The sequence below is a fragment of the Geodermatophilus obscurus genome (genome assembly GCF_900115395.1).
Classification (GTDB): domain Bacteria; phylum Actinomycetota; class Actinomycetes; order Mycobacteriales; family Geodermatophilaceae; genus Geodermatophilus; species Geodermatophilus obscurus_B.
The window spans coordinates 399,302-456,259 of record NZ_FOWE01000003.1 but is presented as its reverse complement, the minus strand read 5'-3'; the positions used below and the strand labels follow the sequence as shown (position 1 = coordinate 456,259).

Below are 56,958 nucleotides of genomic sequence, written 5' to 3'. Positions count from 1 at the left end.
TGGTGGCGGTCACCGTGACCGGGGCGCCGAGGGCCGCCGACAGCGTCGCCTCCGCCTCCGCCCGGCGCGGACCCAGCTTCGGCGTCGGTGCGACCAGCTGGACCGCGGCGTTGCCCACCCGCCAGCCTGCGGCGGCCAACGTCTCCCGGACGTGCTCGAGGACGGCCACGCCGCGGGCACCGGCCCAGCGGGGGTCGTCGGTCCCGAGCAGCCCGCCGATGTCGCCGAGCCCGGCCGCGGAGAGCACGGCGTCGGTGAGCGCGTGCGCGACGACGTCACCGTCGGAGTGCCCGGCGCAGCCGTCGGCACCGGGCCACTCGAGGCCGGCCAGCCAGCACGCGCGACCGGCCTCGACCGGGTGCACGTCGACGCCCAGGCCGACGCGGGGCAGGTCTGTCACCGTCGCACCTGGAGCCCGGCGAGGTGGAGGTCGTGCGGGATCGTCACCTTCGCTGCGCGCTCGTCGCCGTCCACGCAGGTGACGGGGATGCCGGCGGCCCGGACGACGGCGGCGTCGTCGGTGAGCTCGACGCCGTCGGGCAGCGCGGCGTAGGCGGCCACGAGGGTGGCCCGGTCGAAGCCCTGTGGGGTCTGCACACGACGCAGGGGTGCGCGGGGGACGGCGTCGGTGACGGTCCCCGCCTCGTCGACGACGACCGTGGTGTCGACGACCGGGAGGACCGGGACGACGGCCGGGGCGCCTGCGGCCAGGGCGGCCAGCACGCGGGTGACGACGTCGGGCGGCGTCAGCGGGCGGGCGGCGTCGTGGACCAGGACGGTGTCGGCACCGGGTCCGGCGGCGGCGAGGCCGGCCCGGACGGATGCCGTCCGGGTGTCCCCGCCGTCGACGAGTGCGACGGCGCCGGGGAGCGCGGCGGCGAAGGCGGCCCGCTCGGCGGGCGGCACGACGACGACGACCTCGTCGACACCGCCGGTGAGCAGGGTCTCGACGGCCCAGGCGACCAGTGGCCGGCCGGCCAGCGGGACCAGGGCCTTGGGCCGGTCGGCCCCCAGACGCAGACCACTCCCGGCCGCTGCGACGATGCCGACAGCGGACACGGGAGTGGTCTGGTGGAGCGGGTGCGCGGAGGCGGAGCTCAGCTGGCGAGGACCTCGTCGAGGAGGATCTCGGCCTTGTCCTCGTTGGTGCCCTCGGCGAGGGCGAGCTCGCTGACGAGGATCTGGCGGGCCTTCGACAGCATCCGCTTCTCACCGGCGGACAGGCCGCGGTCCTTGTCGCGGCGCCACAGGTCGCGGACGACCTCGGCCACCTTGTTGACGTCACCGGACGCCAGCTTCTCGAGGTTGGCCTTGTACCGGCGCGACCAGTTGGTCGGCTCCTCGGTGTGCGGGGCCCGCAGGACCTCGAACACGCGGTTGAGCCCGTCCTGACCGACGACGTCGCGGACGCCGACGATCTCTGCGTTGTCGGCCGGCACGCGCACGGTCAGGTCGCCCTGGGCGACCTTCAGCACGAGGTAGGCCCTCTCTTCACCCTTGATCACCCGCGTCTCGATCGCCTCGATGAGCGCGGCACCGTGGTGCGGGTAGACGACGGTCTCGCCGACAGTGAAGCCCATGTGTGTGTGACCCCTTTCGCTGCACCCAGGTTAGCACGGCACACTGACGCCCGGAACGGATCGATGACGGATATCCGCAGGTCAGAGGCCTGACGAAGTCCCGGAGAGGGGTTGACACCGGCGTGGTGGGTGTGCGTGCGCGGCCCCCGCGGGCGGCCTCGCTACGGGCCCTGGTCCTCGCCACGCACGCCCCGCCGGCGGCTGCCGTCACCGCCGTCGCGACCCTCCTGGCGGTCGCCGCGCAGGTGACACCCGGACGGGTCGTGCTCACCGGGGCCGCCGTCCTCGCAGGTCAGGCGTCCATCGGCTGGAGCAACGACTGGCTCGACGCCGACCGCGACCGGGCCGTCGCGCGCGCGGACAAGCCGGTGGTGCAGGGCACCGTCGAGCCCTCCGTGCTGCGCGGGGCGGCGCTCGGCGCGGCCGCCGTCGCCGTCGTCCTGTCCCTGGCTCTCGGCACGGTGCCCGGGCTGCTGCTGCTGGTCCTGGTGGCCAGCGGCTGGGCCTACAACGCGGGTCTCAAGCGCAGCGTGGTCTCGGGGCTGCCCTACGTGACCGGCTTCGGGGCGCTGCCGGCGGGGGTGGTGGCCGCGGCACCGGGCACGCCGGTCGCTCCGTGGTGGCTGCCGGCGGCCGGGGCCGCCCTGGGGGCCGCGGCGCACCTGGCCAACGTCGCCCCCGACCTGGAGGAGGACCTCGCGACCGGGGTGCGCGGACTGCCCCACCGCCTCGGCGCGCGGGTGTCGGCGCTGCTGGGCGCACTGCTGCTGGGGACGGCGTCGCTGGTGCTGGTGCTGGGTCCGGACGGGCCGCCGCGGTGGTGGGGCTGGGCCGGCCTGGCGCTGGCGGTGCCCGCGGTCGCCGTCGCAGCGCTGGCCGGCACGCCGCGCTTCCGGCGGCTGGCCTTCCCCGCGGTCATGCTGCTGACCGTCCTCGACGTGGTGCTGCTGGTGCTCGGCGGGGCCGCGCTCACCTGAGCGCGGCCCCGCCGGCGGTCACCTCCGGCCGTTGCCGTTGCCGTTGCCCTGCCCGTTGCCGTTGCCCTGCCCGTCGCTGCGCCCCTCGGCGGCAGGCTCCGAGGCGGGGGCCGGCGCGGGGGCCGGCGCGGCCTCCGGCTCCTCGGTCGCCTCCTCCTCGGCGGGCTGCCCGGTGACGGGCCGGCGGGCCTCCTCGCGGGCGGCCTGCCGTTCCTCGTTGCGAACGTGCGCCTCCTCGCTGACCCGCTGGCCGGTCACCCAGCCGTTGCGGGCGCCCTCGCTCACCCAGTCGCCGTGCGACTGCCCGTCGTCCGGGCCGGTGGACCACTCCTGCGCGGGCGTCGGCTGGGGGTCGGTCGCCGGGACCTCGGGCTCGGGCCGGGGCTCCTCCCCGGCCGGGGCCCCCTCCCCGTCGACGGGTGCGGGGGCCTGCTCCTCGCCGCCCGCGTCGGAGTCCTCCTGCTCGTCGACGGGTGCGGGGGCCTCGTCCGCGTCGCCTGGCGCGGGGGCCGGCTCGTCGACCGGGGCCTGGGGAGCCGGGTCGGCCGGCGCGGGGGACTCGACGACGGGGGGCGTGTCCTCCGTGCCCGCGAGGGTGACGGTGGTGGCCGTGCCGGTCAGGGCGACGGCGACGACGCCGGTGGCGGCGGCCGCCTTGGCGGCGACGCCGGCGGCGGCGAGCTTGGCGGTGAGGGTGCTGAGCAGCATGCGGGGTCTCTTCCGTGAGGCCCGGGCGGGGTGCCCGGTCGTCCGCGTGGACGGATCCGACTGGTCGGTGAGCAGACCGGTCGCCAGCAGCTCGGCCAGGGCCGGGTTCGGCCGCCCGGGCGTCGCGGCGCAGGCCCGGACCGCGTCGGAGAACGCGGCGAGGGCCCGCTCGTCGGCGCGGGCGTCGGCTGGCGTGGTCATCTCGCTCCCGTCATCGCCGCGCGGGCCGTCAGGGGTGCGCCCGCTCTCCCGGACTCACCCCGGCGGGTGGTGCCGGCCGGGTCGAGCTCCTCCCGCAGCCGCCGCAGGCCGCGCCGCTGCAGGGCCTTCACCGCTCCCACGGACCGCCCCAGGACCTCGGCCACCTGCTCGACGGTGAGGTCGGCGAGCACCCGCAGCAGCAGCACCGAGCGCTGGTCGCCGGGCAGGCCGGCACACAGCCGGTGCACCGCCTCGGCGCCCAGCCGGGTCAGGACGTCGTCCTCCACGTCCCCGCCGGCCACCCCGGCCAGGAGGCCGCCGGCGTCGTCGGCGGCCTGCGGGCGGCGGCTGCGCCGGCGCCACTCGTCGACCAGCCGGCGGTGGGCGATGGTGAACACCCAGGAGCGCAGCGCGGCCTCGTCGCCGCGGAACCCGCCCAGGCCGCGGAAGACGGCCAGGAAGGTCTCGCTGGCCAGGTCGTCGGGGTCCGGCGCCCCGTGCAGTCGCAGGTAGCCGGTGACCGCCGGGGACAGGTCCCGGTAGAGCACCTCGAACGCCCACGCCGCGCCCGCCTGGGCCGCTGCGAGGACGTCGTCGAACGTCGCCCCGACCGCCATCCGCACCTCCGCGCCGTCCCCCGTGCACAGGGGGCATCGGCAGGTGCGCGGCCCGACCGGACCGTTCTCCCTCGTTCAGGGGGCGCTGGTGCCCCGGGCGGCCTCCTGCTCGACGACCAGGGGGAGGTCCCTGAGCCGGTCCAGCCCCTGCAGCGGACGGCGCATCCGCTGGTTGCCGGCGAGCCGCTCGCGGTTGCGCTCGAGGAAGGCCCAGTAGCCGGCGGTGTAGGGGCAGGCGGCGTCGCCGAGGCGCTGCCTCGGGTCGTAGGGGCAGCGGCCGCAGTAGTCGCTCATCCGGTCGATGTAGGCGCCACCGGCGGCGTAGGGCTTGGTGGCCAGCGCCCCGCCGTCGGCGTGCTGGCTCATCCCGACGATGTTGGCCACCATCACCCAGTCGTAGCCGTCGACGAACGTGCGGTGGAACCAGTCGGTGAGCTCCCGCGGGTCGATGCCGCGCTGCAGCGCGTAGTTGCCGAGCACCATCAGCCGCGGGATGTGGTGCACCCAGCCGTCGCGGCGCAGGTCGCCGAGGACGCCGGACAGGCACGCCGCGTCGACGGCGGAGTCGTCGAGCTCGGCCATCCAGTCCGGCACCGGCTCCAGGGCCCGCAGCGCGTTGGCGTGCCGGTAGGGGCGGCCGAAGTGCCAGTAGGTGTGCCAGATGTAGTCCCGCCAGCCCATGACCTGCCGGACGAACCCCTCGACGGAGTTCAGCGGCAGCGGGTCGCCGTCGGCGGCACGGGCGCGGGCGGTGGCCTCCGCGGCGCGCACCACCTCCAGCGGGTCGAGCAGGCCGAGGTTCATCGCCGGCGAGAGCAGCGAGTGGGCCAGCCACCGCTCGCCGGCGAGCATCGCGTCCTCGTGCGGGCCGAAGACGCCCAGCCGCGCGGTGAGGAAGTCGTGCAGCCGGGTGAGCGCCTCCTCGCGGGTGGCGGGGAACAGCCGCGGGCCGTCGTCGCCGACGAAGGAGACCTCGCCGTCGGCCTCCCAGCGGTCGAGGTCGGCGCGCACCTGCTCGTCGATCTCGTCCTCGGCCGGCCACCACGGCTCCGGTGCGGGCGAGCGGCCGTCCCGCGGTGGGGGCTCGCGGTTCTCCGCGTCGTAGTTCCACTGCCCGCCCAGGGGCTGCGCGCCGTCCATCAGCACGTCGCGGCGCCGGCGGGCGTCGCGGTAGAAGTCCTCCATCAGCAGCCGCCGCCGGCCGCGCCCCTCGGCCCAGCCGGCGAACTCGCCCTGGGTGCTGACGAACCCGCGGGCCGCCAGCACCTGCAGCCCGGGCCGGGCGAGGACGAAGTCGCGGCTGCTCCACGTCGTCGGCGCGCAGACGCTCAGCGGCTCGTCGTAGCGGTCGAGCGCCTCGGCGTAGGTGGTGACCTGGTGCAGGTGCGCCTGCTCGCCCAGCTCGGCGGCGCGGTGGCGCAGCGCGGAGAGCACCAGGTGCGCCTTCTGCCGGTGGAAGCGGCGGCGGGCGAACACCGCCTTGGCCTCGACGAGCAGCACCGGCTGGTCGGGCCGGTCGAGGAAGTGCGGGCCGAGCTGGTCGGCGAACAGCCACCGCCGGGTGGCCGGCGACCGCTCCGGGAAGTCGGCCAGTGCCGGGTCGCGCTCCTCGGCGCCGGTACCGGCGTCGGTATCGGCGCCGGCCCCGGCTCCCGGGTGCTGCATCGGCTCCACCTCCCGGCGGACATGGTGGGTGGACGGCTACGCTCGGCGCGAGTCGGGGCCATCGAGTGCACGGTGGCCGGCAGGTGTTCCACGCTGGAGGTCGACCGTCGTGAACCGCGCGCTGCGCGCCGCCCTGATGGGTGCTCTCGTGATCAGCCCGGTCACGCTCGGCGCGTGCAGCGCCGGCCAGGTCTCGCAGACCGCCACGCAGGACCGCGACAAGGTCGGACCCATGGCGCAGGTCGAGGACGTCCTGCTGCGCCAGGTGACGCTCGCCTACCCCGAGGACGGGCTCTACGAGGAGGGCGACGACGCCGTCCTCGTGATGACGATCGTCAACGCCTCGAACGAGGACGAGACGCTCACCGCCATCGAGGGCGAGGGCTTCTCGGGCCTGCGGATCGCCGGCACCGGCCCGACTCCCTCCCCGTCCTCCCCCGCGGGCAACGAGCCCACGACGCCGCCTGCACCGGGCACCACCGGCGCCACCCCGGGCACGGCCCCCGCGGCGCCGACCGGCGCGACCCCGACGGCCAGCACGGAGCTGTCGCTGGTGATCCCCGCCGACACGGCTCTGTACCTCGGCCGCGACGGCGACGCCACCATCACGCTGCAGGACCTCGCCGAGCCGCTCACGCCCGGTCAGACCCTGCCCCTGACCTTCACCTTCGAGCAGGCCGGGGAGATCGAGCTGCAGGCGCTCGTCGGCATCCCGGACGAGGAGGTCGAGCGCGGTGAGCCCTTCGACTTCCACGAGGGGGAGGGCGAGGGCGAGGGCGGCGGTCAGCAGGAGAACCCCGCGAGCGAGGAGGACACCCAGGCGGAGTGAGGACCCGCGCCGTCCGAGGACGCCGTCCTCCCGGGGACTGTCGGTGCCCCGACCTACCGTGGCGGGGTGCCTCCGTCCGGCGTGAAGTCCGCCCGTCCTGCCCACCGCTGCACCGAGTGCGGGTACTCCTCGGCCAAGTGGATGGGCAGGTGCCCCGAGTGCCAGGCCTGGGGCACGCTGCAGGAGGTCGGCCCGGCCGCACCCGCCCTGCGTGCCGTCGCCGCCGGCCCCGTCACCGCACCCGCCCGGCCGATCGCCCAGGTCGAGCTGGCCGGGGCCCGCGCGGTGCCCACCGGGATCCCCGAGTTCGACCGCGTCCTCGGCGGCGGGCTGGTGCCCGGCGCGGTGGTGCTCGTCGCCGGCGAGCCCGGGGTGGGCAAGTCCACGCTGCTGCTCGAGGTGGCCCACCGGGTCGCGGCGGCCAACGGGCCCACGCTCGTGGTCTCCGGCGAGGAGTCCGCGGCCCAGGTGCGACTGCGCGCCGAGCGGATCGGCGCGCTGCACGACCGGCTGTACCTCGCCGCCGAGACCGAGCTGTCCGCCGTCCTCGCGCACGTCGAGCAGGTGTCGCCCTCCCTGCTGGTGCTCGACAGCGTGCAGACGGTGCGCTCCCCCGCCGTCGACGGCACCGACGGCGGCGCCTCCCAGGTCCGCGCGGTCGCCACGGCGCTGACCGCCGTCGCCAAGTCCCGCGGGATGACCACGATCCTCGTCGGGCACGTGACCAAGGACGGCGCAATCGCCGGCCCGCGGGCGCTGGAGCACCTCGTCGACGTCGTCGTCTCCTTCGACGGCGAGCGGCACTCCACGCTGCGGCTGGTCCGGGCCACCAAGAACCGCTTCGGCCCGGCCGACGAGATCGGCTGCTTCGAGATCGGCGACGGCGGGGTCGTCGGCGTCCCCGACCCGTCGCACCTGTTCGTCTCCCGCCGCACCGCCTCGGTGCCGGGCAGTTGCGTCACCGTCACGATGGAGGGCAGCCGGCCGCTGCTGGCCGAGGTGCAGGCGCTGGTGGCCACCAGTGCCGGCGGCGGCTCGCCCCGTCGCGCCGTCAGCGGGCTGGACTCCCAGCGGGTCGCGATGGTCAACGCCGTCGTCGAGCGGCGCGGCGGGGTCCGGCTGGCCGACGCCGACGTGTTCGCCGCCTCCGTCGGCGGGGTCAAGATCGCCGAGCCCGCGGCCGACCTCGCGCTCGCACTGGCCATCGCCTCGGCGTCGAGGGACACCCCGTTGCCGGAGGGCATGATCGCGCTGGGCGAGGTCGGCCTGTCCGGGGAGATCCGCCGCGTCGGCGGCACGGGCCGTCGGCTGGCCGAGGCGGCCCGGCAGGGCTACCGGCTCGCCCTGGTGCCTCCGGACGCCGGGCAGGCGCCGAAGGGCATGCGGCTCATGGAGGTGCCCGACCTCGGCGCGGCCCTCGCGGGGCTCCTCCCCGGCTGAGCGGCGGCGGATCACCTGCTCGGGTGACCCTGCCCCGCTCGCGACCCGCCGCGGCACCCGGCAGGCGGGACGTAGACTCAGCCACCAGACCGCGTCGACGTCAGGAGCGCTCGTGCCCCCCGCTGTGGACTCCGAGGTCACCCTCCGGGAGCTCCTCGGCCGCATCGCACCGGGGACGGCCCTGCGCGACGGCCTCGAGCGGATCCTGGCCGGCCGCACCGGCGCGCTGATCGTGCTCGGCTACGACCGAGTCGTGGAGTCCATCTGCACCGGCGGCTTCGCCCTCGACGTCGCCCTGTCGGCCACCCGGCTGCGCGAGCTGGCCAAGATGGACGGCGCGGTGATCCTCTCCTCCGACGGGCTGCGCATCGTCCGCGCCGGCGTGCACCTCATGCCCGACTCGACGGTGCCCACCGAGGAGTCGGGCACCCGGCACCGCACCGCCGAGCGGGTCGCGGTCCAGTCCGGGTTCCCGGTGATCTCGGTCAGCCAGTCGATGCACATCATCAGCGTCTACGTCGCCGGCCGGCGCTACACCCTCGAGCACCCGACGACGATCCTCGCGCGGGCCAACCAGGCCCTCGCCGCGCTGGAGCGCTACAAGCTGCGCCTCGACGAGGTCGCCAGCACGCTGTCGGCGCTGGAGATCGAGGACCTGGTCACCGTCCGCGACGCGATGAGCGTCAGCCAGCGGCTGGAGATGGTGCGCCGGATCGCCGACGAGATTGAGGGATTCGTCGTCGAGCTGGGCACCGACGGCCGGCTGCTGGCCCTGCAGCTCGACGAGATGCTCGCCGGGGTCGAGGAGGACCGCGCGCTGCTGGTCCGCGACTACATGCCCGGGGGCGCCGCCCGTCGGCCACGGACGATCGAGGACGTGCTCGCCGAGCTGCGCACGCTGTCGGCCACCGAGCTGCTCGACCTCTCCGCCGTCGCCCGGTGCTACGGCCTGCCCACCGCGGCCGACGCACTCGACTCCCCCGTCAGCCCGCGCGGCTACCGGCTGCTGGCCCGGGTGCCGCGCCTGCCGGCCGCGATCATCGACCGGCTGGTCGAGCACTTCGGCGGCCTGCAGAAGCTGCTCGCCGCCACCATCGAGGACCTGCTGGCCGTCGACGGCGTCGGCGAGGCCCGGGCCCGCGGCATCCGCGAGGGGCTGTCCCGGCTGGCCGAGACCTCGATCCTCGACCGCTACAGCTGAGGAAGGACCCCCGTGCCCCCCACCCCTCGCTGACGCTCGGGGTGGGTCCCTGCACGGGGGCCACCGGCGGTCGCTAGGTGACCTGGAGGGGGGCGTCGGGGCTGGTCTTGGTGTCCAGCCGTGCCCGCACCAGGTAGCTGCCCGGTGCCACCGGCGCGCGGGCCGCGGTGCAGGTCGGCTCGCTGGTCAGGCCGCTCCAGGTCAGCGGGAAGACCACCTGCTCACCCGGGGCGAGGGTGCGGTTGTCGCTGCTGGCCTCGGGCTGGCAGTCGTTGCTGCCCCACAGCCGGGTGCCGGCGCCGTCGAGCAGCACCATCTCCTGCAGCTGCTGGTCCAGCACCCGGGTGCAGGGCACGGCGGCGGTGTTGGTGACGACCAGCTCGAACACCGGGCTCGAGCCGGAGGCGACGCTGCCCGGCGTGCGCACCTCCAGCGCGATCACGTCGTCGCCGCACGGCGCCCCGGCCTCCTGCCCCGGCGCGGCCGGTGACGCGGGTGCCGGCGGGGGCGTGCTCGGCGGCGGGGTCGGCGTCTGCACACCGGCCGGGGAGGGGACGACCCGGTCGAGCGCCGGCGTCCCCACCGGCTCCGACGACGTCGTCGAACCGGTCGCGGCGGCACTGTTGCCCGAGCCGGTCACCACGGCGACCACCAGCCAGCCGACACCGCCGAGGACGGCGAGCAGCACCACCAGGACCACCAGGCGCCGTCGCCAGTAGACGGCCGCCGGGAGGGGTCCGACCGGGTGCAGCACGAGGTGACGGTAGTGCGCACCCTCCGGCGGCCGCACCGGGGCACGCCGCGACCGGGCGCCGGGCACACTGGACCCCCGTGGAGAGCACGGCCGGGCTGGGGGACGCCCTCGTCGACTGGTACGACACCGCCGCCCGGGACCTGCCGTGGCGGCGCCCCGGTGTGGACCCGTGGGCGGTGCTGGTCAGCGAGGTGATGCTGCAGCAGACCCCGGTGGCGCGGGTCGCGCCGGTGTGGACCGAGTGGATGGCGCGCTGGCCGGCGCCGGCCGACCTGGCCGCGGCCTCACCGGCGGAGGTGATCCGCGCGTGGGGGAAGCTCGGCTACCCCCGGCGGGCGCTGCGGCTGCGCGAGACCGCCGTCGCCCTCACCGAGCGGCACGCAGGAGCCGTCCCAGCCGACGTGGCGGCCCTGGAGGCCCTCCCCGGCGTCGGGACGTACACCGCCCGCGCGGTGGCCTGCTTCGGGCACGGGCAGCCCCAGCCGGTCGTGGACACCAACGTCCGCCGGGTGGTCGCCCGGCTGGTGCACGGCCGCGCCGAGGCGGGCACCGCCCGGGCCTCCGACCTCACCGACGTCGCGGCGCTCGCGCCCACCGACCGGGACCGCGCCTGCCGGTTCTCGGTGGCGGCGATGGAACTCGGAGCGCTGGTGTGCGTCGCCCGGACGCCGCGGTGCGCCGTCTGCCCGGTGCGCGACCGCTGCGCCTGGCGGCTGGCCGGCTGCCCGTCCGCCGACGGGCCGCCGAGGCGGGTGCAGCGCTTCGCCGGGACCGACCGTCAGGTCCGCGGGCGGCTGCTCGACGTCCTGCGGGCCGCCGACGGCCCCGTCCCGGCCGGGGCCCTGGACGCCGTCTGGGACGACGCCGTCCAGCGCTCCCGGTGCCTGGACTCGCTGCTGGCCGACGGGCTGGTGGAGCAGACCGGCGACGGCCGGTTCACCCTGCCCGCCTGACGCGGCACCCGCCGTCCTCCCTCACCGCAGCGGGTCCTCCCTCACGGTGGGCCATGAGGGAGGACGCCCCATGATCAGGTGACCTGATCGTCGCGGGACCCGCCCGACGCGGCGAGGGCCGCCCCCACGGTGTGGGAGCGGCCCTCGTCGGTCGTGCGGGTCGGTCAGTTCTTCTCGAGGTTGATCGGCCCCTGGCCGTCCTCGTCGTCGCCGACGGTCAGCGCGACCGGGGGCGTGTCGGGGACGTCGATCGGCTTGGTCTCGCCGCGGAAGGTGAACTTCGCGGTGGGCCCCTCGCCCTCGACGTCGACCACGATGATCTGACCGGCGGTCAGCTCGCCGTAGAGGATCTTCTCCGAGAGCGAGTCCTCGATCTCGCGCTGGATGGTCCGGCGCAGCGGCCGGGCGCCCAGCACCGGGTCGAACCCGCGGGCCGCCAGCAGCTTCTTGGCGTCCTGCGTGATCTCCAGCGCCATGTCCTTGTTCGCCAGCTGACCCTCGACGCGGGCCACCATGAGGTCGACGATCTCGATGATCTCGTCCTCGGTGAGCTGGTGGAACACGACGATGTCGTCGATGCGGTTGAGGAACTCCGGCCGGAAGTGCTGCTTGAGCTCCTCGTTGACCTTGAGCTTCATCCGCTCGTAGTTCGACTGGGTGTCGTTGCCGACCTGGAAGCCCAGACCCACGGCCTTGGAGATGTCCCGCGTGCCGAGGTTGGTCGTGAGGATCAGGATCGTGTTCTTGAAGTCCACGATCCGGCCCTGACCGTCGGTGAGCCGGCCGTCCTCCAGCACCTGCAGGAGCGTGTTGAACACGTCCGCGTGCGCCTTCTCGATCTCGTCGAAGAGGACCACCGAGAACGGCTTGCGCCGCACCTTCTCGGTCAGCTGGCCACCCTCGTCGTAACCGACGTAGCCGGGAGGGGCACCGACGAGCCGCGACACGGTGAACCGGTCGTGGAACTCGCCCATGTCGATCTGGATGAGGGCGTCGTCCTCGCCGAAGAGGAACTGCGCGAGCGCCTTGGCCAGCTCGGTCTTACCGACACCCGAGGGGCCGGCGAAGATGAACGAGCCACCCGGACGGCGCGGGTCCTTGAGGCCCGCACGCGTGCGCCGGATCGCCTGGCTGACGCTCTTGATGGCCTCTTCCTGGCCGATGATCCGCTTGTGGAGCTCGTCCTCCATGCGGAGCAGACGGGTCGTCTCCTCCTCGGTGAGCTTGAAGACGGGGATGCCGGTCCAGTTGGCCAGCACCTCGGCGATCTGCTCGTCGTCGACCTCGGCGACGACGTCCATGTCGCCGGCCTTCCACGCCTTCTCGCGCTCGGCCTTCTCGCCCAGGAGCTGCTTCTCCTTGTCGCGCAGCGACGCGGCCTTCTCGAAGTCCTGCGCGTCGATCGCGGACTCCTTCTCCCGGCGGATGCCGGCGATGCGCTCGTCGAACTCGCGCAGGTCCGGCGGGGCGGTCATCCGCTTGATCCGCATCCGGGCCCCGGCCTCGTCGATCAGGTCGATCGCCTTGTCGGGGAGGAAGCGGTCGGAGATGTAGCGGTCGGCCAGCGTCGCGGCGGCGACCAGGGCGCCGTCGGTGATGCTGATCCGGTGGTGGGCCTCGTAGCGGTCCCGCAGGCCCTTGAGGATCTCGATCGTGTGCTGCAGCGTCGGCTCGCCGACCTGGATGGGCTGGAAGCGGCGCTCGAGCGCGGCGTCCTTCTCCAGGTGCTTGCGGTACTCGTCGAGCGTGGTGGCGCCGATGGTCTGCAGCTCACCGCGGGCCAGCATCGGCTTGAGGATGCTGGCGGCGTCGATCGCGCCCTCGGCGGCACCGGCACCGACGAGGGTGTGGATCTCGTCGATGAACAGGATGATGTCGCCGCGGGTGCGGATCTCCTTGAGCACCTTCTTCAGGCGCTCCTCGAAGTCACCGCGGTAGCGCGACCCGGCGACGAGGGCGCCGAGGTCGAGGGTGTAGAGCTGCTTGTCCTTCAGCGTCTCGGGGACCTCGCCCTTGACGATGGCCTGCGCCAGGCCCTCGACGACGGCGGTCTTGCCGACACCGGGCTCGCCGATGAGGACGGGGTTGTTCTTGGTGCGCCGCGAGAGGACCTGCATGACCCGCTCGATCTCCTTGGCGCGCCCGATGACCGGGTCGAGCTTGGAGTCGCGCGCGGCCTGCGTGAGGTTGCGGCCGAACTGGTCGAGGACCAGCGAGGTCGACGGGGTGCCCTCCGAGGGGCCGCCGGCCGCGGCCGGCTCCTTGCCCTGGTAGCCGGAGAGCAGCTGGATGACCTGCTGGCGGACGCGGTTGAGGTCGGCGCCCAGCTTCACCAGGACCTGGGCGGCGACGCCCTCGCCCTCGCGGATCAGGCCGAGCAGGATGTGCTCGGTGCCGATGTAGTTGTGGCCGAGCTGCAGGGCCTCGCGCAGCGACAGCTCGAGGACCTTCTTCGCGCGGGGCGTGAAGGGGATGTGGCCGGACGGGGCCTGCTGACCCTGGCCGATGATCTCCTCGACCTGCTGGCGGACGCCCTCGAGCGAGATGCCGAGGGACTCGAGGGCCTTGGCGGCGACGCCCTCACCCTCGTGGATCAGGCCCAGGAGGATGTGCTCGGTGCCGATGTAGTTGTGGTTGAGCATCCTGGCCTCTTCCTGCGCCAGGACGACCACCCGTCGGGCTCGGTCGGTGAACCGTTCGAACATCTGCTGCTTCTCCTCTGACCGGCTGGTCCGGCACTGTCCTCCCCGTGCGTGGGGAGGAGCACCCGACGTCCGTCGGCGCGCTGGGGGCACCGGTCTTTCCACTGTAGTCACGGACCACGCCGTCCCGTCGGCACGCGACCGGGGGTCGGTGGGTGGCTGCCTCGTCCAACCGATGGTGACCGGGCGGTGTTCCGGTGGCGTTACGCCGACAGCGGACGGCGCGTCGGGACGCGGGCACGCCGACGGCCCGGTCCCACTCGGGGACCGGGCCGTCGGTGACGTGCTGGAACGGCCCCCTCGCCCTGCGAGGGGGTCCTCCGACTAGTGCGCGGCCTCGTAGGCCTCGACGACGCTGGCCGGGATGCGGCCGCGGTCGCTGACGTTGTGGCCGTTCTTGCGGGCCCAGTCGCGGATGGCGCCGGCCTGCTCGCGGTCCATGCGGCCACCGCCACCGGTGGCGCGGGAACGCCCTCCGCCGGAGGCCCGACCGCCGCCGCCACGGCTCACCTTCCGAGCCGCCTGCACGTAACGGGAGAAGGCGTCGCGCAGTTCGCCGGCGTTCTTCTCCGACAGGTCGATCTCGTAGTTCGTGCCGTCGAGGGAGAAGCTCACCGTCTCGTCGGCCGGGACGTCCTCGTCGAGGTCGTCACTCAGGATGACCTGCACCTTGCGCGCCATTCGCGTATTCCTCGCTCTCTCGGCGGACGGAATCGGATCGTCTCCGTCCGCCTGGTCCGGATGTCGCGGCCATTCGACCACACGAACTGAAGGGAAAGCCAATCCCGGTGCGTGACTCGCCCATTTCGGTGAGGAAGTGGAGTGGAAAGACGGAACGGTCGACTCCCGGAATCAGGAGATCGGACGCACCAGCGGGAAGAGGATGGTCTCGCGGATACCGAGACCGGTGAGCGTCATCATCAGCCGGTCGATGCCCATCCCGACCCCCCCGGTGGGCGGCATCCCGTACTCGAGGGCCTCGAGGAAGTCCTCGTCGAGGACCATCGCCTCGGGGTCGCCGGCGGCGGCGAGCAGGGCCTGCTGGGTGAACCGTTCGCGCTGCACCACCGGGTCGACGAGCTCGGAGTAGCCGGTACCGCGCTCGACGCCGCCGATGTAGAGGTCCCACTTCTCCGCCAGACCCGGCGTCGTGCGGTGGGCGCGGGTCAGCGGCGAGGTGTCGACCGGGTAGTCGACGACGAACGTCGGGGCCTGCAGGGTGTCCTGCACCAGGGCCTCGAACAGCTCCTCGACGACCTTGCCGGGCAGCCAGGCCGGGTCGACGCCGACGTCGTGCCGCTCGGCGAGCGCACGCAGGTGCTCGGCCGGCGTCTCCGGGGTGACCTCCTCGCCGACGGCGTCGGAGACCAGGGAGTACAGCGGCACCTCCGGCCACTCCCCCGACAGGTCGACCTCGGTGCCGTCGTGGTGGCGGGCGGTGTGGTCGCCGAAGAGCGCCGCGCAGCACTCCTGCACCAGTTCCCGGGTGGTGCGGGCGACACCGCGGTAGTCGGCCCAGGCCTCGTAGAACTCGAGCATCGCGAACTCCGGCGAGTGCGAGCTGTCGACGCCCTCGTTGCGGAAGTTGCGGTTGATCTCGAAGACCCGCTCCAGCCCGCCGACGATGCAGCGCTTGAGGAACAGCTCCGGCGCGATGCGCAGGTACAGGTCGAGGTCGAAGGCGTTCATGTGGGTGCGGAACGGCCGCGCGGCGGCGCCGCCGTGCACCGTCTGCAGCATCGGCGTCTCGACCTCGAGGAAGCCCCGGCCGGTCAGGCCTGCCCGCAGCGCGGCCACGACGGCGGCCCGCTGCCGCACGGTGCGGCGGGCCTCGTCGCGGACGATCAGGTCGACGTAGCGGCGGCGGACCCGCAGCTCCTCGCTCATCGGCTTGTGCGCCACCGGCAGCGGCCGCAGCGCCTTGGCCGCCAGCTGCCAGGAGTCGGCGAACACCGACAGCTCACCGCGGCGCGACGTGCCGACCTCGCCCTCGACGAAGACGTGGTCACCGAGGTCGACGTCGGCCTTCCAGGCGTCGAGCGCCTGCTCGCCGACCCGGTCGCGGGAGAGCATGACCTGCAGCTCGGCGTCGCCCTCGCGCAGCGTCGCGAAGCACAGCTTGCCGGTGTTGCGGCTGAAGATGACCCGGCCGGTGACGCCGACCCGCTCGCCGGTCATCGTGTCCGGCTCGAGGTCGGGGTGCGCCGCGCGCACGTCGGCCAGCGAGGTCGTGCGCGGCAGCGTGACCGGGTACGGGTCGGCACCGGCCTCGCGGAGCCGGTCGAGCTTGGCGCGGCGGACCCGGAGCTGCTCGGGGAGCTCGTCGTCCGGGGGGCCGGGGGGTTCGTCGGTCACGCCGCCCGAGCCTACGGGCGTGGGCCGCGACACCCCGCCGCCCTACCGGCGGCCGGTGGCCTGGTGGCGCTCGAAGGCCAGCCGCAGCCCGTGCACCGTGAGGTCGGGCTCCCGGTCGGTGACCGACCGGCAGCTGCCGGCCACCAGGGGCGCCAGCCCGCCGGTGGCGACGACGACCGGCTCGCGCCCGAACTGGGCCACCAGCTCGCCGGCGATGCGCCCGACCAGCCCGTCGACGAGCCCGGCGAACCCGAGCACGACACCCGACTGCAGCGCCGCCACGGTGTTCTTGCCGATCGCCTGCGGTGGCACCGTCAGCTCCACCGAGCGGAGCTGCGCCGCCCGCGAGGCGAGCGCCTCCAGGCTCACCTCGAGCCCCGGCGCCAGCGCGCCGCCGAGGAACTGCCCGCCCGGGCCGACGGCGTCGACGTTGGTCGAGGTGCCGAAGTCGACGACGACGACCGGACGGGACGCCCCGTCGGGCGCGGTGCCGAACAGCTCGTGCGCGGCCAGCGCGGTGACGACGCGGTCGGCGCCGACCTCGCGCGGGTTGTCCACGTGCAGGGGGACGCCGGTGCGCACGCCCGGGCCGATGAGCACCACGGGGACGTCGAGGGAGTCGAGCAGCCGGCGCAGCGCGGGCAGCAGTGCGGGCACCGTGGAGCAGGCGGCGACCCCGGTGACCTCGGTGTCGCGGAGCAGTCCCCGCCAGAGCATGTGGATCTCGTCGGAGGTGGCCCGCGGGTGGGTGGTCACGCGCCAGCACCCGACGCGGCGCGCGCCGTCGAAGGTGGCCAGCACGGTCTGGCTGTTGCCGACGTCGACGGTGAGCAGCACGCGTCAGCCCCGCAGGTCGAGCGCGAGGTCGAGGATCGGCGAGGAGTGCGTGAGCGCGCCGACCGACAGGAAGTCCACGCCGGTGGCGGCGACCTCGCGGGCGACGGCGAGCGTCAGCCCGCCGGTGGCCTCGAGCTCCGCGCGGCCGCCGACCAGCGCCACGACCTCGCGCAGCTGTGCCGGCGCCATGTTGTCCAGCAGCAGGAAGTCCGCGCCGGCCTCGACGGCCTCCACCGCCTGCGCGGGGGTGTCGGCCTCGACCTGCACCGGCACCCGCGGCGCCCGCTCGCGCACGGCGGCGACGGCGGCGGCCACCGAGCCCGCGGCCGCCACGTGGTTGTCCTTGACCATGGCGACGTCGTAGAGGCCCATCCGCTTGTTCGACCCGCCGCCGCAGCGCACGGCGTACTTCTCCAGCGGCCGCAGCCCCGGCGTGGTCTTGCGGGTGTCGAGGACGACGGCCCCGGTGCCCTCGACGGCGTCGACCCAGGCGCGGGTGGCGGTGGCGATGCCGCTGGCCCGGCTGGCGATGTTGAGCGCGCTGCGCTCGGCGGCGAGCAGCGCCCGCACCGGCCCCCGGATCGTGAGCAGCACGTCGCCGCGGGTCACCCGGTCGCCGTCGGCCGCGCCGGCGGTGAGGGTCGCGCCGGGCGCGAGGCGGGTGAACACCCGCGCGGCCACCGGCAGGCCGGCGACGACGCCGTCGGCCCGGGCGACGAGGTCCGCGGTGCCCACCTGGGCGGGTGGCACGGTGGCGGCGCTGGTGACGTCGAGGGCGACGGCGAGGGCGGGCTCGCTGGGCAGCACCGCGCCGCCGGCGAGGTCCTCGGCCAGCGTGCGCTCGACGAGCTCGTCGACCCACGCCCCGGACAGCCCGGTGCCCTCCAGCGACCGCGGGTCGGCGGTCACCACGGCTGCACGACCGGCTCGCCGACCGGGCGGCGGGTCAGCGACAGCCGGCCCTCGCCGTCGAGGCGGACGTCGAGGTGCACCCGCCAGCCCTCCTCGCTGTCGGGGTGGTCCTCGCGCCAGTGGCAGCCGCGGGTCTCCTCGCGGGCGGCGGCCGCGGCGGTGAGGGCGCTCGCGACGGTGAGCAGCCCGGTGGCCTCCCAGCCGGCGACGCCCGGCGCCGCACCCGGGCCGCCGGTCAGCGAGGCGGCCAGGTCGGCCAGCGCGCCGGTGGCCCCGGCCAGCCCGGCGCCCGAGCGCAGCGCGCCCACCCGGCCCGACATCGTGTCGGTGACCGTGCGCCGCCCGGCGGGGTCGAGCAGCCCACCGGTCGCGGGCGCCGCCGCCACCGCGGGCTCCGACGGCGGGAGGGAGCGGGCCAGGTCCGCGCCGATGCGGGCGGCGAAGACCAGCCCCTCCAGCAGCGAGTTCGACGCCAGCCGGTTGGCGCCGTGCACCCCGGTGCAGGCCACCTCGCCGCAGGCGTAGAGGCCGGGGACGGTGGTCCGCCCGGCCAGGTCGGTGACCAGCCCGCCGGAGGCGTAGTGCGCGGCGGGCGTGACCGGCACCAGCGCGGTGACCGGGTCGATGCCCTCCTCGCGGCAGCGGGCGACGATCGTCGGGAACCGCTCGGCCAGGCCGTCGATCCCGCGGGCGTCGAGCCACACGTTCGGGACGCCGTCGCGCAGCTGCACGCGGGTGATCGCCTTGGCGACGACGTCGCGCGGGGCCAGCTCGGCCAGCGGGTGGGCGCCGACCATGAACCGCTCCCCCGCGCCGTCGCGCAGCACCGCGCCCTCGCCGCGCAGTGCCTCGCTGACCAGCGGCTGCTGCCCGCGGGCGCCGGGGCCGAGGTAGAGCGACGTCGGGTGGAACTGCACGAACTCCAGGTCGGTGGCGACCGCGCCGGTGCGCAGGCCGAGCGCCACGCCGTCGCCGGTGGACACCGACGGGTTCGTCGTCGCGGCGTAGACCTGCCCCATGCCGCCGGTGGCGAGCACGACCGCGCGGGCGCGGACGGCCCCGACGCCGTCCTCGGTGCCCTCGCCGAGGACGTGCAGGGTGACGCCGGCGGCCCGGCCGGAGGCGTCGGTGAGCAGGTCGAGCACCATCGCGTGCTCGACGAGGGTGATCCCCGGGTCGGTGCGGACGGCGGCGTGCAACGCCCGCTGCACCTCCGAGCCGGTGGCGTCGCCGCCGGCGTGCACGATCCGGTCGGCGGAGTGCCCGCCCTCGCGGGTGAGCAGCAGGCGGCCGGCGGGGTCGCGGTCGAAGGCCGCGCCCCAGTCGATGAGCTGGTGCAGCCGCCCGGGCCCCTCGGTCACCAGGGCGTGCACCGCGTCGGGCTCGCACAGTCCGACGCCGGCGACCTCGGTGTCGCGGGCGTGCGCCTCGGGGGTGTCGGCCGGGTCGAGCACGGCGGCGATGCCGCCCTGGGCCCAGCGGGTCGACCCGTCGTCGACCCGCACCTTGGTGACGACGGCGACCGACAGGCCGGCGGCCCGGGCGTGCAGCGCGACGCACAGGCCCGCGACGCCGGAGCCGACGACGCAGACGTCGGCCGCCAGCTCCCAGCCGGGCGCCGGGGCGGCCAGCCGGGTCGGCAGGCCGGTGACGGCCTGCGTCGTCAGGGTCAACGGACCGGCACGCCGAGGTCGCTGCGCTTCTGGTCGGTCGCGCCGGGCACCGGGGCCGAGGGGTCCCCGCCGAGCTCGACGACGCGGTTGGCGCCGTCGACGTGCACGACCTTGGGGATGCAGGACTTGGCCTCGGTCTCGTCCATCAGGCCGTAGCTGATGAGGATGACCATGTCGCCGGGGTGCACGAGGTGGGCGGCCGCGCCGTTGATGCCGATGACGCCGCTGCCGCGCTCGCCGGGGATGACGTAGGTCTCCAGCCGCGCGCCGTTGGTGATGTCGACGATGGCCACCTGCTCGCCGGGCAGCAGGTCGGCGGCGTCGAGCAGGTCCTCGTCGACGGTGACCGACCCGACGTAGTGCAGGTCGGCCTGGGTGACCGTCGCCCGGTGGATCTTGGACTTGAGCATCGTGCGCATCATCGGGGCTCTCCGAGGGTGACGGCGGTGTTGTCGAGGAGGCGGGTGCCGCCGGCCCGGACGGCGGCCAGCAGGCGGGCGGGGCCGGCCGCGGGCGCGGGGCCGAGGTCGGGGTCGGTGAGGGCCAGGTAGTCGGGGGCCAGCTCCGGCGCGGTGGCCAGCACCTCGCCGGCGGCGGTGAGGACGGCGTCGGCTCCCCGCGGACCGGCGGCCGCCCCGGCGCGCAGTGCCCGGTTCAACGTCGCGGCCCGGGCCCGCTCTTCCGGCGAGAGGTAGCGGTTGCGGCTCGACAGCGCCATGCCGTCGTCCTCCCGGACGGTGGGCACGCCGACGACCTCCACCGGCAGCGCCAGCTCGCGGACCATGGCCCGGACCAGCGTGAGCTGCTGGTAGTCCTTCTCGCCGAAGACCGCGAGGTCGGGCCGGGCCAGGCCGAACAGCTTGGCGACGACGGTCAGCACGCCGGCGAAGTGCCCGGGCCGGACCGCGCCCTCCAGGACGCCGCCGAGCGGGCCGGGGTCGACCGTGACGCCGAGCGCCCCGGGCGGGTAGACCTCGTCGACCGGCGGGTGCAGGACGACGTCGGCGCCCTCCTCGGTGAGCGCGGCGAGGTCGGCGTCCCAGGTGCGCGGGTAGCGGTCGAGGTCCTCGCCGGGGCCGAACTGGGTCGGGTTGACGAACACCGAGACGACGACGCTGCCCGCGCGCTCGCGGGCGGCGCGCACCAGCGCGCGGTGCCCCTCGTGCAGGGCGCCCATGGTCGGGACGAGGGCGACCGGACCGGGCAGCCCGGCGACCAGGGCCCGCAGCTGCGCGGCCGTCTCCGCGACCGCGGGGGCGGTGGGGCGGGTGGGCGACACGGCGTGGGTGGTCGTGGTCACCGGGAGCCGGCCGGGTCGGCGGCCTCGTAGAGGAGGTCGAGCAGCGGGGCGCCCTCGTGCCGCCTGAGCCGTCCGGCGGCCAGCGCCCGCTCGGTGGTCCGCTGCGCCATCGCGACGTAGGCGGCCACGGACTCCGGCGCCCGGTCGGTGAGCGTCTCGAGGTGGTCGGCGACGGTGCCGACGTCGCCGCGGCTGACCGGGCCGGTGAGGCCGCGGTCGCCGCGCCGCAGCCCGTTGTCCAGCGCCGCGGTGAGCAGCGGGGTGAGCACCCGCTCGGGAGCGCCGACACCGGCGGCGCGCAGCAGGTCGGCGGCCTCGGCGACCAGCGTGACCAGGTGGTTCGCACCGGTGACCAGGGCGGCGTGGTACAGCCGCCGGTCGGCCTCGGCGACGAAGAAGGGCTCGCCGCCCATCTCCAGCACCAGTGCCTCGGCGACCGGCCGGTGCTCCGGGCGGCTGGTGACGCCGAACGGGGCTCCGGTGAGCCGCTCGGCGTCCTCCGGGGCGCCGGTGAAGGTCATGGCCGGGTGCAGCGCGAGCGGCAGCACTCCGGCGCGCTCCGCGGGGACGAGGGCGGTGAGGCCGTGCGCACCGGAGGTGTGCACGGCGATCTGCCCGGCGCGCCACGAGCCGGTGCCGGCCAGGCCGGCGACCAGGCCGGGGAGCGTGTCGTCGGGCACGGCGAGCACGACGAGGTCGGCCGCGGCGACGACCTCGTCGGCGGGGAGCAGGGGGACCCCGGGCAGCAGCCGGGCGGCGCGCTCGGCGGAGGCGGCGGACAGGCCGGACGCGGCGACCACGTCGTGGCCGGCGGCGGCGAGGGCGGCGCCGAGGACGGCACCGACGCGGCCGGCCCCGATGACACCGACGCGGAGCCGGGCGGGTGCGTCGGCGGCGGGCGGCAGCCCGGCGGCGCGGGGGTCCCTGCGGGCAGCAGGCATCGCGGTCACCTCTCGTTCCAGTCCCTCGCGGGTACCGGACTCGGTGGCCGGGCGCGACGTCGTCGTCGTCCCGGGGGGTGCGGGTCGTGCGGATGGTGCCGGCAGGAGGTCCGCTGCGACCGGGTGTGTCACGCAGGCGACGTGCCGAAGGCGAGTGTGTGACCGTCCGGGGTCGCCTGCAACGCGCGGGGCCTGTGGAGTGGGTCACGTGCGGGGCCGGGGTGCCCGCCGGGCCGGGAGCGCGGCCGTCCTAGCGTGGGCGTCCGCACCGGCGCCGCTGCGGTCGCCGGCGGACACGAGGGAGTGACGTGGGCACGTTCGAGGGACGCACCGCACTGGTCACCGGCGGCAGCCGCGGCATCGGGCTGGCGATCGCGCGCAGCCTGGTCGACCGGGGGGCCCGGGTGGTGCTCACGGCCCGCAAGCCGGAGGCGCTGGAGGAGGCGGTCGCCGCGCTCGGCGGCCCGGAGGTGGCGGTCGGCGTTCCGGGCAACGCCGGCGACCCCGGGCACCGGGCCGAGGCGGTGCGGACCGCGGTCGAGCGCTTCGGCAGCCTCGACCACCTGGTCGGCAACGTGGGGATCAACCCGGTCTACGGGCCGATGGTCGACCTCGACCTCGACGCCTTCCGCAAGATCCTCGACACCAACGTCGTCGGCACGCTGGGCCTGGTGCAGGAGGCCTGGCGGGCGTGGATGGCCGAGCACGGCGGGTCGGTGCTCGTGGTCGCGTCCGTGGCCGGGCTCAAGGCGTCACCGGGGATCGCCGGCTACGGGGTGAGCAAGGCAGCCCTGATCAACCTGGTCACCCAGCTCGCCGTCGAGCTGGGCCCGCGGGTGACCGTGAACGGCGTGGCCCCGGCGGTGGTGAAGACCCGCTTCGCCGGCGCGCTCTACGAGGGCCGGGAGGAGGAGGCCGCCCGCGCCTACCCGGTCGGCCGCCTCGGCGAGCCCGAGGACGTCGGGGAGGCCGCGGCCTACCTGCTGGGCGCCGGCTGGGTCACCGGCCAGACCGTGGTCCTCGACGGCGGCGCGCTGTCCCGCGGCCCCGCCTAGCCACCGTCCGCTCAGCCACCGTCCGCTCAGCCGCCGTCCGCTCAGCCGCCGTCGGCCTGGTCGCGATAGCGCCGCCGCCGGCCGCCGGGGGTCACGCCGCTCTCGGCGAGGATCTGCGCGAGCCGGGCGGACCCGGCCTCCTCGTCGGGTGCCCCCACGGCGGCCGGGACGGGCGCCGCGGGGACACCGGCGTGCCCGGCCGCGGTGGCGTGCACGGCCGGCCGCTGCACGGTCGGCTGCCCGTACGCCGCCGGGAGCCGCAGCCCGGCCGGCGGGTCGGAGCGGCGACGGCCGAGCGGAGCGCGATCGGCGGCGGGCACGGGGGGATGCGCGGGGACGGCGGGCAGCGGGCGCGCGACCGGTACCGGCTCCGGTGCCGGTCGGAGCTCGGGGGCGGGTTCGGGACGGGCGGCGTCGGCGACGACGCCCGCGGGCTGCGCCGGGCCCGCCGGCCAGTTCCCGGACAGCTCGCGGGCGACGCCGGCCGACCAGGCCGCGGTGGCCGGCTCCAGCGGCTCGCGCCCGGGACCGGTGCGCACCGACTGGGCGTGCACCACCACCCGCTCGACGCGCATCTCCCCCGACAGCTGCCCGGCGGTCGACCGGTCGGTGAGCTCGGTGCGCAGCCGGCCGACGTCGGCCCGCAGACCGGCGAGGTCGGCGAGCTCGCCGCGCAGGTCCCCGTGCAGGGCGCCGATCGCGGCCACCTCGCGGGCCAGCCCGTCGAGCCCGGACAGTCCCTCGCGCAGGCCGGCGACCTCGGCGCGCAGAGCGTCGAGCTCGCGCCGCATCGCGTCCTCGGCGTCGCGGCGGAGGCGCTCGGAGCGCTCGCGCTCGCCGTCGCGGGCGGCGGCGAGCTCCGGGCCGTGGGCGGCTCGCAGGTCGGCCTCGCGGGCGGCACCGGGACCGGACCCGTCCGGAGCGGGGCGCGCGGAGGCGAAGGCCGCCAGCAGGCAGGCCCAGGCGACGGCGACGACGGCGATCCGGAGCAGCTGCGGGTCGTCGGTCAGGAACACGACGGCGGTGGCGCCGACGACGGCGAGGCAGCCCACGGCCAGGCCCACGACCCGCCGAGCCGACCCGGAGCCGGCACCCCGGCCGGCCCTGCCGTCGTCCCCCGCTCCGCGCATGGCCAGAGGGTAACGCTCAGCGAGCCCCCGACTCCTTTTCGGAGTCGGGGGCTCGCCGTGGTGAGGTGGGGGGCAGGCAGGCCCTCCTACTGGGCGAGGGCGGCGTCGGAGCTGAAGACCAGGCCCATCGAGACCTCACCCTGCTGGATGGCGGCCTTCGTCAGCGGGCCGCCGGCGTCGAACTCGCGGAACTCGGCGAAGGTCAGGCCGTACCGCTCCTCGAGCCCGGCCTGGCAGAACCGCCGGGTCGGGCACTCCGCCGGCCCGCCGAGGAGCAGCGAGCCGTCGCTGCAGGCGTCGGCCAGCTGCGACAGCGTGGTCACGCCGAGGCCGTCGGCGAACTCCTGGGTGACGGCGAAGGCGTTCTGGTTCGCGGCCTCCGACGGCGTGCCGAAGGTGAGGCCCACCTGGTCGGCCAGCGGCTGCAGCCCGTCGCGCGTGGCCTGGGCGTCCGCGCTGGCGATCGGCGTCGGGTTGGCGCCGTTGAGCTGGGCGTTGAGCGCCTCGGTGACGGTGGCCAGGTACTCGGGGAAGACCTGCAGGTCGGTGCCCGAGATGAGCGCCGGCAGGTACAGGTCGCGGTTGCCCACCTCGCGGACCGAGGCGTCGAAGCCGGCGGCGTCGAGGACGCCGGCGTAGGCGTTGGCCAGGATCGTCGACTCGGTGAAGTTGCTCGCGCCGACGATGATCGGGCCGCTGCCCTGCTCGAGCCCGTCGGTGACGCCGCTCTGCTCGACCCAGGCCGCGGCCACCTCCTCGGCGCTCTGCCGCTCGATGTCGACGGCGGCGTTGAGCTCGATGAGCTGGTCGGTGGTCATCGCGGCCGAGACCGCGTCCAGCGCCGGCAGGAGCGCCGGGTTCGCCGCGGCGGTGGCCGAGGTGACCGCCGGGACGATGTTGTCGGCGTTCTGCAGCTGCATGTCGTCCTCGAGGACGACGAGCTGCTCGCCGGCCACCGGGGCGCAGGTGTCCCCGGAGGCGGCGGAGCCGCCGGAGCCGGTGGAACCGCCGGCGTCGGAGGAGCCCGACTCGCCGCACGCGGCGGTGAGGAGCAACCCGGCGAGGAGGAGGGGGGCGAGTGCGCGTGGCTGACGCATGTGTCCGCCTTCTGTGTCCCGTGCGGCGTGCTGCCGCGACGCGTGTCTGGCGGGGGTCCCCGCGTCGGTCATGCAACTCCCGGCCCGTGAGCAGGGGCAATCCCGGCGCGGATGTGTTGCGCGGTCGTTACGAAGCCGGCCTCAGCCGGGGACGCCGCTCACAGCGGGACGCCGCTGGCGGTCGGTTCCGGAACCCCTCCGGGCTCCTCCGGTGTCCTGACCTGCAGGAACGGCAGCCGGTGCGGTCCGGGGACGACCGCCCAGGACAGGACCGCCAGCACGGTCTCGGTGAGCAGCGCCAGGCCGGCGACGAGGACGGCGCCGGCGATCATGACCCCGTAGTCCTGCTGGCCGAAGCCGAGGTTGATCAGCCGGCCCAGCCCCCCGCCGCCCACGAGCGCGGCCAGCCCCGCCGTCGCGACCACCTGGACGGCGGCGGTGCGGATGCCGGTCGTCACCAGCGGCAGCGCCAGCGGCAGCTCCACCCGGCCGAGCACCTGCGCCCGGCTCATGCCCATGCCCCGGGCGGCCTCGCGCAGCTCCGGGTCGACGCCGCGGAACCCGACGTAGGCGTTGGTGAGGATGGGCGGGACGGCGAAGACGGTCAGCGCGATCGTCGTCGCGCGGTTGCCGAAGCCGATCGGGCTCACCGCGAAGAGGGTGAGCAGCGCCAGGGTGGGCACCGCGCGGCTGACGTTGGACAGGGCGACCACCAGTCCCCCGCCGCGGCGGGCGGTGCCCAGCGCCGTGCCGATCGGCAGGGCGATCACCATGGCCACCAGGACGGCGACGGCGGAGATGGTCACGTGCTCGACGGCGAGGTCGGCGATGCCGTTCGGCCGGCTCCAGTTGAGCGGGTCGTTCAGGTAGCGCAGCGCCCGCTCGAAGTCGTTCACGTCCGCACCGCCCGGGTCCAGGGCGTGAGCGCCCGCTCGACCGCGGTGAGCGCCAGGTCGGCCAGGAGGGCCAGCAGCACGCACCCGACGGCGCCGGTGACGATCTCGGCCCGGTAGAAGTTCGCGGCGAACCCGCCGGTGATCAGCTGCCCGAGCCCGCCGTGCCCGACGAGGACGCCGACCGTCGTCAGCGCCACCGTCGAGACCGTGGCGATCCGCAGCCCCGCCATGAAGGACGGCAGCGCCAGCGGCAGCTCCACCCGCCAGAGGGTCTGCGCGCCCGACAGCCCCATGCCCCGGGCCGCCTCGCGGACGTCGGGGGGGACCCCCTGCAGGCCGGCGAGGAAGTTGCGCACCAGGATCACCAGCGAGTACGCGACCAGGCCGATGAGCACGGTGTTCGACGACAGCCCGGTGAAGGGCACCAGCAGCGCGAACAGCGCCAGCGACGGGATCGTGTAGACGACCGTGGACAGCCCCAGCACCGGTGCCGCCAGGTAGCGGCTGCGGCGGGCGAGCAGCGCCAGCGGCAGCGCGATCGCCGTCCCGATGGCGACGGCCAGCACGGTCAGGCGCACGTGCTCGCCGGTGTAGGCCAGGATGGAGTCCCAGTTCTCGGTCACGTAGGAGGAGTCGAACCAGGGGTTCGGCGCCTCGTCCACCGCGAGCAGACCCGTCGCGGGCCCGCTCACCGCGTCCAGCAGAGGGCGCGCACCCAGGGAGGTCACCCGTGCACGCTACTGCGACCGACGGCGGGGACGGCACCGCTCAGGAGATCCGGCTCGAGGGGGTCGGCAAGACCTACGCCGACGGCACCGTCGGCGTGCAGGCGCTGGACCTGACCTTCGCCGCCGGCGAGCTGAGCGTGCTCGTCGGGCCCTCGGGCTGCGGCAAGACCACGACGATGAAGATGATCAACCGGGTCATCGAGCCGACGACCGGGCGGATCCTGCTCGGCGGCGAGGACGTCACCCGGGTCGACGCCGACCGGCTGCGCCGCCGGATCGGCTACGTCATCCAGAACGTCGGGCTCTTCCCGCACCAGACCGTCCGCGCGAACGTCGCGACCGTCCCGCGGCTGCTCGGGTGGGACAAGCGGCGCACCAGCGCCCGGGTCGACGAGCTGCTGGCCACGGTGGGCCTCGACCCTGCCGTCCACGGCGGCCGCTACCCCGCGCAGCTGTCCGGCGGGCAGCGCCAGCGGGCCGGCGTGGCCCGGGCGCTGGCGGCCGACCCCGCCGTCCTGCTCATGGACGAGCCGTTCTCCGCCGTCGACCCGGTGGTGCGCGAGCGGCTGCAGACGGAGTTCCTGCGGCTGCAGGAGACGGTGCGCAAGACGATCGTCTTCGTCACCCACGACATCGAGGAGGCCGTCCGGATCGGCGACCGGATCGCGGTGATGAGCTACGGCGGGCGGGTGGAGCAGTTCGCCCCGCCTGCCGAGCTGCTCGGCCGGCCGGCCAACGCGTTCGTCGCCGACTTCGTGGGGGCCGACCGAGGGCTCAAGCGGCTGGCGGTCACCGGCATCTCGATCGACGACCTCGAGCGGCCACCGGTCGTGCACGTCGCCGACGGCCTGGCCGACGCGCGCACGTCCATGGCCGCCGTCGGCGCCCGGTGGGCGGTCGTGCTCGACGACGACGGACGGCTGCACGGCTGGCTGTCGGGCGAGCGGGCCACCGGCGCGGGCACCGTCGGCTCGGCCGCCCGCCGGATGGACGCGTGGGTGCCGGTCGACGCGACGCTGAAGACGGCGTTCGCCACGATGCTGCAGCACGAGGCCGGCTGGGTCGCGGTGCTGCACGGCGACGTGTTCCTCGGGGTGCTCACCCCCGAGTCGCTGCACGCGGCGCTGCGTCGGTCGGTGGAGGGCACCGCCCCGGAGGTGGCCGGGTCCGCGCTGGGCTAGAGGGCCCGGGCGCTGACCTAGAGAGCCCGGGCGCCGTCCTGTGGCCCGTCCTCGTCGGGCGGCACGCGGCACACCGACTCCAGCCACAGCGCCGCGGCGGTCAGCGCGGCGGCGCAGCCGACCCCGACGACGGCGGTGACGGTGTCGTCGCCGGCCGCCGACAGCCGGGACACCGACGGCGCCACGTGCAGCATGACGCCGGCCCACACGCCCGCGAAGACCGCGCCCACGTAGGCGCTGGCCTGCGCGAGGACCGCCAGCCGCGCCACGAGCAGGGGTTCGACCCGGCGCACCAGCGGGGCGCCGGGCTCGGCCGGGCGCGACGCGCCGCGCCGGGCGGTGCGCTCGGCGGCCAGCCGGGTCCGCAGGGTCCGCGCGCCGAGGGCCTCGGCGACGGCGAGGACGGCCAGCGGCACCGGCAGCCACCAGCGCAGCGGCGGCAGCGAGCCGTACGTGGCGCGCACGACCAGCCAGGCGGCCAGCGCCAGCCCGAGGGCGACGACGGCGAGGTCGCGCCGGCTCACCGGCCTCACCGGAGGTGCTCCCACCTGACGACCGCCTCGACGTCCTCGCGTGGCAGCGCGGCGACGAGGTCGGCGACGCGACCGTGGCCGGGCAGGACGGCGGTCGGGTCCAGCGACAGCCACGGCACCAGCACGAACGCCCGCTCGTGCGCCCGCGGGTGCGGCAGGGTGAGCACCGGGTCGTCGGACAGCACCGGGGCGCCGTCGTCGCCGGTCACGGTGACCACGTCGACGTCGAGGGTGCGCGCGCCCCACCGCACCTCGCGGGTGCGGCCGGCGGCCTGCTCGAGCTCGTGCGCGCGCGCCAGCCAGCCGGCGGCGTCGCGGTCGCCACGCACGACCACCACCGCGTTGAGGTAGGGCGGCTGCTCGACCGGGCCCCACGGCGGGGTCTCGTACAGCGTGGAGCGGGCGGTGAGCCCGTCGGCTCGGAGCGCCTCGACGGCGGTGCGCAGCGCGCAGGCGCGGTCACCGAGGTTGGCGCCGAGCGACAGCACCGCCCGGGTCACGCCCGGTCCCTGCGGATGGTGACCGTGACGTCGTCGAAGGGGACGCCGAGGTCGGCCTGCGGCTTGTGCACGGTGATCTCCGCGGCCTGCACCAGCGGGTCGGCCAGGCAGACGTCGGCCAGCCGCTGGCACAGGGTCTCCAGCAGGTCCACCGGCTCGCCGGTGAGGACGGCGTGCAGCCGCTGGGCCAGCTCGGCGTAGTTGACCGTGAGCGCGAGGTCGTCGGTGGCGGCGGCCGGGGCGGTGTCGACGTCGAGGACGGCGTCGACGGAGAAGGTCTGCCCGTTCTCGCGCTCGAAGCCGTAGACGCCGTGGTGGGCGTGGGCGGTGAGCCCGCGGACGGCGATCCGGTCGGGGGTGCTGCCCCCGGGGCGCTCAGTCACGACGGGCATCCTCGCGGGCGCGCTGGACGGCGGCCACCGTGGCGACGGCGTCGGCCGAGGCGGCGGCGTCGTGCACGCGCACGCCCCAGGCGCCGGCCTCGGCGGCCAGGACGGTGGTGGCCAGGGTGGCGGCGTCGCGCCCGGCCGCGGGGCGTGGTGCGCCGTCGGGGCCGGGCAGCAGGCGCCCGAGGAAGGTCTTGCGGGAGGCGCCGACCAGCACCGGCAGGCCGAGCGCGACCACCCGCGGCAGGGCGGCCAGCAGCGCCCAGTTGTGCGCCGCCTGCTTGGCGAAGCCCAGGCCGGGGTCGACGACGAGCTGGGCGGCGTCGACCCCGGCCGACACGGCGGCGTCGACCCGGGCGGACAGCTCCGTGCACACCTCGGTGACGACGTCGCCGTACTCCGCCCGGGCGTACATCTCCCGGCTGTGGCCGCGCCAGTGCATGAGCACCCACGGCACCCGGGCGTCGGCGACCAGCGCCGCCATGCCGTCGTCCGCGAGGCCGCCGCTGATGTCGTTGACCAGCACCGCGCCGGCCTCGAGCGCGGCGGCGGCCACCTCGGTGCGGGTGGTGTCGACGCTGACCCGGACCCCGGCAGCGGTCAGCTCCCGGACGACGGGGACGACGCGGCGGCGCTCCTCGGCGGCGTCCACGCGGTCGGCGCCCGGGCGGGTCGACTCACCGCCCACGTCCACGTAGTCCGCGCCGCCGGCGGCCATCGCCAGGCCGTGCGCGACCGCGGAGTCCCGGTCGGCGAAGCAGCCGCCGTCGGAGAAGGAGTCGGGCGTGACGTTGAGGACGCCCATCACCACACACCGCCCCGGGTGCAGCAGCTGCGCCCCGGGCCCGCTCACCGGCCAGGCTTCATCGACCGATGACGAGGCTCATCGCCTCGGCGCGGGTGGCCGGGTTGTCGCGGAACATGCCGCGCACGGCCGAGGTGACCGTCGTCGAGCCGGGCTTGCGGATGCCCCGCATGCCCATGCACAGGTGCTCGGCCTCGATGACGACGATGACGCCGCGGGGCTTGAGGTGCTCGTCGAGGGCGTCGGCGATCTGCCGGGTCATCCGCTCCTGCACCTGCGGGCGGCGGGCGTAGACGTCGACCAGCCGGCCCAGCTTCGACAGTCCGGTCACCCGGCCGTCCTCGCCGGGGATGTAGCCGACGTGGGCCATCCCGTGGAAGGGCACCAGGTGGTGCTCGCAGGTCGAGTACATCGGGATGTCCTTGACCAGGACCAGTTCGTCGTGGTCCTCGTCGAACACCGTCGCGAGGATCTCCGCCGGGTCCTGCCAGATGCCGGCGAAGGTCTCCGCGTAGGCACGCGCCACCCGTGCGGGGGTGTCGCGCAGCCCGGGGCGGTCGGGGTCCTCCCCCACCGCGAGCAGCAGCTCACGGACGGCGGCCTCGGCGCGGGCGGAGTCGATGCGTGCCGGGTCGGCGCGTACCTCGTCCTCCGACTCCTCGGGCAGGACGCTCACGCCGTCGCCTCGCTGGCGCTCGTCGCCGGCGTGAGCGAGGCTGCTCCACCCATGGGCGAGCTCGCGAGCTCGCTCACCTCTGCACCGGGGCGCCGACGTCACCGACCGCCGTGCTGCCGCCCTTGACGAGGCCCACCCCGTTGCCCGAGCCGTTGGTCGCACCGCTGCCGTTCTGGCCGGCGGCGGTGGCGCCGTGGCCGTGGGCGGCGCCGTTGGCCTCGGCCGCCTCGGCGGGGGTGAGCACGGGCGGCTGGTCGGACGGCGTCCGCTTGCCGAAGCCGTTGTAGGGCGCCAGCGAGGGCCGCTTGGTGACCGGCGCGCAGATGCGGGCCATGTCCTCCTTGGAGAGGGTCTCCTTGTCCATCAGCTCGAGGACGAGCTGGTCGAGGACGGGCCGGTACTCCACCAGGATCTCCCACGCCTCGTCGTGCGCGGCCTCGATCAGGGCGCGGATCTCCCCGTCGATGTCGGCGGCGACGGCCTCGGAGTAGTCCGGCCGCGAGCCCATGTCCCGGCCGAGGAACGGCTCGGAGTCGGTGCTGCCGTACTTGACCGCGCCCAGCTTGGCGCTCATGCCGTACTGGGTGACCATCGCGCGGGCCATGGAGGTGGCCTTCTCGATGTCGTTGCCGGCACCGGTGGTCGGCTCGTGGAAGACCAGCTCCTCGGCCGCGCGGCCGCCGAGGGCGTAGGCGAGGGTGTCGATCATCTCCGAGCGGGTCTGGGTGTACTTGTCCTCGGTCGGGAGGACGAGCGTGTGCCCGAGCGAGCGGCCGCGCGGCAGGATCGTCACCTTGTGCACCGGGTCCAGGTTGGGCAGTGCGTGCGCCACCAGGGCGTGGCCGCCCTCGTGGTAGGCGGTGACCTTCTTCTCCTTCTCGCTCATCGCCCGCGTCTTGCGCTCGGGGCCGGCGATGACACGGTCGATCGCCTCCTCGAGGGTGGCGTCGGTGATCACCGTGCCGTTGCCGCGGGCGGTGAGCAGCGCGCCCTCGTTGAGCACGTTGGCGAGGTCGGCGCCGGTGAAGCCGGGGGTGCGGCGGGCGACGGTCTCGAGGTCGACGTCGGGGGCGAGCGGCTTGCCCTTGGCGTGCACCTCGAGGATCTGCTTGCGGCCCAGCAGGTCGGGCCGGTCGACGGCGATCTGCCGGTCGAAGCGGCCCGGGCGCAGCAGCGCGGGGTCGAGGATGTCCGGCCGGTTCGTGGCGGCGATCATGATGACGCCGCCCTTGACGTCGAAGCCGTCCATCTCGACGAGCATCTGGTTGAGCGTCTGCTCGCGCTCGTCGTGTCCGCCGCCCATGCCGGCGCCGCGGTGCCGGCCGACGGCGTCGATCTCGTCGACGAAGATGATCGCCGGGGCGTTGGTCTTGGCCTGCTCGAACAGGTCGCGCACCCGGCTCGCGCCGACGCCGACGAACATCTCGACGAAGTCCGACCCGGAGATCGAGAAGAACGGCACGCCCGCCTCGCCGGCCACCGCGCGGGCCAGCAGCGTCTTGCCGGTGCCGGGCGGGCCGAACAGCAGCACGCCCTTGGGGATCTTCGCGCCGACGGCCTGGAACTTGACCGGGTTGGCCAGGAAGTCCTTGATCTCCTGGAGCTCCTCGATGGCCTCGTCGGCCCCGGCGACGTCGGCGAACGTCGTCTTCGGGGTGTCCTTGGTGATCTGCTTGGCCTTGGACTTGCCGAAGGCCATGACCCCGCGGCCGCCGCCCTGCATGGAGTTGAACAGCCAGAACAGCAGCAGCAGGAGGATGAGGAACGGCAGGAAGCTGATCAGGATGCTCGCGAGGATGCTGTCCTGCGTGACGTTCGTCGTGAACTCGACGCCGTCGCCGGTGGTCTGCCCGTCGGCGCCGATCCCGGAGACCAGCGCGAAGACGTCGTCGGAGGCCCCGATCGGGTAGGAGGCGCTGACCTGGTCGTTGCCGTCGACCGGGTCGCGCAGGTCGAGGTCGAGGGTCTGTTCCTTGTCGTTGATCGTGACGGACTCGACGTTGCCGTCCTCGATCTGCTGCAGCGCGACGGAGGTCCCGACAGGCTCGTAGGCCGAGCCGCCACCGACCACGGCGGAGACGCCGAGGGCCACCAGGACGACGAGGACGACCCAGAACCACACGGAGCGGAAGATCTTCTTGCGTTCCATACACCGATGCCGGGCGGCCGGGGCGCCGGCCTGGCCCGTCGACCCTCCTGATCGTCCGGGTGACGCTCCGCGCGACCCGGGCGGGCACCCTGGCGCTCGGCAGTCGTCGTTGGCACTCGACGGTACACCGGGAGGGCTGTGCGTCCCCTGTGCACGAACTGCACGGATGCCGGTGCTCCCCCGTCCGGAGGAGGCCCCGCTGCCGCCGCGTCAGTCCCCGTAGACCTCGGGCTTCAGGGTGCCGATGTAGGGCAGGTCGCGGTAGCGCTCGGCGTAGTCGAGGCCGTAGCCGACGACGAACTCGTTGGGGATGTCGAACCCGACGTAGCGGACGGGCACCTCCACCTTGATCGCGTCGGGCTTGCGCAGCAGCGCGCAGACCTCCAGCGACGCCGGCCGGCGGCTCCCGAGGTTCTTCAGCAGCCAGGACAGGGTCAGCCCGCTGTCGATGATGTCCTCGAGCACCAGCACGTGCCGGTCGCTGATGTCGCGGTCGAGGTCCTTGAGGATGCGCACGACGCCCGAGGAGCTGGTGGAGCTGCCGTAGGAGGAGACGGCCATGAACTCCATCTGGGTGGGCAGCCGCAGCGCCCGGGCGAAGTCGCTCATGAACAGCACCGCGCCCTTGAGGACGCCCACGAGGAGCACCTCGCGGCCCGCGTAGTCGCGGGCCACCTGGTCGGCCAGCTCGACGATCTTGGCCTGGATCTGCTCCTCGGAGAGCAGCACGTGGTGGATGTCGGGGCCGTAGCCGTGGTCGGGCCCCAGGCCGGCAGGGGTCGACGCGGTCTCACTCACGGGAGCTGCTCCTCCGGATCGGGTGCCGAGACAGCCCTCCCGCCCGGGGAGCCGGCGGGCCGCAGCACCAGCCTGCCAGACGCGCGGAGCGCCTCCGCACCGCCCGGCAGGGCCACCGGCCCCTGCCCGCGCCAGGCCGACACCAGCGCGTCGACGGCGGTCAGGTGCACCGCCTGCAGGTCCGGGACGCCGCCGTCGCGCAGCCAGCCGCGCAGCACCCGCCGGCGGAGGGCGGCCGGCAGCGCGGCGAGGTCCGCGGCGGGCAGGTCGCCGGCCGGCGGGCCCGCCGGGCCGGCGAGGCGGGCGAGCTCGGCCGCGGCGAGACCGTCGAGCGCGTCGAGGTCCTCGCGGAGCAGGTCCGCCGTCCGGGCCAGCGCGGGGGCCACGCCACCCCCGAGGACGTCCTCGAGCAGCGGCAGCACCTCGGCGCGCAGCCGGGCACGCCGGTACCCGGGGTCGGTGTTCCACGGGTCGTCCCACACCGGCAGGTCCTGCGCGGCGCAGGCGGCACGGGTGGTGGCCCTCCGGACGGCGAGCAGCGGCCGCCAGAACGGCGGGCGGTGCGCCACCATGCCGGCCACCGAGCGCGGGCCCGAGCCGCGCCCCAGGCCGAGCAGCACCGTCTCGGCCTGGTCGTCGAGCGTGTGCCCGAGGGCGACGCGGGCGCCGCGCGCGGCCGCCTCGCCGGTCAGCGCCGCGTACCGGGCGGTGCGCGCCGCGCCCTCCGGCCCCCCGCCGGTGCCCACGGCGACGGTCCGCACGACGACGGGGTCCAGCCCGAGGTCGCGCAGCAGGGCCGCGGTCCGCCCCGCCCGCTCCGCCGATCCCGGCTGCAGTCCGTGGTCCACGGTGACCGCCCCGGCCGGCACCCCGGCGCGCGGGGCCTCGAACGCGACCGCGGCGGCCAGCGCCAGGGAGTCCGCTCCCCCGCTCACGGCGACCAGCACCGGGCCGGCGGAGGCGCGCAGCCCCGGACGGACGGCGCCGCGGACCTGCGCGACGGCGGGGTGCGGGCCGCTCACCCCGAGCCGCTCACGGGGGTGTGACTCAGGCGGTGACGGCCGGGCGGCCGTGCACCCGCTCCACCCAGCGCGCAGGGTCGGTGAGCTCCTCGACCAGCGGCAGGGTCTCGGGCCCCGTCCACACCCGGTTGAAGCCCTCCATGCCGACGAGGTCGACCACGCCGCCGACGAAGTGCCGGCCGTCGGCGTACTGCTTCATCTTCTGCTCCAGGCCCAGCAGCCGGCGCAGCACGCGGTCGAGCGGGCCTCGGCCCTTGCGCCGCTGGGCGAAGCGCTTGCGCAGGGTGCGCACCGAGGGCACGACGTCGGGGCCCACGCCGTCCATCACGAACTCGGCGTGCCCCTCGACCAGGCTCATCACCGCGGTCACCCGGTCGAGCACGGCGCGCTGCGCGGGGTCGCGCACCAGCGCCATGAGGCCCTGCCCGCCGCCGTCGTCGTCCCCGCCGCGGACGGCGTCGGTGACCCCGCGGACGAGGTCGGCGATCCGCTCGCGCAGCGCGTCGGGGCTGAGGTCGGTGGCGTCGACGAACTCGGCGATCTGCGCCTCGAGGTGGTCGGCGAGCCACGGGAAGGCGGTGAACTGCAGCTGGTGGGTGACCTCGTGCAGGCACACCCACAGGCGGAAGTCGGTGGGGTCGACGCCCAGCTTCCGCTCGGCGTCGACGATGTTGGGCGCGACCAGCAGCAGCCGGCCGCCGGTGCCGAAGATCTCGTACTGGCCGAGCACCCGCGAGGACAGGAAGGCCAGCAGGCCGCCGGCCTGCACGCCGGTCGCCCGGGAGCCGATCGCGGTGGCCAGCGGACCGGGCCGGCTCTCCTGGCGCTCGGTCAGCGCGGTGACCAGCGGGTCCATCAGCGCGGCCATGCCGGCGGCGTTGGCGTCGATCCAGCCGGGCCGGTCGACGACGGCGACCTCGGGGACCGGCCCGCCCTCGACCGGGTGCAGCCCGGTGAGCCCCTCGACGTGCGCGACGGCGGCCGCGGCGGCCTCGTGCAGCTCCCGGACGACGGCAGCGGCCTCCTCGCGGGAGGTCGCGGGGCCGGGCCCGGACAGCCGGCGGGCGGTGCGCCCGGCCAGCTCCCAGTCGACCAGTGAGCGGCTCGTCATCGCCTCACCGTACCCGCGGGGCCCGGGCGCCCCCCGTGCTCACCGGCAGCCGCAGGAGGCCAGTGCGGCGGCCACCGCGTCGAGGGCCGCCTCCTCGGGCAGCCCGCCGCCGGTCGTGCCGTTCGCGACGAGCGCGTAGGCCAGCAGCCGCCCGTCGGCGGTCACCGCGGTGCCGGCCAGGCCGTGCACGCCGAGCAGGGTGCCGGTCTTCGCGCGGACCGTGCCGGGCGCGGTGGCGGGGTCGGCGTCGCCGCGGTCGGCCAGGGTGCCGTCGTAGCCGGCGACCGCGAGGCCCGAGACCACCGGCGAGGCGCCCTCCAGCGACCCGTCGGCGGCGCCGGCGACGAGGTCGGTGAGCACGCGCGGGGTGACCCGGTCCAGCCGGGACAGGCCGCTGCCGTCGTACAGCTCGACGCCGGAGACGTCGGGCCCGGCGTCGGCGACCGCCGCGGTGACCGCCTCGGCCGCCCCGTCGAAGGACGCGGGCAGGCCGCGGGCGAGGGCGACGTGGCGGGCCAGGGACTCGGCGAGCAGGTTGTCCGACTGCGACAGCGCCTGCTCGACCAGCCGGGCGACCGGGGCGGAGCGGACGGTGGCCAGCGTCTGCGCGCCGTCGGGGGCCTGGCCCAGCTCGACCACGGCACCCGGGGCCCCGAGGGCGGTGGCCAGCGCCCGGCCGGCGTCGGTGCCCGGCGAGCCGCTCCGGGCGTTCTCCCCTGGCACCAGGCGGGCGCCGTCGACGGCGGTGGCCGTCACCGGGGAGGCGTAGCTCGACGGCGCGTCCTCCCGGCCCCAGCCCTCCGCGGTGAGCGGCCCCTCGAACAGGGAGTTGTCGACCAGCACCCGGCTGACCGCTGTGCCCGGGGGCAGCGCGGCCTGCACCTGGGCGGCGAGGTCGGCGACGGTCGCCGCGCCCGGGTAGGTCAGCGACGGCGCGGTGGTCGACAGGGTGGGGTCGCCGCCACCGAGGAGCACCACCTCGCCGGCCGCGGGCCCGGCGACGACCGTCGTCTCGAGGCGGTCGTCGGGGTCGAGGGCGGTGAGCGCCGCGACGGCGGTGAGCAGCTTGGCCGTGGACGCCGGCGTCACCTGCCGGTCGGCGCCGTCGTCGAGGAGCACGTCACCGGAGGCGACGTCGACCACCTCGGCCGACAGCCCGCCGGCGAGCGGCGGTGCGGCCAGCAGCGGCGCGAGGGTCGCGGCGAGCGCGTCGGGGTCGGGTGCCGACGCGTCGGAGGACAGCGACGCCAGCACCGGGGCCGGCTCGCCGACCGCGGGCAGCCGCGCAGACGTGCCGGCGGCGTCGGGGCCGGTGCCGCCGTCGCGGCCCAGGAACAGCACCGCACCGGTGGTCAGGGCGGCGATCAGGACCAGCACGACGAGGCCGAGCAGGACCCTCCTGCGCAGCCTGCGGTAGCTCGGTCGGACGGTCGTGGACCCGTTCGGCGCGATCGTGCTCTCCCCCTGAGGTACCACCCGGGCCGGACCTGCGCCGGTGCGACGGGCACCGGTGGGCCACACTACGTGCCGTGCAGTTCGACGTGACGGTAGAGATCCCCAAGGGCCAGCGGAACAAGTACGAGCTGGACCACGCCACCGGGCGCATCCGGCTCGACCGGATGCTGTTCACCTCCACCCGCTACCCGGCTGATTACGGGTACATCGAGAACACCCTGGGCCAGGACGGTGACCCGCTCGACGCCCTGGTGCTCCTGGAGGAGCCCACCTTCCCCGGGTGCCTCATCACCTGCCGGGCCATCGGCATGTTCCGGATGACCGACGAGGCGGGTGGCGACGACAAGGTCCTCACCGTCCCGGCCACCGACCCCCGCATGGCCCACCTCCAGGACATCACCGACGTCTCGGAGTTCGACCGGCTGGAGATCCAGCACTTCTTCGAGACCTACAAGGACCTGGAACCGGGCAAGTCGGTCGAGGGCGCCAACTGGGTCGGCCGTGCCGAGGCCGAGGCCGAGATCCACGCATCCCTCGAGCGGGCCCAGGAGGGCGGCGGCCACTGAGCCGCACTCCTCCCCCGGCCCGCGGGCCGGCCCTGCGATCACACACGGACGACGGACGGCGGCGCTCCCCCCGGGGGATGCGCCGCCGTCGTCGTCGCAGGAGGCGGTGTCAGGCGCGCGTGTCGTGCAGGACGACGGTCAGAAAGCCGAGCTCGCCGCGGTAGCCCTCCAGCCACTGCCGCCGGTGGGTGCGGGCGGCGTCCAGCGCCTGCTCCCGCTCGCCGTGGGGCGCCTCGGTCAGCGCCCACTCGGTGAGCGCACCGGTCCAGCACCACTCGTACTCGTCCCACTCGGCCAGGGTGCTGACGTGCCCGTAGCCGGGCTCGAAGCCGGCGCGGCCCACCTCCGCCAGCAGGCCTGGGAGGTCGGGCAGCTCGCCCGGCTCGGCCTGCAGCCCCGCCAGCGCCGCCTCGCTCGGCCCGGCCTCCCAGAAGCCGTCGCCGAACAGCACCCGACCGCCGGGACGCAGGTGCCGTCGCACGGCGGCCAGGGCGCCCGCCGTCCCGCCGAAGGCGTGCGCCGCGCCGATGCACAGCACGACGTCGGCCGGCCCGCCCTCCCAGGTCGCGGCGTCGGCCTCGACGAACACCGCGCGCCCGACCAGGCCGGCCATCGCGGCGCGGTCGCGGGCGGCGTCGAGGGCGGGCGCGGAGGTGTCGACGCCGACGCCGTCGAACGCCGGGTGGGCGCCGAGCAGGGCCAGCAGCCACGCACCGGAGCCGCAGCCGAGGTCGAGCGCCGTGCGCGTCCGGCCGGCGCCCGCCGGCGGGGCCAGCCGGCCGACCAGGCGGCGGAGGGCGTCGTCGGAGACGGGGGCGGCGACGGGGTGCCAGCGGTGGGCGATCGCGCTGAGCCGGGCTCGGTCCATGCCCCCGATCAGATCAGGCCGCGGGTGCGCAGGTCGCGGAGCTCGGCGAAGACCCGGCGGCGGATGTCGTCCTCGTCGCGCTCGGCCAGGCCGATGAAGCGCAGCGACAGCTCGGGGCGCCGGTCCTCGCGCGGGTGCCGCCGGGTGACCTCCGCCTTCGTGGCGACGGCGCGGCCGCCGAGGTCGACGGTCACGTGCACCACGGAGCCCACCTCGAGCGCGCCGTTCTTGTCCGGCTCCCCCTGCAGCAGGCAGTGGGTGCCGCCCTCGCTGAGGTCGAGCGTCGTCCCGGCGCGTCGCTCCCCGCCGGCGACGACCTGGACGGGCACCGTCAGTGGCGCCCGCACGGCGGCCCGGCGCTGGCCGCGCGAGGACGGGCCGGCGATCCGCACGCGCCAGGTCGGCGACTCGCCCGTCCGCACCTCGAGGAGCTCGGCGGGCACCGCCCGCAGCTCCTCGGGGCCGCGCCAGACCAGCTCGAGGGTCTCGCCCGGCTCGAGCCGTACGCGGCGCCGGGCGGAGTCCTCGCCGATGCTGAGGACGAGCTCGCCGCCGGTCGCCTCCTCGACGAAGCTGGTCAGCACGTCGTCGCGGCTGACGGCCTTGACGTCGAGGACGGTCCTGTCCTCCGGGTAGTCGATCCCTGGGGTGCCCATGTCGGTCCTCCTCGTGGGTCTGCGGTGTCGTGGGTCTGCGGTGTCGTGGGTCTGCGGTGTCGTGGGGATGCGGTGTCGTCGGTGCGGTGGCCGCCGGGCCGGTCAGCTCGCGTGGACGGGCAGGAGGACGAGCCGGGTGGCGTCGTCGTCCCCGGCTCCCCGCACCCCCTCGTACGCTCGTCCCACCTCTCCTGGTGGTCTCGTCAGGGGGTATCGGCAGGGAGGGCGGTGAGCTGCAGTCCGGACGGCGGGAAGCCCCGCCGTCCGGCCCGTCAGCGGCCGACGTAGGCCGCGAGGTGCTCCCCGGTCAGGGTGGAGCGGGCGGCGACGAGGTCGGCGGGTGTGCCCTCGAAGACGACCCGGCCGCCGTCGTGCCCGGCACCCGGGCCGAGGTCGATGATCCAGTCGGCGTGGGCCATCACGGCCTGGTGGTGCTCGATGACGACGACCGACCTGCCGGAGTCGACGAGCCGGTCGAGCAGCCCCAGCAGGTTCTCGACGTCGGCGAGGTGCAGGCCGGTGGTGGGCTCGTCGAGGACGTAGACGTCGCCCTTCTCGGCCATCTGGGTGGCCAGCTTGAGCCGCTGCCGCTCGCCACCGGACAGCGTGGTGAGCGGCTGGCCGAGGGTGAGGTAGCCCAGGCCGACGTCGGCCAGCCGGTCGAGGATCGTGTGGGCGGCCGGCGTGCGCGCCTCCCCGGCACCGAAGAACTCCTCGGCCTCGGTCACCGACATCGCGAGCACCTCGCTGATGTCCCTGCCGCCGAGCCGGTACTCCAGCACCGACGCCTGGAACCGCTTGCCCTCGCACTCCTCACAGGGTGACTCGACCGTCGCCATGACGCCCAGGTCGGTGAAGATGACACCGGCGCCGTTGCAGGTGGGGCAGGCGCCCTCGGAGTTGGAGCTGAACAGCGCCGGCTTCACGCCGTTGGCCTTGGCGAACGCCTTGCGGATGGGGTCGAGCAGGCCGGTGTAGGTCGCGGGGTTGCTCCGCCGCGAGCCCCGGATGGCGCCCTGGTCGACCACCACCACGCCGTCGCGGCCGGCGACCGAGCCGTGGACGAGCGAGCTCTTGCCCGATCCGGCCACGCCCGTGACGACGCAGAGGACGCCCAGCGGGATGTCGACGTCGACACCGCGCAGGTTGTGGGTGGCGGCGCCCCGCACCTCCATCGCCCCGGTCGGCGTCCGCACCGCCTCCTTGAGCGCCGCGCGGTCGTCGAGGTGCCGCCCGGTCAGGGTGCCGCTGGCGCGCAGGCCCTCGACGGTGCCCTCGAAGACCACCTCGCCGCCGGCTGTCCCGGCGAGCGGGCCGAGGTCGACGACGTGGTCGGCGATCGCGATGGTCTCCGGCTTGTGCTCCACGACGAGCACCGTGTTGCCCTTGTCCCGGAGCTGGAGCAGCAGGTCGTTCATCCGCTGGATGTCGTGCGGGTGCAGACCGATCGTGGGCTCGTCGAAGACGTAGGTGACGTCGGTGAGCGAGGAGCCGAGGTGGCGGATCATCTTGGTCCGCTGCGCCTCTCCCCCGGACAGCGTGCCGGCCGGCCGGTCGAGCGAGAGGTACCCCAGGCCGATCCCGGTGAACGAGTCGAGCAGGTGCTGCAGTCCGGCGAGCAGCGGGGCGACCGTCGGCTCGTCGAGCTCCCGGATCCAGTCGGCGAGGTCGCTGATCTGCAGGGCGCAGAGGTCGGCGATGTTCCGGCCCCGGATCCGCGACGACCGGGCCTCCGGGCTCAGCCGCGTGCCGTCGCACTCGGGACAGGTCTGGAAGGTGATCACCCGCTCCACGAAGGAGCGGATGTGGGGCTGCATCGCCTCGACGTCCTTGGCGAGCATCGACTTCTGGATCTTCGGGATGACGCCCTCGTAGGTGAGGTTGATGCCCTCGACCTTGATCTTGATCGGCTCCCCGTAGAGGAGCTGGTGGAGCTCCTTCTTCGTGAACCGCGCGATGGGCTTGTCCATGGGGAGGCCCGCGCCGCTGAAGATCCGGCCGTACCAGCCGTCCATGCTGTAGCCGGGGACCGTCAGCGCACCCTCGGCCAGCGACTTCGTCTCGTCGTAGAGCGCCGTGAGGTCGAAGTCGGAGACCGACCCCATCCCCTCGCAGCGCGGGCACATGCCGCCCATGTAGACCACGTCGCGGACCACGGCCTTCTCGACCCGGCCGCCGGCCTTCTCGGTGCTCATCACCCCGCTGGCCTTGCGCGTGGGGACGTTGAACGAGAACGCCGTGGGGGGACCGATGTGCGGCGTGCCCAGCCGGCTGAACAGGATCCGGAGCATCGCGTTGGCGTCCGTGGCGGTGCCGACGGTGGAGCGCGGGTTGGCGCCCATCCGCTCCTGGTCGACGAGGATCGCCGTCGTCAGGCCCTCGAGGTGGTCGACCTCCGGTCTGGACAGGTTGGGCATGAAGCCCTGCACGAATGCGCTGTAGGTCTCGTTGATCAGCCGCTGCGACTCCGCGGCGATCGTGTCGAAGACCAGCGAGCTCTTCCCCGACCCGGAGACGCCGGTGAACACGGTCAGCCGGCGCTTCGGGATCTCGACGCTGACGTCCCGGAGGTTGTTCACCCGCGCCCCGATCACCCGGATCAGGTCGTGGTCGTCGGCGGCGTGCCGCCCGGGTGCCGGCGTCCCGGTCCCGGTCCGGGTCCCGTCCTGCATCGCGGTGCTCATCGTGTCTCCGTCCGGTGGGCGCCGTCGGCGTCGGCGCTGTCGTGTCTACCTGCTCGGGGCGCGGCGGGGTGGCGCGGCACCCGTCCGGCTGACCCGGTGCACGCCGGGCCGGTACGTGCGTCGGCGGGCGTCACTCCAGCCACCGGCCGTCGCGCATGAGCTCGCGGCCGGTCAGCTCGTCCGCCTCCCGCCACGCCTGCACGCGGCGGGGTGTGACACGGAACCAGCGGTACGGCGTGGCCGACGCCCGGGGGTCGAAGCCGGCGCGGGCGGCGAACCGGTCGCCCCGGTCGGGCGGCAGCGCGTCGATCCCGAGGGCCTCGACGTCGCCGTCGACCACCGACACGTCGCGGGTGGCGCCGAGGCCGAGCCGGACGGTCCCGGTGGCGGCCAGGTTCCGACCCGTCGGGCTGTCGGCCGGGGTGGCCAGGAGCAGGACCTCCCCGTCCCAGTCGAAGGACAGCGGCACCAGGTACGGCGCCCCGTCGGGCGAGGCGCTGGCCACCCAGACGTCGACGTCGGAGGCCAGGCGGTGCTCGGTGTCCCGGCGTCGCTGCGCGCGGGAGCGGGGCGCGGTACCGGCCGGTGAGCCGGAGGCGGTCACGGCGCCTCCTGGATGCGGACCATGTTGCCCGCGGGGTCGCGGAAGGCGCAGTCGCGGACGCCGTAGGGCTGCTCGGTCGGCTCCTGCACCACCTCGGCGTCACCGGCCTGCAGCCGCTCGAACGTGCCGTCGAGGTCGGGGGTGGACAGGACGACCGAGGCGTAGGTGCCCTTGGCCATCATCTCGGCGATGACGCGGCGCTCGTCGTCGGTGACGCCGGGGTCGGCCGCCGGCGGGTGCAGCACGATCGAGGTGCCGGACCCGCCGGCCGGGCCGACGGTGAGCCAGCGCATGCCGCCGTAGCCGACGTCGTTGCGGAGCTCGAAGCCGAGGGTGTCCCGGTAGAAGGCCAGCGCGGCCTCCGCGTCGTCGTGCGGGAGGAAGGCGTGGTGGACGGCGAGGTCCGTGGTGGTGGTCATGGCGATCACGCTAGGGACGGCGTGGCGTCCGGTGCTTCTCGATTCCTGACCGGTCGGGTGACCTGCTTGGCGACGCACGCGGGGATGCCCTCGGTGGCCTGCGCGGCCAACCGCCGGTAGGTGCTCGGCGGCATCCCGACCAGCTCGGTGAAGCGGGTGCTGAAGGTGCCCAGCGACTGGCAGCCGACGGCGAAGCAGACCTCGGTGACGCTGAGGTCGCCCCGGCGCAGCAGCGCCATCGCCCGCTCGATGCGCCGCGTCATGAGGTAGGCGTAGGGCGACTCGCCGTAGGCCGCCCGGAACGCGCGACTGAGATACCCGGCCGACACGTGCACGCCGCGGGCGAGCGCCTCGACGTCCAGGGGCCGGGCGTACTCCCGGTCGATCCGGTCGCGGACGCGGCGCAGCCGCGCGAGGTCGCGCAGGTGCTGGGCCGGGGCGCCGCGACTGGTCACGGCGGGATGGTGACACGGGCCACCGACGGGACGGGATCCCGAGGGGAGCCGCCTGTCGGAATCGAACCGACGACCTTCTCATTACGAGTGAGATGCTCTACCGACTGAGCTAAGGCGGCGGACGTGCGCGGCCAGTCTACGGCAGCGGTCGGCGGGCCTCGCGCAGCGGCCCTCCTGCAGGGGCCCGCCGCGAGCCTGCGAGCGGTGGGGGGGCAGGAGGGTCCTTCGTCTACGCCGGCAGCCGCAGCGCGACGGTGAGCGCCTCGACGGCGATCTGCGGCTTGACGTTCTGCTCCAGCGCCGTCCGGCAGGCCAGCACCGCGTCGATGCGGCGCAGCGCGCCCTCGGCGCCGATCCGGCGGGCGAGGTCCTCGGCGTCGGCCCGCCGGTCTGGGTGGTCGAGCGGCAGCGCCTCACCGGGTGCGGCGTGCAGGACGAGGGCGTCGCGGTAGAGCCCGGCGAGGTCGACCAGCGCCCGGTCCAGGGAGTCGCGGCCGATCCGGGTGGCGCGGCTCTTCTGCCGCTTCTCCAGGTCCTTGAGCTGGCCGGCACCCCCGCGGCTGGCGGCCACGCCCGGCCCGCGCGCGCCGACGCCGAGGCTGGTCTTGACCGCCTCGGTCTCCGGAGCGTCGAGAGCGGCGCTGGTCCGGTCGGACTCCTCCCTGGCCGCGCCGACGAGGTCGTCGGCGGCGGTGAGGCAGGCGGCGAGGCTGACCAGGGACAGCGGGATGTCGAGGACGGCGCGGCGCAGCAGCCGGGCGTCCTCGTCGCGGGCCAGGTGCCGCGCCCGCCCGACGTGCCCGCCGGCGGCGGTCGCGGCCCAGGCGGCCAGTGCCGGGTCGACGCCGTCGCGGCGCACCAGCACGTCGGCGACGGCGTCGGCCGGCGGCGTCCGCAGGCCGACGACCCGGCAGCGGGACCGGATGGTCACCGGCACGTCGTCGGGGTGCAGGCTCGGCGCGCAGAGCATGACGACCGTCCGCGGAGGCGGCTCCTCGATCATCTTGAGCACCGCGTTGGCCGCCGCCTCGCTCATCCGGTCGGCGTCCTCGACGATGATCATCTGCCAGCGGCCCTGCGACGGCGCCCGCCCGGCGATGCGCACCAGCTCGCGGGCCTCGGTCACGCCGATGGACAGGCCCTCCGGGACGATGAGGTTGAGGTCGGCGTGTGTGCCGGACAGGACGGTCCGGCACTCGTGGCAGGTGCCGTCGCCGCCGTCGGGGCACTGCAGCGCCGCGGCGAAGGCGCGCGCGGCGACCGAGCGGCCCGACCCGGGCGGCCCCGTGAACAGCCACGCGTGGGTCATGGCCGCCGGGTCGGCGACGGCGGCCCGCAGCTCGGCGACGACGGCGGGCTGGCCGACGACCTCGGTCCAGACGCCGCCGGGCGTGCTCACGCGACCCGCCCCGGCAGCAGGGCGCCGACCCGCTCCCGCACGGCCGCGGCGATCTCCTCGGCCGGCAGGCCGGCGTCGAGGACCAGGTACCGGTGCGGCTCGGCGTCGGCCAGGGCGCGGAAGGTGGCGCGCACCCGCTCGTGGAAGTCCAGCGACTCGGCCTCCAGCCGGTCGGCGGCGGCGCGGCCCAGGGCCCGCGCCAGCCCGGCCTCGGGCGGCAGGTCCAGCAGCACGGTCAGGTCGGGCACCAGCCCGCCGGTGGCCCAGTCCGACAGCCGGCGGACCTCCTCCAGCGACAGCGCGCGGCCGGCGCCCTGGTAGGCCAGCGAGCTGTCGACGTAGCGGTCGGTGATCACGACCTCGCCGACGTCGAGGGAGGGCCGGACGACGGTGTGCACGTGGTGGGCGCGGTCGGCGGCGTAGAGCAGCGCCTCGGCGCGGGGGGCGAGGTCGCCGGTGGCCGGGTCGAGCAGCAGCGCGCGGATGCGGGCGCCGGGCGGGGTGCCGCCGGGCTCCGACGTCCGGCGCGCGGGGATCTCGTGCACGCCGAGCCAGTCGAACAGCAGGCCGGCCTGGGTGGACTTGCCGGTGCCCTCGCCGCCCTCGAAGGCGACGAACAGCCCGCGACCGGGCAGGCGCGGATGGGCGGCGATCGGGGGCTCCCGGGGACGGCTCGGCGGGTGTGTGCGGCCGGACCACGGTACCGGCCGGGGACGACCCTCCCGGGCTCCGGCGGCCCTACGGTCGGCACCGTGGCCGGCTCCTGGGACCCCGCGACCTACCTGCGCTACGCCGGCGAGCGGGCGCGGCCGTTCGCCGACCTGCTGGCCCGCGTGGACGCGCCGGACCCGCGGGTCGTCGTCGACCTCGGCTGCGGGGAGGGCGCGCTGACCGCCTCGCTCGCCGAGCGCTGGCCGGGGGCTCGGGTGACGGGGGTCGACTCCTCGCCCGAGATGCTGGCCGCGGCCGCCGCGCACGCCGTCGACGGGCGGGTGGCGTTCGTGCTCGGCGACGTCCGCGACTGGCGGCCGGACGGCCCGGTCGACGTCGTCGTCTCCAACGCCGTCCTGCACTGGGTGCCCGGACACCTCGGCCTGCTGGCGCGCTGGGCCGGGCACCTCGCGCCCGGCGGCCGGCTGGCGGTGCAGGTGCCCGGCAACTCCCGGGCGCCGACGCACCGCCTGCTGGCCGGCCTGTGCACGTCACCGGAGTGGGCCGGCCGCCTGGCGGACGCCGCTCCCCCGCCCGACGCCGTCCCCGAGCCCGACGCCTACCTCGACGTGCTGACGGCGGCGGGGCTGGCCGCCGACGTCTGGGAGACCACCTACCTGCACGTGCTGCGCGGCCCCGACCCGGTGCTGACCTGGGTGCGCAGCACCGTCCTGCGGCCGGTGCTCGCTCGGCTCGGGGACGACGCGGCCGCCTTCACCGCGGAGTACGCCGCGGCGCTGCGAGAGGCCTACCCGGCGCGACCGGACGGCTCGACCGTGCTGCCGTTCCGCCGCGTGTTCGCGGTGGGCGCCCGGCCGGTCAGCGCGGGGTGAGCCGGTGGGCGTCGGTGCGGTACGGCAGGTCGAGGACCTCACGGCCGGCCGTGTCGGGGTGGGTGGCGAGCAGGTCGCGGATGCCGTCGAGGAAGGCGGCGCGGGCGTCGGGGGTCATGGTGGCCACGTAGCTGCGGGTGCCGATGCCGGCGACGACCTGCTCGGGCGTGACCCGCTGCACGGTCGCCGACCCGGCGGTCGCGACGTCGGCCGGCAGCGCGGCGGCGAAGGCCGTCACGACGCCCTGGTCGGCCTCGTGCCCGCGCGCCTCGGCGGCCAGCGCGGCGCCGAGGGCGGCCACCCACGGCACCCGCTCGTCGCGCACGTTCCACACGAACCCGACGACCCCGCCGGGGCGCAGCACGCGGCGCAGCTCGGTCGCGGCCGGCCCGGGGTCGAACCAGTGCGCCGCCTGGCCGGCGACCACGGCGTCGACGTCGGCGTCGGGCAGCGGGACGGCCTCCGCGCCACCGACGTGCACCGGCACCCCGGAGTGGCGGGCGCGGAGCTGGTCGAGCATCTGCGGCGACGGGTCGACGGCGACCACCTCGTGCCCGGCGGTGAGCAGGGCGTCGGTGAGCAGGCCGGTACCCGCGCCGAGGTCGAGCACGCGCAGCGGCCGCTCGCCGAGCAGGAGGGCCACGGCGTCGGCCGGGTAGTCCGGCCGGTGCGCGGCGTAGCCGGCCGCGACCGACCCGAACGACGTCCGCCGCTGCTGCCAGTCGGCGGGGTCGGGCGGGCCGGCCACGGCCGGCGTCAGCTCGCGGGGACGGCGTCGGCCGCCGTCGCCTTCGTCGCGGTGGTCTTCCTCACCGTGGTCTTCGTCGTCTTCTTCGCGGCGGTCGTCTTCTTCGCGGCGGTGGTCTTCGCGGCGGTGGTCTTCTTGGCCGCCGGCTTCTTGACCGCCTTCTTCTTGGTCGCGGCCGGGCGGGTGCGCCGGTCGGCCAGGAGCTCGGCGGCGCGGTCGAGGGAGATGGTCTCGACGTCGTCGCCCTTGCGCAGGCTGGCGTTGGTCTCGCCGTCGGTGACGTAGGGGCCGAAGCGGCCCTCGCGGACGGTGATCTGGCCCTGCGTCACCGGGTCGGGGCCCAGCTCCTTGAGCGGCGCGGCCGCGGCCCGCCGGCCCCGCTGCTTGGGTTGGGCGAAGACCGCCAGCGCCTCCTCGAGGGTGACGGTGAACAGCCGCTCCTCGTTCTCCAGCGACCGGGAGTCGGTGCCCTTCTTCAGGTAGGGCCCGTAGCGGCCGTTGAGCGCCTGGATCTCCTCGCCGTCGGGCGCGGTGCCGACGGTCCGCGGGAGGGTGAGCAGCCGCAGCGCGTCGTCGAGGGTCACCGTCTCCGGCGACATCGTGCTCAGCAGGCTCGCCGTCCGGGGGGCCTCCTTGCTGCCCTCGGGGACGACGGTGGTGACGTAGGGGCCGTAGCGGCCGGCCTTGACCACCACCGGGTGGCCGGACTCCGGGTCCGTGCCCAGCCCCCGGTCACCCGAGGGTGCCGCGAGCAGCTCGGCGACCTTCTCGTCGGTCAGCTCGTCGGGCGCGAGGTCCTCGGGGATGCTGACCCGTGCGCCGTCCTCGCCACCGGCCTGCAGGTAGGGCCCGTAGCGGCCCACCCGGACGACGACCGGCTCGCCGTGCGGCCCCGTCGCGCGCAGCGGGATGGAGTTGACCCCGCGGGCGTCGATCTCCTCCAGCTGCTGGCCGATGACGGTCTTCAGGCCGCCGGAGGCCGCGATGCCGCCGGCGTGGCGGCCCTCGCCGCCGAAGTAGAACTCGGTCAGCCAGTCGACGCGGCCCAGCGACCCGCTGGCGATCTCGTCCAGCTCGGTCTCCAGCAGCGCGGTGAAGTCGTAGTCGACGAGCGCGGCGAAGTGCTGCTCGAGGAGGTTCACCACCGCGAAGGCGACGAAGGAGGGCACCAGCGCGGAGCCCTTCTTCCAGACGTACCCGCGGTCCTGGATCGTCTGCATGATCGACGCGTAGGTCGACGGGCGGCCGATGTTGAGGTCCTGCAGCCGGGCGACCAGGCTGGGCTCGGTGTAGCGCGCGGGCGGGCTCGTGGTGTGGCCCTTCGGCTCGAGCTCGCGGGTGTCGAGCACCTGGCCCCGCTCGACGCGCGGCAGCCGGCGCTCGGCGTCGTCGCTGCCGTGGTCGTCGTCGCCGGTGGCCTCGTCGCGGGACTCGACGTAGGCCCGCAGGAAGCCGGGGAAGGTGATCGTGCGGCCGCTGGCGGTGAACTCGACCCGCTCGTCGGTGGTGCTGCGGCCGGCCAGCCGGATGGTCACCGTCTGTCCCACGGCGTCGGCCATCTGGGAGGCGACGGTCCGCTGCCAGATCAGCTCGTAGAGGCGGAACTCGTCCCGCGCGAGCTGACCGGCGAGCTGGCCGGGCGTGCGGAAGGAGTCGCCGGCCGGGCGGATCGCCTCGTGCGCCTCCTGCGCGCCCTTCACCTTCTTGCTGTAGCGGCGGGCCTCCGCGGGGACGTAGGCGTCGCCGTAGAGCTCGCGGGCCTGGGTGCGGGCGGCGTTGATCGCCTCGTTGGACAGGTTGGTCGAGTCGGTCCGCATGTAGGTGATGTGGCCGTTCTCGTACAGCCGCTGGGCCACCCGCATGACCTGTGCCGACGACCAGCCGAGCTTGCGGCCGGCCTCCATCTGCAGGGTCGAGGTGATGAACGGCGCGTAGGGGCGCCGCCGGTAGGGCTTCTCGTCCACCCGGCTGACCGTGACCTGACGGCCCTCGAGCCGGGCGGCCAGCCCGCGCGCGCCGGCCTCGTCGAGGTGGACGACGTCGCCGGTGACCCGGCCGGTGGCGGGGTCGAAGTCGCGGCCGGTGGCCACGCGGCTGTCGTCGACGCTGACCAGCCGGGCGCGCAGCGTGGTCGGCTCGCCGTCGTCGGCGCCGGCCCTGCCGGTGCCGCTCCTGCCGGGGACGGCGAAGACGCCGTCGAGGGACCAGTAGTCGGCCGCGGTGAACGCCATCCGCTCGCGCTCGCGCTCGACGACGATCCGGGTGGCCACCGACTGGACGCGGCCGGCCGAGAGCTTGGGGAGGACCTTCTTCCACAGCACCGGGCTGACCTCGTAGCCGTACAGCCGGTCGAGGATGCGGCGGGTCTCCTGCGCGTCGACCAGCGCGGTGTCGAGCTCGCGCGGGTTGGCCACGGCGCGGGCGATGGCCTCCGGGGTGATCTCGTGGAACACCATCCGGCGCACCGGGACCCGCGGCTTGAGGGTGTCCACCAGGTGCCAGGCGATGGCCTCGCCCTCGCGGTCCTCGTCGGTGGCGAGGAAGACCTCGCTGGCGTCCTTGACCAGCTGCTTGAGCCGGCTGACCTGCTGTCGGCGGTCCGGGCTGACCACGTAGAGCGGCTCGAAGGAGTTGTCGACGTCGACGCCGAGGCGGGCCCACGGCGCGCCCTTGTGCTCGGCCGGGACGTCGGCGGCGTTGCGCGGCAGGTCGCGGATGTGCCCGACGCTGGCCTCGACGACGTAGCCGTTGCCGAGGTAGCCGGCGATCTTCCCGGCCTTGGTGGGTGACTCCACGATGACCAGCGGACGGCCGCCTCCGGTGGCGGCGGTCCGGCGGCGCGCGGGCGTGCTGGTACCGCCGGCCGTGCGGCCGGAGCTCTCGCCGTTCTTCGTGGTCTTCGTGGGCACGGTGCTCCTGTCGGTGGTGCGGGGAACGCGGTGACGCGGTGCGCTCTCGGCACCCGGTGCGCCCCCTCGGCGGGCCACGGTAGGCCACGACCGCGGAACGCGACCGGCTGGCGACCCCGGGTGGCGCGCCGTCACCGCGTCCAACGGCGCAGTCCCGCCGCTGTTCCCGGCCCGGCCAGCGCCGTCAGTCGGCCTCCCGGGCGGCGACGACCACCTCCCCCATGGCGGCCGCCGTCGGCCGGTCCGGGTCGTAGTACTGCCAGTGCAGGGTGTCGGGGTCGACGGGGAGCGGCGTCGCCCCGAACTGCCGCAGCCACGGGGGGTCGCCGTGCCACCCGGACCAGGCGATCGGGTCCGCCGGCGACCACGCCGTGTAGACCTCGTCCGCCTCGAGGTCCGACGCGTGCGCCTCCTCGATCCCCGGACTCCCCGAGAGCACGACGGCGTCGACGGGCAGCCTCCCCGGCAGGTCACCGGCCTCGTCGAGGACCACGGTGCCGTAGCTGTGCGCCAGGACGGTCACCCGGGGATCGGCGGCACGCCCCACGCCGGTCGCCGACCGCGCGGCCGCCAGCCCGGCGAGGTCACCGGCCAGGGCCACCCCACCCGCTGTCGCCGTCGAACGGCCGAGTGCCTGCCGGAGGCCGGCCCCCACCGGCGGGCGGTAGCCGAGCCAGGCGACGGTCGCGACGGACGCCGCGGGCGCGGCGGCGAGGGCGGCGTCCGCGACCGTCCGTGCGTCGTCTCCCAGGGCGTGCAGGTCGCCGGCGACGGTGTTGTTCACACCGGGCACCAGCACCCCGACGTCGTCCGCCGTGTCGAGGTCGCCGTAGGCGAGTGCGGCGAGGTCACCGGCCGGGTCGTACACCCACAGCTGCACGGGCCGGCCGGCCGCCTCCTCTGCCCTGATCTCGGCAGCGACGGCCTGTGCGCCCACCTGCTGCTCCCACGGGGCATCGGCCAGGACGCGCTCGAGCACGAGGCGGTTGGCACGGTCACGCGCCCACGCGGGCAGGCCGTCGAGCCCGCCGAGTGCGGCCGGCGAGGATCCCAGCAGGTCGTCCTGGGCGGGCCCCGACAGACCCGTCCACCACGAGGCGACCTCGTCCGGAGCCGTGTCCGGCGGTGGGGGTACCGGACGCGAGGAGAGCAGTCCGGCCGCGCCCACGAGCGCCGCCAGACCGGCGAAGCCGGCCGGACGGACACCGCCGGTGCCACCGAGCGCGGCGAGCGGGTCGGCGGACTCCGCGGCAGCGGCCGCGGCCCGGGCGGCCGCGCGCATCGCGTCGGCGGCCAGGGCCGCCACCCGCTCGGTGGCCGCCGCCCGTTCCGCCAGCTCGGTGTAGTGGTCCTCCAGCTGCGCGGAGGTGGCGTCGGCAGGCGCCGGCGCGGGCGGCGGGGCGACCACGCCGCCGGACCCGTCGAACGTCAGCCCCGAGGCAGCGGCCGCCGCCAGCGCCTGTCCGGCCAGCTCCTGCGCGGTGCGGACCTCGCGGGCGGTCTCCCACAGCCGGTCGAGGGAGTTCCCCAGCGCGCCGGTCACCGCCGTCACCACCGCCGACACCTCGCCCAGGGCGGTGGCGGCGACCGACGCCGCCGGACCCGACCAGCACTCGGCGTCGGCCAGCGAGCGCGCGACCGCGTCCATCCGGGCCCGCCAGGACGGCAGCCGCTCGGTCACCGCCTCGAGCGTGTACACCGCACCGTCGAGCAGCGGGGGATCCCAGGCGGCGACGGTGGTCAGGCCCGGCGCGCTCATGCCGGCGCCCCGGCCCGGGCGGCGAGGAGCCGGTCGGAGACGGCGGCGTCGGCGAGGCGGTAGGAGTGCACGGCGGCCAGCAGAGTTGTCGAGGCCGCGTCGGCGCCCGCCACGAGGTCGGCCACCAGGGTCGCCCAGCTGCGGCCGGTCGCCCCGGCCCGGTCGGAGACCTCCCCCGGCGCGGCGGTGGCCAGGGAGGCCGCCGAGGAGGCGCACAGGTCCGTGTCGGCGGACAGCTCGGTGGCGAGGGCGGCCAGCTCCTCGCCCAGGGCCCGGACGGCGTCGAGCTGGATGGCGATCTGGACGGACACGGCCCCTCCCGGCGTCGGTGCCGGGCCGCGGGTCGGACCGGCGCGCCGGACGCTAGGGGCGAGGGGCGATGCGGCCCGCCGCGTCGTCCACAGCCGCGCAGCCGTCCACAGCCCACGGCCGCGGGCCTCCGCCCGGCGGGACCGGGCGGAGGCTCGCGTCGTGTGGACGGCCGGCGTGCAGGTGGGTCAGGGAGCGGAGGTGGTGAGCGTGCCCGCCGTCTCCTCGGTGGAGCCGCCGACGACCACGGAGCGCCGCTTGGAGACGACCACGGCGCCCACGACGACCAGCGTCGCCGCGCCGGCGATGAGCAGCCGGACGGTGGTGTTGGCGTCATCGCCGACCGAGAGGCTGACCACCGCTGGGGCGATGAGGAGGGCGACCAGGTTCATGACCTTGAGCAGCGGGTTGATCGCCGGGCCCGCGGTGTCCTTGAACGGGTCGCCCACGGTGTCGCCGATGACCGTGGCCGCGTGCGCCTCGCTGCCCTTCCCGCCGTAGGCGCCGTCCTCGACCATCTTCTTGGCGTTGTCCCAGGCCCCGCCGGAGTTGGCGAGGAAGACGGCCATGAGGGTGCCGGTCGCGATGGCGCCGACGAGGTAGGCCGCCAGCGGGCCGAAGCCGAGTCCGAAGCCGACCGCCACGGGGGCGAGGACGGCGAGCAGGCCCGGCGTCGCCAGTTCGCGCAGCGAGTCCTTGGTGCAGATGTCGACGACGGCGGAGTAGTCCGGCCGCTCCGAGAAGTCCATGATCCCGGGCCGGGTGCGGAACTGCTCCCGGACCTCGAACACGACCCGTCCGGCGGCGCGGGAGACGGCACTGATCGCCAGACCGGAGAACAGGAACACGACCGCCGCGCCGATGATGGCGCCGACGACGTTGTCCGGCTCGACCAGGCTGAACGACTGCGCGAGGTCGACGTCACCGAGGGCCGTACGCACCTGCTCGTTGTAGGAGCCGAACAGCGCCGTGGCCGCCAGGACGGCGGTCGCGATCGCGATGCCCTTGGTGATCGCCTTGGTGGTGTTGCCGACGGCGTCGAGGTCGGTCAGCACCCGGGCGCCGGCCTCGTCGATGTCGCCGGACATCTCGGCGATGCCCTGGGCGTTGTCGCTGACCGGGCCGAAGGTGTCCATCGAGACGATGACCCCGGCGGTGGTGAGCAGCCCACAGCCGGCGAGCGCGACGGCGTACAGGGCCGCGCCCCCGCCGATGAGGAAGGCGCCGTAGACGGCGCCGCCGATCAGCAGCGCCGCGTAGACGGCCGACTCCAGGCCCAGCGAGATGCCCGACAGCACGACCGTGGCGGGCCCGGTCAGCGAGCTCTGGCCGACGTCGCGGACCGGCTTGCGGGTGGTCTCGGTGAAGTAGCCGGTGAGCTGCTGGATGGCGGCCGCGAGCACGATCCCGATGACGACCGAGACGAAGCCGAGCACCTGCGGGTTGACCACCGAGTCGGGGACGTCGGCCACGCTGGGCAGGACGGTGAACGCCGCGGCGGCGACGAGCACCAGGGAGACCACCGCGGAGGTGAAGAAGCCGCGGTTGATGGGAGCCAGGCCGCTCGCGTCGCTCTTGCCGGGGTTGCTGGCGAGGATGCCGACGATCGAGGCCAGCACGCCGATGGCGGCCACGACGATCGGGAAGACCATCCCGTCGGCGCCGAAGAAGACCTGCCCGAGGATCAGTGCGGCGACCAGGGTCACCGCGTAGGACTCGAACAGGTCGGCGGCCATGCCCGCGCAGTCGCCGACGTTGTCACCGACGTTGTCGGCGATGGTGGCAGCGTTGCGGGGGTCGTCCTCGGGGATGCCGGCCTCGACCTTGCCGACGAGGTCGGCGCCGACGTCGGCGGCCTTGGTGAAGATGCCGCCGCCGACGCGCATGAACATCGCCAGCAGGGCGCCGCCGAACGCGAAGCCCTCGAGGACCACCGGCGCGGTGTCGTCGAAGAGCAGCAGCGCCAGGGAGGCGCCGAACAGGCCGAGACCGACGGTGATCATCCCGCAGACGCCACCGGTGCGGTACGCGATCCGGAAGGCCGGCCGGTAGCCGCCTGCCTGCGCGGCCGCGGCGACCCGCACGTTGCCGCGGGTGGCCAGGGTCATCCCGATGAACCCGACGGCGGCGGAGAACAGCGCCCCGACGAGGAAGAAGACCGCCCGGGCGATCCGGGTGCCCCATCCGCCGTCGGCGACCGGGAGGACGAGGAGCAGCAGGAAGACGATGACGGCGAAGACCGCGAGGGTGCGGAACTGCCGCCGCAGGTAGGCGCCGGCTCCCTCCTGGACGGCCAGGGCGATCTCGCGCATCTTCGCCGTCCCCTGGTCGGCGGCGAGTACCGCACGCACCAGTGAGGCGGCGAAGACGAGGGCGGCCAGCGAGACGACGAGGGCTGCCGTGACGAGGACGACGTCCCCGCCGGAGAGAGAACTGTCCGGCATCGGTACCTCCCAGCGGTGGTTGCCGCCGGGCGGCCTCGCGTCCCCGGTCGGCGGAGAGCGCCGGCGGATGGACGAGCCGCCCGCTGACGCCGCGCCAATGTAACGGAGATCACACGGTGCGGAACCCCGTCTTCCGCACTCTCTGGTCCCGCGCTGACACCGCGGCGGGACGGTGGGTTGCCACCGGTGTGACAGTGGAGGGGTGACCGCGCTCCACCCGGTCCGGCCGGCTGCTCCCCCACCCGGCCGCGAGGAGACCCCAGGGGGCGAGCGCCCAGGTGCCGCCGCTGCCACCGCGCAGGCGCACGCGGCGGCTGCCGGGCACGGGTCGGGCACGGGCTCCGGACCTGCGCGGCCCCGGGGCGTGCTGCCCGGCACCGAGCTGCTCGAGGACCTGCTCGCCGGGACCCCCGAGGAGGAGCACCCCGTCACCCACGTGCACCACCTGCCGGTGCGGGGCGCGCGGACGCTGCCGTGGCCGGACTGGGTCGACCCGGCCCTGCGTGCGCGCCTGGAGGCCCAGGGCGTGACCGACCCCTGGCGGCACCAGGTGGAGGCGGCGCAGCTGGCCCACGACGGCACCTCCGTCGTGGTCGCCACGGGCACGGCGTCGGGGAAGTCGCTGGCCTACCAGCTGCCCGCGCTGACGCGCCTCGCCGAGGACCAGCGCGCCTGCGTCCTCTACCTCGCGCCGACCAAGGCCCTGGCCCGCGACCAGCTCGCGTCGGTGGCCGCGCTGGCCGACCCGTCGGTGCGCCCGGCGGCCTACGACGGCGACACCCCGGGCGAGGAGCGGGACTGGGTGCGCCGTCACTCGCGGTGGATCGTCACGAACCCGGACATGCTCCACCGCGGCGTCCTGCCCGCCCACCAGCGGTGGTCCTCGACGCTGCGCCGGCTGGCCTACGTCGTGATCGACGAGTGCCACGCCTACCGGGGGGTCTTCGGCTCCCACGTCGGCCACGTCCTGCGCCGGCTGCGCCGCATCTGCCGCCGCTACGGCGCCGACCCGGTGTTCGTGCTCGCGTCGGCCACGGTGGCCGAGCCGGCCGTGGCCGCCACCCGGCTGGTCGGCGCGCCGGTCGTGGCGGTGACCGACGACGGGTCACCCCGACCCGGTGCGACCTTCGCGCTGTGGGAACCGCCGCTGACCGAGCGGACCGGCGAGCACGGCGCCCCGCTGCGGCGGTCCGCGGCCGCGGACGCCGCGGGGCTGCTGGCCGACCTGATCGAGCGCGGCGCCCGGACGCTCGCGTTCGTCCGGTCGCGGCGCAGCGCCGAGTCCGTCGCCGAGCAGGCCCGCCGCCTGCTGGCCGACCGCGGCCGCACCGACCTGGTCCGGCAGGTGGACTCCTACCGCGGCGGGTACCTGCCCGAGGAGCGCCGGGAGCTGGAGCGGGCGCTGTCGTCCGGGGAGCTGCTCGGCGTGGCCACCACGAACGCGCTCGAGCTCGGCATCGACATCGCCGGCCTCGACGCGGTGGTGCTGGCCGGCTACCCGGGCACCCTGGCCTCGCTGTGGCAGCAGGCCGGTCGCGCCGGGCGGGCGCAGCGGGAGTCGCTCGTGGTCTTCGTCGCCCGGGACGACCCGCTGGACCACTACCTGGCGCACCACCCGCGGGCGGTCTTCGGGCGGCCCGTCGAGGCCACCGTCACCGACCCGGCCAACCCCTACGTGCTCGGCCCGCAGCTGTGCTGCGCGGCGGCCGAGCTGCCGCTGACCCCGGCCGACCTCCCCGACTTCGGCGGCGCCGTGGCCGAGGCCCGGCTCGACGAGCTGGTCGCGGCCGGTCAGCTCCGGCGCCGGCCCGCCGGCTGGTACTGGGCCGGCCGCGGGCGCCCCGACGTCGACATCCGCGGCAGTGGTGGCGAGCCGGTGGCGATCATCGAGGCGGGCACCGGGCGGCTGCTGGGCACCGTCGACGGCGGCGCGGCGCACGCGACCGTGCACACCGGCGCCCTCTACGTGCACCGGGGCGAGACGTTCGTCGTCGACGAGCTCGACCTCGAGGACGCCTGCGCCGTCGTGCACGCCGACAGCCCGGAGTGGACCACCGTCGCACGCGACGTGACCGACCTCGGCATCGTCGCCACCGACCACGTCCGCCGGCTGGGCACGGTCACGGCGCACACCGGCGTCGTGGACGTCACCAACCAGGTGGTCGCCTACCAGCGGCGGCGGGCCGGCACCGGTGAGGTGCTCGCCGAGTTCCCGCTCGACCTGCCCGCGCGCCAGCTGCGCACCCGCGCCGTCTGGCTCACCCTCGACGCCGACGCGGTGGCGCGCGCCGCCGTCGACGACCTGTCGCTGCCCGGGTCGCTGCACGCGGCCGAGCACGCCGCCATCGGCATCCTGCCGCTGCTGGCCACCTGCGACCGCTGGGACCTCGGCGGGCTGTCGACGGCGCTGCACCCCGACACCGGCAC

At 75.5% G+C, this 56,958-nt stretch carries 53 protein-coding genes and 1 tRNA gene (2 of these 54 only partly in view); 10 read left to right on the top strand and 44 right to left on the bottom strand.

What is annotated here, in order from left to right:
- The 3 genes in view from ispF to BM165_RS08245 are tightly spaced (at most 38 nt apart) and all read right to left on the bottom strand, a layout consistent with a single transcriptional unit that may run on beyond the window.
- On the bottom strand, positions 1-400 hold the 5' portion of the coding sequence (gene ispF / locus BM165_RS08255; protein ID WP_075013003.1) for a 2-C-methyl-D-erythritol 2,4-cyclodiphosphate synthase. 98 nt of this gene lie to the left of the window's left edge; the window shows 400 of its 498 coding nt (coding positions 1-400); it begins with the start codon at positions 398-400; its stop codon lies beyond the left edge, outside the window.
- Positions 397-1,059, bottom strand: a complete 663-nt coding sequence (gene ispD, locus BM165_RS08250) for a 2-C-methyl-D-erythritol 4-phosphate cytidylyltransferase (protein ID WP_075013002.1) — start codon at positions 1,057-1,059, stop codon at positions 397-399. The genes ispF and ispD overlap by 4 nt, the downstream gene beginning before the upstream one ends.
- Positions 1,060-1,097: 38 nt before the next feature.
- Complete coding sequence (locus BM165_RS08245) at positions 1,098-1,580, bottom strand: CarD family transcriptional regulator (protein WP_075013001.1); 483 nt, start codon at positions 1,578-1,580, stop codon at positions 1,098-1,100.
- A 131-nt stretch (positions 1,581-1,711) separates the two neighbouring features.
- On the opposite strand from BM165_RS08245, the gene BM165_RS08240 reads away from it, so the two are divergent.
- Positions 1,712-2,557 (top strand): UbiA family prenyltransferase, encoded by an 846-nt coding sequence (locus BM165_RS08240; protein ID WP_075013000.1) that lies wholly within the window; start codon positions 1,712-1,714, stop codon positions 2,555-2,557.
- An 18-nt stretch (positions 2,558-2,575) separates the two neighbouring features.
- Here the strand turns inward: BM165_RS08240 and BM165_RS08235 are convergent, their stop codons facing one another.
- From BM165_RS08235 to BM165_RS08225, 3 genes are all read right to left on the bottom strand, one after another.
- The gene (locus BM165_RS08235) at positions 2,576-3,466 is read right to left on the bottom strand and encodes a hypothetical protein (RefSeq protein ID WP_075012999.1); all 891 of its coding nucleotides are present in this window, start codon (positions 3,464-3,466) and stop codon (positions 2,576-2,578) included.
- Complete coding sequence (locus BM165_RS08230; RefSeq protein WP_075012998.1) at positions 3,463-4,083, bottom strand: RNA polymerase sigma factor; 621 nt, start codon at positions 4,081-4,083, stop codon at positions 3,463-3,465. Before BM165_RS08230 ends, BM165_RS08235 begins: the two co-directional genes overlap by 4 nt.
- Positions 4,084-4,158: 75 nt before the next feature.
- Complete coding sequence (locus BM165_RS08225) at positions 4,159-5,748, bottom strand: cryptochrome/photolyase family protein (RefSeq protein ID WP_083427162.1); 1,590 nt, start codon at positions 5,746-5,748, stop codon at positions 4,159-4,161.
- 109 nt (positions 5,749-5,857) lie between these two features.
- Here BM165_RS08225 and BM165_RS08220 point away from each other — a divergent pair, with 109 nt between their 5' ends.
- The 3 genes from BM165_RS08220 to disA all read left to right on the top strand — a co-directional run bounded on the left by BM165_RS08220 (position 5,858) and on the right by disA (position 9,218).
- A complete protein-coding gene (locus tag BM165_RS08220) occupies positions 5,858-6,577 on the top strand; it encodes a copper chaperone PCu(A)C domain-containing protein (protein ID WP_075012997.1) in 720 nt (239 codons plus the stop codon).
- Positions 6,578-6,643: 66 nt separating this feature from the next.
- Entirely contained in the window at positions 6,644-8,017 is a 1,374-nt protein-coding gene (gene radA, locus BM165_RS08215; protein WP_075012996.1) for a DNA repair protein RadA, read from the top strand.
- Between the two features lie 112 nt (positions 8,018-8,129).
- On the top strand, positions 8,130-9,218 hold the full coding sequence (gene disA / locus BM165_RS08210; RefSeq protein ID WP_075012995.1) for a DNA integrity scanning diadenylate cyclase DisA: 1,089 nt from the start codon (positions 8,130-8,132) through the stop codon (positions 9,216-9,218).
- 73 nt (positions 9,219-9,291) lie between these two features.
- On the opposite strand, the gene BM165_RS08205 is transcribed toward disA, so the two are convergent.
- Positions 9,292-9,972, bottom strand: coding sequence for a MucR family transcriptional regulator (locus tag BM165_RS08205; RefSeq protein ID WP_075013120.1), 681 nt, complete (start codon positions 9,970-9,972; stop codon positions 9,292-9,294).
- A gap of 77 nt (positions 9,973-10,049) precedes the next feature.
- On the opposite strand from BM165_RS08205, the gene BM165_RS08200 reads away from it, so the two are divergent.
- Positions 10,050-10,925, top strand: a complete 876-nt coding sequence (locus BM165_RS08200) for an HhH-GPD family protein (RefSeq protein WP_075012994.1) — start codon at positions 10,050-10,052, stop codon at positions 10,923-10,925.
- Positions 10,926-11,089: 164 nt separating this feature from the next.
- Here BM165_RS08200 and BM165_RS08195 read toward each other — a convergent pair whose 3' ends face one another.
- The 9 genes from BM165_RS08195 to BM165_RS08155 all read right to left on the bottom strand — a co-directional run bounded on the left by BM165_RS08195 (position 11,090) and on the right by BM165_RS08155 (position 21,645).
- On the bottom strand, positions 11,090-13,630 hold the full coding sequence (locus BM165_RS08195; protein WP_075012993.1) for an ATP-dependent Clp protease ATP-binding subunit: 2,541 nt from the start codon (positions 13,628-13,630) through the stop codon (positions 11,090-11,092).
- 321 nt (positions 13,631-13,951) lie between these two features.
- Entirely contained in the window at positions 13,952-14,308 is a 357-nt protein-coding gene (locus tag BM165_RS08190) for a histone-like nucleoid-structuring protein Lsr2 (RefSeq protein WP_075012992.1), read from the bottom strand.
- A 171-nt stretch (positions 14,309-14,479) separates the two neighbouring features.
- Positions 14,480-15,982, bottom strand: a complete 1,503-nt coding sequence (lysS, locus tag BM165_RS08185) for a lysine--tRNA ligase (protein ID WP_075012991.1) — start codon at positions 15,980-15,982, stop codon at positions 14,480-14,482.
- 42 nt (positions 15,983-16,024) lie between these two features.
- A complete protein-coding gene (locus BM165_RS08180; RefSeq protein WP_075012990.1) occupies positions 16,025-16,819 on the bottom strand; it encodes a type III pantothenate kinase in 795 nt (264 codons plus the stop codon).
- 3 nt (positions 16,820-16,822) lie between these two features.
- Positions 16,823-17,728 (bottom strand): carboxylating nicotinate-nucleotide diphosphorylase, encoded by a 906-nt coding sequence (nadC, locus tag BM165_RS08175; RefSeq protein WP_244274125.1) that lies wholly within the window; start codon positions 17,726-17,728, stop codon positions 16,823-16,825.
- Complete coding sequence (locus BM165_RS08170) at positions 17,725-19,404, bottom strand: L-aspartate oxidase (RefSeq protein WP_075012989.1); 1,680 nt, start codon at positions 19,402-19,404, stop codon at positions 17,725-17,727. The genes nadC and BM165_RS08170 overlap by 4 nt, the downstream gene beginning before the upstream one ends.
- Positions 19,401-19,814: an aspartate 1-decarboxylase gene (panD, locus tag BM165_RS08165; protein ID WP_280140693.1), complete on the bottom strand. Its 414-nt coding sequence runs from the start codon at positions 19,812-19,814 to the stop codon at positions 19,401-19,403. Before panD ends, BM165_RS08170 begins: the two co-directional genes overlap by 4 nt.
- 8 nt (positions 19,815-19,822) lie before the next feature.
- A complete protein-coding gene (gene panC, locus BM165_RS08160; protein WP_075012987.1) occupies positions 19,823-20,704 on the bottom strand; it encodes a pantoate--beta-alanine ligase in 882 nt (293 codons plus the stop codon).
- Positions 20,701-21,645 carry a Rossmann-like and DUF2520 domain-containing protein gene (locus BM165_RS08155; RefSeq protein ID WP_075012986.1) on the bottom strand — a complete coding sequence of 315 codons (945 nt, stop codon included), beginning with the start codon at positions 21,643-21,645 and terminating at the stop codon, positions 20,701-20,703. The genes panC and BM165_RS08155 overlap by 4 nt, the downstream gene beginning before the upstream one ends.
- A gap of 308 nt (positions 21,646-21,953) precedes the next feature.
- Here BM165_RS08155 and BM165_RS08150 point away from each other — a divergent pair, with 308 nt between their 5' ends.
- Positions 21,954-22,700, top strand: a complete 747-nt coding sequence (locus BM165_RS08150) for an SDR family oxidoreductase (RefSeq protein WP_075012985.1) — start codon at positions 21,954-21,956, stop codon at positions 22,698-22,700.
- Between the two features lie 41 nt (positions 22,701-22,741).
- Here the strand turns inward: BM165_RS08150 and BM165_RS08145 are convergent, their stop codons facing one another.
- The 4 genes from BM165_RS08145 to BM165_RS08130 form a co-directional block, all read right to left on the bottom strand.
- Positions 22,742-23,830, bottom strand: coding sequence for a DUF6779 domain-containing protein (locus BM165_RS08145; RefSeq protein ID WP_075012984.1), 1,089 nt, complete (start codon positions 23,828-23,830; stop codon positions 22,742-22,744).
- A gap of 86 nt (positions 23,831-23,916) precedes the next feature.
- A complete protein-coding gene (locus tag BM165_RS08140) occupies positions 23,917-24,927 on the bottom strand; it encodes a glycine betaine ABC transporter substrate-binding protein (protein WP_075012983.1) in 1,011 nt (336 codons plus the stop codon).
- Between the two features lie 158 nt (positions 24,928-25,085).
- The gene (locus BM165_RS08135; protein ID WP_075012982.1) at positions 25,086-25,823 is read right to left on the bottom strand and encodes an ABC transporter permease; all 738 of its coding nucleotides are present in this window, start codon (positions 25,821-25,823) and stop codon (positions 25,086-25,088) included.
- Positions 25,820-26,551: an ABC transporter permease gene (locus BM165_RS08130; RefSeq protein ID WP_143108079.1), complete on the bottom strand. Its 732-nt coding sequence runs from the start codon at positions 26,549-26,551 to the stop codon at positions 25,820-25,822. The genes BM165_RS08135 and BM165_RS08130 overlap by 4 nt, the downstream gene beginning before the upstream one ends.
- 2 nt (positions 26,552-26,553) lie before the next feature.
- Here BM165_RS08130 and BM165_RS08125 point away from each other — a divergent pair, with 2 nt between their 5' ends.
- Positions 26,554-27,732 (top strand): ABC transporter ATP-binding protein, encoded by a 1,179-nt coding sequence (locus BM165_RS08125; protein ID WP_208976681.1) that lies wholly within the window; start codon positions 26,554-26,556, stop codon positions 27,730-27,732.
- Positions 27,733-27,749: 17 nt separating this feature from the next.
- Here the strand turns inward: BM165_RS08125 and BM165_RS08120 are convergent, their stop codons facing one another.
- From BM165_RS08120 to dacB, 10 genes are all read right to left on the bottom strand, one after another.
- Complete coding sequence (locus BM165_RS08120) at positions 27,750-28,256, bottom strand: DUF3180 domain-containing protein (protein WP_244274124.1); 507 nt, start codon at positions 28,254-28,256, stop codon at positions 27,750-27,752.
- 5 nt (positions 28,257-28,261) lie between these two features.
- Entirely contained in the window at positions 28,262-28,765 is a 504-nt protein-coding gene (folK, locus tag BM165_RS08115) for a 2-amino-4-hydroxy-6-hydroxymethyldihydropteridine diphosphokinase (protein ID WP_075012980.1), read from the bottom strand.
- On the bottom strand, positions 28,762-29,157 hold the full coding sequence (folB, locus tag BM165_RS08110; RefSeq protein ID WP_075013115.1) for a dihydroneopterin aldolase: 396 nt from the start codon (positions 29,155-29,157) through the stop codon (positions 28,762-28,764). Before folB ends, folK begins: the two co-directional genes overlap by 4 nt.
- The gene (gene folP / locus BM165_RS08105) at positions 29,141-30,004 is read right to left on the bottom strand and encodes a dihydropteroate synthase (RefSeq protein WP_083427161.1); all 864 of its coding nucleotides are present in this window, start codon (positions 30,002-30,004) and stop codon (positions 29,141-29,143) included. The genes folB and folP overlap by 17 nt, the downstream gene beginning before the upstream one ends.
- Before the next feature lie 10 nt (positions 30,005-30,014).
- Positions 30,015-30,632, bottom strand: coding sequence for a GTP cyclohydrolase I FolE (folE, locus tag BM165_RS08100; RefSeq protein WP_075012979.1), 618 nt, complete (start codon positions 30,630-30,632; stop codon positions 30,015-30,017).
- A 73-nt stretch (positions 30,633-30,705) separates the two neighbouring features.
- On the bottom strand, positions 30,706-32,781 hold the full coding sequence (gene ftsH, locus BM165_RS08095) for an ATP-dependent zinc metalloprotease FtsH (RefSeq protein WP_075012978.1): 2,076 nt from the start codon (positions 32,779-32,781) through the stop codon (positions 30,706-30,708).
- 210 nt (positions 32,782-32,991) lie between these two features.
- Entirely contained in the window at positions 32,992-33,579 is a 588-nt protein-coding gene (gene hpt / locus BM165_RS08090) for a hypoxanthine phosphoribosyltransferase (RefSeq protein WP_177225146.1), read from the bottom strand.
- Entirely contained in the window at positions 33,576-34,601 is a 1,026-nt protein-coding gene (tilS, locus tag BM165_RS08085; protein WP_075012977.1) for a tRNA lysidine(34) synthetase TilS, read from the bottom strand. The genes hpt and tilS overlap by 4 nt, the downstream gene beginning before the upstream one ends.
- Before the next feature lie 25 nt (positions 34,602-34,626).
- The gene (locus tag BM165_RS08080; RefSeq protein ID WP_208976680.1) at positions 34,627-35,712 is read right to left on the bottom strand and encodes a zinc-dependent metalloprotease; all 1,086 of its coding nucleotides are present in this window, start codon (positions 35,710-35,712) and stop codon (positions 34,627-34,629) included.
- A gap of 39 nt (positions 35,713-35,751) precedes the next feature.
- Positions 35,752-37,089 (bottom strand): D-alanyl-D-alanine carboxypeptidase/D-alanyl-D-alanine endopeptidase, encoded by a 1,338-nt coding sequence (gene dacB / locus BM165_RS08075; RefSeq protein ID WP_244274123.1) that lies wholly within the window; start codon positions 37,087-37,089, stop codon positions 35,752-35,754.
- A gap of 152 nt (positions 37,090-37,241) precedes the next feature.
- On the opposite strand from dacB, the gene BM165_RS08070 reads away from it, so the two are divergent.
- Positions 37,242-37,733, top strand: a complete 492-nt coding sequence (locus BM165_RS08070; RefSeq protein WP_075012976.1) for an inorganic diphosphatase — start codon at positions 37,242-37,244, stop codon at positions 37,731-37,733.
- Between the two features lie 109 nt (positions 37,734-37,842).
- Here the strand turns inward: BM165_RS08070 and BM165_RS08065 are convergent, their stop codons facing one another.
- The 9 genes from BM165_RS08065 to tmk form a co-directional block, all read right to left on the bottom strand.
- A complete protein-coding gene (locus tag BM165_RS08065; protein WP_075012975.1) occupies positions 37,843-38,601 on the bottom strand; it encodes a class I SAM-dependent methyltransferase in 759 nt (252 codons plus the stop codon).
- A gap of 8 nt (positions 38,602-38,609) precedes the next feature.
- Positions 38,610-39,257: a PilZ domain-containing protein gene (locus BM165_RS08060; RefSeq protein WP_075012974.1), complete on the bottom strand. Its 648-nt coding sequence runs from the start codon at positions 39,255-39,257 to the stop codon at positions 38,610-38,612.
- 272 nt (positions 39,258-39,529) lie between these two features.
- Positions 39,530-41,941 (bottom strand): ATP-binding cassette domain-containing protein, encoded by a 2,412-nt coding sequence (locus BM165_RS08055; RefSeq protein ID WP_244274122.1) that lies wholly within the window; start codon positions 41,939-41,941, stop codon positions 39,530-39,532.
- A 130-nt stretch (positions 41,942-42,071) separates the two neighbouring features.
- Complete coding sequence (locus BM165_RS08050; protein WP_075012973.1) at positions 42,072-42,545, bottom strand: pyridoxamine 5'-phosphate oxidase family protein; 474 nt, start codon at positions 42,543-42,545, stop codon at positions 42,072-42,074.
- Entirely contained in the window at positions 42,542-42,964 is a 423-nt protein-coding gene (locus tag BM165_RS08045; protein ID WP_075013110.1) for a VOC family protein, read from the bottom strand. The genes BM165_RS08050 and BM165_RS08045 overlap by 4 nt, the downstream gene beginning before the upstream one ends.
- A 5-nt stretch (positions 42,965-42,969) precedes the next feature.
- Positions 42,970-43,419: a helix-turn-helix transcriptional regulator gene (locus BM165_RS08040; protein ID WP_075012972.1), complete on the bottom strand. Its 450-nt coding sequence runs from the start codon at positions 43,417-43,419 to the stop codon at positions 42,970-42,972.
- Between the two features lie 46 nt (positions 43,420-43,465).
- Positions 43,466-43,538 (bottom strand) — tRNA-Thr (locus BM165_RS08035).
- Positions 43,539-43,648: 110 nt separating this feature from the next.
- Positions 43,649-44,818, bottom strand: coding sequence for a DNA polymerase III subunit delta' (locus BM165_RS08030; protein WP_075012971.1), 1,170 nt, complete (start codon positions 44,816-44,818; stop codon positions 43,649-43,651).
- Positions 44,815-45,438 (bottom strand): dTMP kinase, encoded by a 624-nt coding sequence (gene tmk, locus BM165_RS08025; protein WP_244274134.1) that lies wholly within the window; start codon positions 45,436-45,438, stop codon positions 44,815-44,817. The genes BM165_RS08030 and tmk overlap by 4 nt, the downstream gene beginning before the upstream one ends.
- Positions 45,439-45,570: 132 nt before the next feature.
- Between tmk and BM165_RS08020 the strand changes: the two genes are divergently transcribed.
- Positions 45,571-46,362, top strand: coding sequence for a trans-aconitate 2-methyltransferase (locus tag BM165_RS08020; RefSeq protein ID WP_075012970.1), 792 nt, complete (start codon positions 45,571-45,573; stop codon positions 46,360-46,362).
- On the opposite strand, the gene BM165_RS08015 is transcribed toward BM165_RS08020, so the two are convergent.
- The 5 genes from BM165_RS08015 to BM165_RS07995 form a co-directional block, all read right to left on the bottom strand.
- A complete protein-coding gene (locus BM165_RS08015; RefSeq protein WP_075012969.1) occupies positions 46,349-47,110 on the bottom strand; it encodes a class I SAM-dependent methyltransferase in 762 nt (253 codons plus the stop codon). The genes BM165_RS08020 and BM165_RS08015 overlap by 14 nt on opposite strands.
- 8 nt (positions 47,111-47,118) lie before the next feature.
- Entirely contained in the window at positions 47,119-50,019 is a 2,901-nt protein-coding gene (gene topA / locus BM165_RS08010) for a type I DNA topoisomerase (RefSeq protein ID WP_075012968.1), read from the bottom strand.
- A 184-nt stretch (positions 50,020-50,203) separates the two neighbouring features.
- A complete protein-coding gene (locus BM165_RS08005) occupies positions 50,204-51,778 on the bottom strand; it encodes an alpha/beta hydrolase (RefSeq protein WP_075012967.1) in 1,575 nt (524 codons plus the stop codon).
- Positions 51,775-52,089, bottom strand: a complete 315-nt coding sequence (locus BM165_RS08000) for a hypothetical protein (protein ID WP_075012966.1) — start codon at positions 52,087-52,089, stop codon at positions 51,775-51,777. The genes BM165_RS08005 and BM165_RS08000 overlap by 4 nt, the downstream gene beginning before the upstream one ends.
- Positions 52,090-52,275: 186 nt before the next feature.
- The gene (locus BM165_RS07995; protein ID WP_075012965.1) at positions 52,276-54,531 is read right to left on the bottom strand and encodes a sodium-translocating pyrophosphatase; all 2,256 of its coding nucleotides are present in this window, start codon (positions 54,529-54,531) and stop codon (positions 52,276-52,278) included.
- Between the two features lie 364 nt (positions 54,532-54,895).
- Here BM165_RS07995 and BM165_RS07990 point away from each other — a divergent pair, with 364 nt between their 5' ends.
- Positions 54,896-56,958, top strand: partial view of a DEAD/DEAH box helicase gene (locus BM165_RS07990; protein WP_075012964.1) — the 5' portion only. 385 nt of this gene lie beyond the right edge of the window; the window shows 2,063 of its 2,448 coding nt (coding positions 1-2,063); its start codon is at positions 54,896-54,898; its stop codon lies off the right edge, out of view.

What these genes read in the sequence shown, in the direction of transcription:
- BM165_RS08245 (WP_075013001.1), bottom strand. Translation starts at nt 1,580, where the DNA reads ATGGGCTTCACTGTCGGCGAGACCGTCGTCTACCCGCACCACGGTGCC.
- BM165_RS08235 (WP_075012999.1), bottom strand. Translation starts at nt 3,466, where the DNA reads ATGACCACGCCAGCCGACGCCCGCGCCGACGAGCGGGCCCTCGCCGCG.
- BM165_RS08230 (WP_075012998.1), bottom strand. Translation starts at nt 4,083, where the DNA reads ATGGCGGTCGGGGCGACGTTCGACGACGTCCTCGCAGCGGCCCAGGCG.
- BM165_RS08225 (WP_083427162.1), bottom strand. Translation starts at nt 5,748, where the DNA reads ATGCAGCACCCGGGAGCCGGGGCCGGCGCCGATACCGACGCCGGTACC.
- BM165_RS08195 (WP_075012993.1), bottom strand. Translation starts at nt 13,630, where the DNA reads ATGTTCGAACGGTTCACCGACCGAGCCCGACGGGTGGTCGTCCTGGCG.
- BM165_RS08190 (WP_075012992.1), bottom strand. Translation starts at nt 14,308, where the DNA reads ATGGCGCGCAAGGTGCAGGTCATCCTGAGTGACGACCTCGACGAGGAC.
- panD (WP_280140693.1), bottom strand. Translation starts at nt 19,814, where the DNA reads ATGCTCAAGTCCAAGATCCACCGGGCGACGGTCACCCAGGCCGACCTG.
- BM165_RS08155 (WP_075012986.1), bottom strand. Translation starts at nt 21,645, where the DNA reads ATGCCTGCTGCCCGCAGGGACCCCCGCGCCGCCGGGCTGCCGCCCGCC.
- BM165_RS08145 (WP_075012984.1), bottom strand. Translation starts at nt 23,830, where the DNA reads ATGCGCGGAGCGGGGGACGACGGCAGGGCCGGCCGGGGTGCCGGCTCC.
- BM165_RS08140 (WP_075012983.1), bottom strand. Translation starts at nt 24,927, where the DNA reads ATGCGTCAGCCACGCGCACTCGCCCCCCTCCTCCTCGCCGGGTTGCTC.
- folB (WP_075013115.1), bottom strand. Translation starts at nt 29,157, where the DNA reads ATGCCCGTCGTGACTGAGCGCCCCGGGGGCAGCACCCCCGACCGGATC.
- ftsH (WP_075012978.1), bottom strand. Translation starts at nt 32,781, where the DNA reads ATGGAACGCAAGAAGATCTTCCGCTCCGTGTGGTTCTGGGTCGTCCTC.
- BM165_RS08080 (WP_208976680.1), bottom strand. Translation starts at nt 35,712, where the DNA reads ATGACGAGCCGCTCACTGGTCGACTGGGAGCTGGCCGGGCGCACCGCC.
- BM165_RS08065 (WP_075012975.1), bottom strand. Translation starts at nt 38,601, where the DNA reads ATGGACCGAGCCCGGCTCAGCGCGATCGCCCACCGCTGGCACCCCGTC.
- BM165_RS08060 (WP_075012974.1), bottom strand. Translation starts at nt 39,257, where the DNA reads ATGGGCACCCCAGGGATCGACTACCCGGAGGACAGGACCGTCCTCGAC.
- BM165_RS08055 (WP_244274122.1), bottom strand. Translation starts at nt 41,941, where the DNA reads ATGAGCACCGCGATGCAGGACGGGACCCGGACCGGGACCGGGACGCCG.
- BM165_RS08045 (WP_075013110.1), bottom strand. Translation starts at nt 42,964, where the DNA reads ATGACCACCACCACGGACCTCGCCGTCCACCACGCCTTCCTCCCGCAC.
- BM165_RS08005 (WP_075012967.1), bottom strand. Translation starts at nt 51,778, where the DNA reads ATGAGCGCGCCGGGCCTGACCACCGTCGCCGCCTGGGATCCCCCGCTG.
- BM165_RS07995 (WP_075012965.1), bottom strand. Translation starts at nt 54,531, where the DNA reads ATGCCGGACAGTTCTCTCTCCGGCGGGGACGTCGTCCTCGTCACGGCA.